At 45.7% G+C, this 57,671-nt stretch carries 50 protein-coding genes and 1 pseudogene (1 of these 51 running past the window's edge); 12 read left to right on the top strand and 39 right to left on the bottom strand.

The genetic code is table 11. The features are described from left to right. Both G517_RS0108885 and G517_RS0108880 read right to left on the bottom strand, forming a co-directional pair. On the bottom strand, positions 1 to 1,452 hold the 5' portion of the coding sequence (locus tag G517_RS0108885; RefSeq protein ID WP_028304114.1) for a methyl-accepting chemotaxis protein. Its footprint begins 189 nt before the window's first position; 1,452 of the gene's 1,641 nt are visible here — the first part of the coding sequence; it begins with the start codon at positions 1,450 to 1,452; the stop codon falls past the left edge of the window. Positions 1,453 to 1,745: 293 nt separating this feature from the next. Further along, complete coding sequence (locus G517_RS0108880; RefSeq protein ID WP_028304113.1) at positions 1,746 to 3,122, bottom strand: hypothetical protein; 1,377 nt, start codon at positions 3,120 to 3,122, stop codon at positions 1,746 to 1,748. Between the two features lie 565 nt (positions 3,123 to 3,687). Here G517_RS0108880 and G517_RS0108875 point away from each other — a divergent pair. The 3 genes from G517_RS0108875 (at position 3,688) to G517_RS0108865 (ending at position 5,809) form a co-directional block, all read left to right on the top strand. After that, positions 3,688 to 3,957: a YfcL family protein gene (locus G517_RS0108875; RefSeq protein ID WP_028304112.1), complete on the top strand. Its 270-nt coding sequence runs from the start codon at positions 3,688 to 3,690 to the stop codon at positions 3,955 to 3,957. A gap of 60 nt (positions 3,958 to 4,017) precedes the next feature. Continuing rightward, complete coding sequence (gene ppnN / locus G517_RS0108870) at positions 4,018 to 5,409, top strand: nucleotide 5'-monophosphate nucleosidase PpnN (protein ID WP_028304111.1); 1,392 nt, start codon at positions 4,018 to 4,020, stop codon at positions 5,407 to 5,409. A 100-nt stretch (positions 5,410 to 5,509) separates the two neighbouring features. Beyond that, positions 5,510 to 5,809: a hypothetical protein gene (locus G517_RS0108865; RefSeq protein ID WP_028304110.1), complete on the top strand. Its 300-nt coding sequence runs from the start codon at positions 5,510 to 5,512 to the stop codon at positions 5,807 to 5,809. 280 nt (positions 5,810 to 6,089) lie between these two features. On the opposite strand, the gene G517_RS18480 is transcribed toward G517_RS0108865, so the two are convergent. After that, a complete protein-coding gene (locus tag G517_RS18480) occupies positions 6,090 to 7,262 on the bottom strand; it encodes a threonine-phosphate decarboxylase (protein ID WP_051206254.1) in 1,173 nt (390 codons plus the stop codon). Further along, the gene (locus G517_RS0108855; protein WP_051206253.1) at positions 7,262 to 8,320 is read right to left on the bottom strand and encodes a CobD/CbiB family cobalamin biosynthesis protein; all 1,059 of its coding nucleotides are present in this window, start codon (positions 8,318 to 8,320) and stop codon (positions 7,262 to 7,264) included. The genes G517_RS18480 and G517_RS0108855 overlap by 1 nt, the downstream gene beginning before the upstream one ends. Before the next feature lie 241 nt (positions 8,321 to 8,561). Between G517_RS0108855 and G517_RS0108850 the strand changes: the two genes are divergently transcribed. Beyond that, positions 8,562 to 10,121, top strand: coding sequence for a cobyric acid synthase (locus G517_RS0108850; RefSeq protein WP_028304108.1), 1,560 nt, complete (start codon positions 8,562 to 8,564; stop codon positions 10,119 to 10,121). A 36-nt stretch (positions 10,122 to 10,157) separates the two neighbouring features. On the opposite strand, the gene G517_RS0108845 is transcribed toward G517_RS0108850, so the two are convergent. Together G517_RS0108845 and G517_RS0108840 are read right to left on the bottom strand one after the other, a co-directional pair. Next, entirely contained in the window at positions 10,158 to 12,257 is a 2,100-nt protein-coding gene (locus tag G517_RS0108845) for a GGDEF domain-containing protein (protein WP_028304107.1), read from the bottom strand. Beyond that, the gene (locus tag G517_RS0108840; RefSeq protein WP_028304106.1) at positions 12,257 to 14,188 is read right to left on the bottom strand and encodes a sensor domain-containing diguanylate cyclase; all 1,932 of its coding nucleotides are present in this window, start codon (positions 14,186 to 14,188) and stop codon (positions 12,257 to 12,259) included. The genes G517_RS0108845 and G517_RS0108840 overlap by 1 nt, the downstream gene beginning before the upstream one ends. A gap of 332 nt (positions 14,189 to 14,520) precedes the next feature. Here G517_RS0108840 and G517_RS0108835 point away from each other — a divergent pair, with 332 nt between their 5' ends. Continuing rightward, positions 14,521 to 15,435, top strand: a complete 915-nt coding sequence (locus G517_RS0108835) for a DMT family transporter (RefSeq protein ID WP_028304105.1) — start codon at positions 14,521 to 14,523, stop codon at positions 15,433 to 15,435. A gap of 56 nt (positions 15,436 to 15,491) precedes the next feature. Here the strand turns inward: G517_RS0108835 and cobU are convergent, their stop codons facing one another. After that, entirely contained in the window at positions 15,492 to 16,004 is a 513-nt protein-coding gene (gene cobU, locus G517_RS0108830; RefSeq protein ID WP_028304104.1) for a bifunctional adenosylcobinamide kinase/adenosylcobinamide-phosphate guanylyltransferase, read from the bottom strand. Positions 16,005 to 16,205: 201 nt separating this feature from the next. Here cobU and G517_RS0108825 point away from each other — a divergent pair, with 201 nt between their 5' ends. After that, positions 16,206 to 16,910 carry an SIMPL domain-containing protein gene (locus tag G517_RS0108825; RefSeq protein WP_028304103.1) on the top strand — a complete coding sequence of 235 codons (705 nt, stop codon included), beginning with the start codon at positions 16,206 to 16,208 and terminating at the stop codon, positions 16,908 to 16,910. Between the two features lie 93 nt (positions 16,911 to 17,003). On the opposite strand, the gene G517_RS0108820 is transcribed toward G517_RS0108825, so the two are convergent. From G517_RS0108820 to leuC, 15 genes are all read right to left on the bottom strand, one after another. After that, complete coding sequence (locus G517_RS0108820) at positions 17,004 to 18,197, bottom strand: O-succinylhomoserine sulfhydrylase (protein ID WP_028304102.1); 1,194 nt, start codon at positions 18,195 to 18,197, stop codon at positions 17,004 to 17,006. Positions 18,198 to 18,214: 17 nt separating this feature from the next. Further along, positions 18,215 to 19,732 carry an amidophosphoribosyltransferase gene (gene purF, locus G517_RS0108815; protein ID WP_028304101.1) on the bottom strand — a complete coding sequence of 506 codons (1,518 nt, stop codon included), beginning with the start codon at positions 19,730 to 19,732 and terminating at the stop codon, positions 18,215 to 18,217. Between the two features lie 45 nt (positions 19,733 to 19,777). Next, positions 19,778 to 20,251, bottom strand: a complete 474-nt coding sequence (locus G517_RS18475) for a CvpA family protein (protein ID WP_051206252.1) — start codon at positions 20,249 to 20,251, stop codon at positions 19,778 to 19,780. Between the two features lie 55 nt (positions 20,252 to 20,306). After that, on the bottom strand, positions 20,307 to 20,804 hold the full coding sequence (locus G517_RS20105; RefSeq protein WP_051206251.1) for an SPOR domain-containing protein: 498 nt from the start codon (positions 20,802 to 20,804) through the stop codon (positions 20,307 to 20,309). A 3-nt stretch (positions 20,805 to 20,807) separates the two neighbouring features. After that, positions 20,808 to 22,160: a bifunctional tetrahydrofolate synthase/dihydrofolate synthase gene (gene folC, locus G517_RS18465; RefSeq protein ID WP_051206250.1), complete on the bottom strand. Its 1,353-nt coding sequence runs from the start codon at positions 22,158 to 22,160 to the stop codon at positions 20,808 to 20,810. Positions 22,161 to 22,174: 14 nt separating this feature from the next. Then, positions 22,175 to 23,035, bottom strand: coding sequence for an acetyl-CoA carboxylase, carboxyltransferase subunit beta (accD, locus tag G517_RS18460; RefSeq protein WP_036590981.1), 861 nt, complete (start codon positions 23,033 to 23,035; stop codon positions 22,175 to 22,177). 157 nt (positions 23,036 to 23,192) lie between these two features. Continuing rightward, a complete protein-coding gene (gene trpA / locus G517_RS0108790) occupies positions 23,193 to 23,996 on the bottom strand; it encodes a tryptophan synthase subunit alpha (protein ID WP_028304100.1) in 804 nt (267 codons plus the stop codon). An 8-nt stretch (positions 23,997 to 24,004) separates the two neighbouring features. Further along, on the bottom strand, positions 24,005 to 25,225 hold the full coding sequence (gene trpB / locus G517_RS0108785) for a tryptophan synthase subunit beta (protein WP_028304099.1): 1,221 nt from the start codon (positions 25,223 to 25,225) through the stop codon (positions 24,005 to 24,007). Continuing rightward, positions 25,222 to 25,839: a phosphoribosylanthranilate isomerase gene (locus tag G517_RS0108780; protein WP_028304098.1), complete on the bottom strand. Its 618-nt coding sequence runs from the start codon at positions 25,837 to 25,839 to the stop codon at positions 25,222 to 25,224. Before G517_RS0108780 ends, trpB begins: the two co-directional genes overlap by 4 nt. A gap of 3 nt (positions 25,840 to 25,842) precedes the next feature. Further along, a complete protein-coding gene (gene truA / locus G517_RS0108775) occupies positions 25,843 to 26,691 on the bottom strand; it encodes a tRNA pseudouridine(38-40) synthase TruA (protein ID WP_051206249.1) in 849 nt (282 codons plus the stop codon). 102 nt (positions 26,692 to 26,793) lie between these two features. Further along, positions 26,794 to 30,381, bottom strand: coding sequence for a FimV/HubP family polar landmark protein (locus G517_RS0108770; protein ID WP_028304096.1), 3,588 nt, complete (start codon positions 30,379 to 30,381; stop codon positions 26,794 to 26,796). 566 nt (positions 30,382 to 30,947) lie between these two features. Beyond that, complete coding sequence (asd, locus tag G517_RS0108765; protein ID WP_036590978.1) at positions 30,948 to 32,063, bottom strand: aspartate-semialdehyde dehydrogenase; 1,116 nt, start codon at positions 32,061 to 32,063, stop codon at positions 30,948 to 30,950. 88 nt (positions 32,064 to 32,151) lie between these two features. Beyond that, the gene (gene leuB, locus G517_RS0108760; protein ID WP_028304094.1) at positions 32,152 to 33,213 is read right to left on the bottom strand and encodes a 3-isopropylmalate dehydrogenase; all 1,062 of its coding nucleotides are present in this window, start codon (positions 33,211 to 33,213) and stop codon (positions 32,152 to 32,154) included. Positions 33,214 to 33,334: 121 nt separating this feature from the next. After that, positions 33,335 to 33,979 (bottom strand): 3-isopropylmalate dehydratase small subunit, encoded by a 645-nt coding sequence (gene leuD, locus G517_RS0108755; RefSeq protein ID WP_028304093.1) that lies wholly within the window; start codon positions 33,977 to 33,979, stop codon positions 33,335 to 33,337. Positions 33,980 to 33,994: 15 nt separating this feature from the next. Next, positions 33,995 to 35,425, bottom strand: a complete 1,431-nt coding sequence (leuC, locus tag G517_RS0108750; RefSeq protein ID WP_028304092.1) for a 3-isopropylmalate dehydratase large subunit — start codon at positions 35,423 to 35,425, stop codon at positions 33,995 to 33,997. A 154-nt stretch (positions 35,426 to 35,579) separates the two neighbouring features. On the opposite strand from leuC, the gene G517_RS0108745 reads away from it, so the two are divergent. Further along, entirely contained in the window at positions 35,580 to 36,455 is an 876-nt protein-coding gene (locus G517_RS0108745) for a LysR family transcriptional regulator (protein ID WP_028304091.1), read from the top strand. 60 nt (positions 36,456 to 36,515) lie between these two features. Here G517_RS0108745 and G517_RS18455 read toward each other — a convergent pair whose 3' ends face one another. The 6 genes from G517_RS18455 to prmB form a co-directional block, all read right to left on the bottom strand. Continuing rightward, positions 36,516 to 38,396, bottom strand: a complete 1,881-nt coding sequence (locus G517_RS18455; RefSeq protein ID WP_084632146.1) for a PHA/PHB synthase family protein — start codon at positions 38,394 to 38,396, stop codon at positions 36,516 to 36,518. Between the two features lie 122 nt (positions 38,397 to 38,518). Continuing rightward, on the bottom strand, positions 38,519 to 38,932 hold the full coding sequence (locus tag G517_RS0108735) for a phasin family protein (protein ID WP_028304090.1): 414 nt from the start codon (positions 38,930 to 38,932) through the stop codon (positions 38,519 to 38,521). A 247-nt stretch (positions 38,933 to 39,179) separates the two neighbouring features. Beyond that, entirely contained in the window at positions 39,180 to 39,422 is a 243-nt protein-coding gene (locus G517_RS0108730) for a DUF6489 family protein (protein ID WP_028304089.1), read from the bottom strand. Between the two features lie 114 nt (positions 39,423 to 39,536). Next, positions 39,537 to 40,757, bottom strand: a complete 1,221-nt coding sequence (locus G517_RS18450) for an MFS transporter (protein WP_036590976.1) — start codon at positions 40,755 to 40,757, stop codon at positions 39,537 to 39,539. Between the two features lie 124 nt (positions 40,758 to 40,881). Next, complete coding sequence (gene aroC, locus G517_RS0108720; protein WP_028304088.1) at positions 40,882 to 41,979, bottom strand: chorismate synthase; 1,098 nt, start codon at positions 41,977 to 41,979, stop codon at positions 40,882 to 40,884. Positions 41,980 to 42,051: 72 nt separating this feature from the next. Next, the gene (gene prmB / locus G517_RS0108715; RefSeq protein ID WP_036590973.1) at positions 42,052 to 42,990 is read right to left on the bottom strand and encodes a 50S ribosomal protein L3 N(5)-glutamine methyltransferase; all 939 of its coding nucleotides are present in this window, start codon (positions 42,988 to 42,990) and stop codon (positions 42,052 to 42,054) included. A 119-nt stretch (positions 42,991 to 43,109) separates the two neighbouring features. Between prmB and G517_RS0108710 the strand changes: the two genes are divergently transcribed. Next, positions 43,110 to 43,712: a Smr/MutS family protein gene (locus G517_RS0108710; RefSeq protein WP_157833176.1), complete on the top strand. Its 603-nt coding sequence runs from the start codon at positions 43,110 to 43,112 to the stop codon at positions 43,710 to 43,712. A gap of 20 nt (positions 43,713 to 43,732) precedes the next feature. On the opposite strand, the gene G517_RS20100 is transcribed toward G517_RS0108710, so the two are convergent. From G517_RS20100 to G517_RS0108695, 3 genes are all read right to left on the bottom strand, one after another. Then, positions 43,733 to 44,656, bottom strand: a complete 924-nt coding sequence (locus G517_RS20100; RefSeq protein ID WP_157833175.1) for a DUF4892 domain-containing protein — start codon at positions 44,654 to 44,656, stop codon at positions 43,733 to 43,735. Between the two features lie 164 nt (positions 44,657 to 44,820). After that, the gene (locus tag G517_RS0108700; protein WP_028304085.1) at positions 44,821 to 45,750 is read right to left on the bottom strand and encodes an alpha/beta hydrolase; all 930 of its coding nucleotides are present in this window, start codon (positions 45,748 to 45,750) and stop codon (positions 44,821 to 44,823) included. A gap of 38 nt (positions 45,751 to 45,788) precedes the next feature. After that, positions 45,789 to 46,577 (bottom strand): alpha/beta fold hydrolase, encoded by a 789-nt coding sequence (locus tag G517_RS0108695; protein ID WP_036590970.1) that lies wholly within the window; start codon positions 46,575 to 46,577, stop codon positions 45,789 to 45,791. A gap of 172 nt (positions 46,578 to 46,749) precedes the next feature. On the opposite strand from G517_RS0108695, the gene G517_RS21220 reads away from it, so the two are divergent. Continuing rightward, positions 46,750 to 46,884, top strand: a complete 135-nt coding sequence (locus G517_RS21220) for a hypothetical protein (protein WP_281167506.1) — start codon at positions 46,750 to 46,752, stop codon at positions 46,882 to 46,884. Continuing rightward, positions 46,884 to 47,840 (top strand): AEC family transporter, encoded by a 957-nt coding sequence (locus tag G517_RS0108685; protein WP_028304083.1) that lies wholly within the window; start codon positions 46,884 to 46,886, stop codon positions 47,838 to 47,840. The genes G517_RS21220 and G517_RS0108685 overlap by 1 nt, the downstream gene beginning before the upstream one ends. 130 nt (positions 47,841 to 47,970) lie before the next feature. Here G517_RS0108685 and G517_RS18440 read toward each other — a convergent pair whose 3' ends face one another. The 7 genes from G517_RS18440 to G517_RS0108650 form a co-directional block, all read right to left on the bottom strand. Continuing rightward, a complete protein-coding gene (locus tag G517_RS18440) occupies positions 47,971 to 48,867 on the bottom strand; it encodes an alpha/beta hydrolase (protein ID WP_051206246.1) in 897 nt (298 codons plus the stop codon). A 3-nt stretch (positions 48,868 to 48,870) separates the two neighbouring features. Then, a complete protein-coding gene (locus tag G517_RS0108675; RefSeq protein ID WP_051206245.1) occupies positions 48,871 to 49,353 on the bottom strand; it encodes a SixA phosphatase family protein in 483 nt (160 codons plus the stop codon). Continuing rightward, positions 49,353 to 49,667 carry a DUF4389 domain-containing protein gene (locus tag G517_RS0108670; protein ID WP_028304081.1) on the bottom strand — a complete coding sequence of 105 codons (315 nt, stop codon included), beginning with the start codon at positions 49,665 to 49,667 and terminating at the stop codon, positions 49,353 to 49,355. The genes G517_RS0108675 and G517_RS0108670 overlap by 1 nt, the downstream gene beginning before the upstream one ends. 18 nt (positions 49,668 to 49,685) lie before the next feature. Beyond that, positions 49,686 to 50,711 (bottom strand): NAD(P)H-dependent glycerol-3-phosphate dehydrogenase, encoded by a 1,026-nt coding sequence (locus G517_RS18435; protein ID WP_036590991.1) that lies wholly within the window; start codon positions 50,709 to 50,711, stop codon positions 49,686 to 49,688. A 78-nt stretch (positions 50,712 to 50,789) separates the two neighbouring features. After that, positions 50,790 to 51,671: a glucosaminidase domain-containing protein gene (locus G517_RS18430; RefSeq protein ID WP_051206244.1), complete on the bottom strand. Its 882-nt coding sequence runs from the start codon at positions 51,669 to 51,671 to the stop codon at positions 50,790 to 50,792. A gap of 73 nt (positions 51,672 to 51,744) precedes the next feature. Then, positions 51,745 to 52,752 (bottom strand): D-alanyl-D-alanine carboxypeptidase family protein, encoded by a 1,008-nt coding sequence (locus G517_RS18425; protein ID WP_051206243.1) that lies wholly within the window; start codon positions 52,750 to 52,752, stop codon positions 51,745 to 51,747. A gap of 123 nt (positions 52,753 to 52,875) precedes the next feature. Continuing rightward, a complete protein-coding gene (locus G517_RS0108650; RefSeq protein ID WP_051206242.1) occupies positions 52,876 to 54,810 on the bottom strand; it encodes a DUF3413 domain-containing protein in 1,935 nt (644 codons plus the stop codon). Positions 54,811 to 54,845: 35 nt separating this feature from the next. On the opposite strand from G517_RS0108650, the gene G517_RS0108645 reads away from it, so the two are divergent. Beyond that, positions 54,846 to 55,811, top strand: coding sequence for a D-2-hydroxyacid dehydrogenase (locus tag G517_RS0108645; protein WP_036590967.1), 966 nt, complete (start codon positions 54,846 to 54,848; stop codon positions 55,809 to 55,811). Positions 55,812 to 55,911: 100 nt separating this feature from the next. Further along, a complete protein-coding gene (gene rsuA / locus G517_RS0108640; RefSeq protein ID WP_028304077.1) occupies positions 55,912 to 56,610 on the top strand; it encodes a 16S rRNA pseudouridine(516) synthase RsuA in 699 nt (232 codons plus the stop codon). Between the two features lie 169 nt (positions 56,611 to 56,779). On the opposite strand, the pseudogene G517_RS20490 reads toward rsuA, so the two are convergent. After that, positions 56,780 to 57,623: pseudogene (locus tag G517_RS20490) on the bottom strand (IS5 family transposase). Between the last annotated feature and the right edge of the window lie 48 nt (positions 57,624 to 57,671).

The raw sequence follows: 57,671 nt of genomic DNA, 5'->3' as shown, positions 1-57,671 counted from the left end.
CATGCTGTTAATCGTATTAATCCCGCCGACAATACTATCCAAGGCATCAGAAGCCATTTGCGCACTATTTACCGTTGCTTCGACCTGTTCGCTAGCGCCTTGCATCGCAGCGACTGACCCCGCCACCCCTTGCTGCAAACGAGTAATCATGGCTTGAATATCTTGAGTCGATGTTTGGGTACGGGAGGCCAAGGTTCTCACCTCATCCGCAACAACTGCAAAACCTCGCCCTGCCTCACCGGCTCGAGCAGCCTCAATAGCCGCATTCAAAGCTAATAAATTCGTTTGCTCCGCAATACCACCAATCACATCCAAAACAGACACAATGTTGTTACTTTCTGTTTCAAGAGTTGTAATCAATGACACGGCTTGCGCCATATCCTCAGATAGGGTGTGAATTTGCGTCGATGAATTTTTAATGGCGTGACTTGAGGTAACAACATCTTGATTAGCACGATCGGATTCGATAGATGTGCTCTGAGCGCTTGTCGCGATCTCTTGAATGGCTTGCTGCATTTGGTGAACCGCCGTCAACACCTGAGTGACAGCTTGATGCTGATAAACAGCACTCTCGCCGGTTTTATCCGCGCTGTTTGTTAGTGTCGTAACCGCCATTTCCATTTCACGCACATGGTCTTGAGCCTCTGCAATCATTGTTTGAAGAAACCCCAATAACCGATTCACTTGTTTAGCGAGCTTAGCAATTTCATTATTGCCATCAGCGGGTAAGCGCTGTGTTAAATCACCGCCACCACCGGCAAGATCTTTCATTATTGTTTCCAAGTTAAGCAGCGGTTGAGCAATTAACTTAGGCACAAAAATCATCGCAACCATTGCGATCAAAATACTCACCAGCATAATGATAGATACAACCGTTTTCTCATGCTGATGAACGTCTATAATCTCAGAACTTAACTGCAAAGCGATTTGGTCTATCCGTTCACCTAAGGCATCATACCGATCACGCAGTGCTGAAAAGCTAGCCCCTTCTTGATTGATCATAAGCTGATGCGCCGCAACATTGTTACCTGCATCGGCGGCAGACATAACCTGAGCCGCATGCACTTTCCATTTATTGACAGCCTGATAAAAGTGCTCTTTAGGCTTAACGGCAACACCGGCATCAGCAGCTAAACCGTGCGCAAAAACCATACGGTCAACAGCCTGCTGAACGTTCTCATTGAAATCATTTAAGGCAGCATCAACCGAGCTCCCCTGCCTACGAGAAGTGACATACGCTCTTAAAGCAACGGCGGCTTGATAAAGATCTCTGTCAGCATTGAGTATCGCGCTGGTCGCTGGCGTTAATTGAGAGGCCATCCGTTCCGACCGTTCACTAACTCGATCTAAGCCTGTTACTCCGAAGAAACCTTCTAGGGCGATTAATAGAACCAACAAAAAAATCGGCAAAGCTACCTGCCATCTTAAACTCATTTTACTGTAACTACTCATCGAGGGAATGACCTCCTAACGGATTAATAAAATCGCTGATTCTTAGTTCCTTTAAAACGATGACACAAACCTCTCCCTACACAAACCGCCCCTCCCACAAGCCACAATCTACGAATACAGCTATATTTGCATTAGATATGAAAGATGGTAGCACCATTATTTTTAGCATAACGTTAATCAGGTGATGCAATCATACTTTAATTGATTCTTATAGACACAAAAAACCCCACTTTCGTACAAGTGGGGTTTTAGATTTACTCAAGGATGCCGTTCCTAAGGAACGGCGCTAGCCATTAATCAACCGATTTGGCATCCTCTTCAACATGTATCTCTTCAGTATCCTTAGCGGCATTTTTGCTGCGATGCTCGATCAGGAAGTAAAGCACTAGGCCAACACCTAAGCCCCAAGCAGCACCGTGTACCGACAGGACAACGCCCATAATACCGGCGACACCCATAGAGGTTGCACTTTCAATCTGTTCAACAGCAACAGCGATACATAGATAGCCTGTAATCAGCAGTGTAATCGACAATGCAATCGGAAGAACCGGCTTGAACAGTGTAATCAGTGGCAGAATAAACAGCGCGATAAAACCAATAATCCAGAAAACACCGGCACCAGAATAAATAGTATCCATAGCACCACGACCATAACGATAGCGCTCTGCAATCGTTGCCATAACACCGGTAAACAATGGCCCAGCAAGACCCGGATAAGGCGCAAAGAAAGAGTGCATTAAATTACGTAAACCCGTCACAAGGTGAACACGGTCAACATCAACTTCAATTTTCTCATCAGGACGCAGATGGTCTACACGACTAAGCAGGCTCTGGCCAACAATAATGTCACCAAACGCAATAATATAAGCAATAATCGCCGTTGGTATCGCGGCAATAAAGAGATCAATACCAGGCATACCGATAGTGAAAGGAAGGTAGTTCCAAATACCGACAAAATCAGGTGAAGAGATACCCATCTCAACCTCCGGCAGTGCGTATTCACCGACACTCCAACCGATAACCATCGCGATCAACATACCAGGAACCATGCCGTAACCCGCAATAGCCTTTGCCCAGCGATGTTGCTCCACCCAACCACGGAACGATAGAGAGAACAGCACATAAGCCGTAATCAAACCACCAATACCCAGAGAAATAGGGGTATTAAAAGCACGACCACCATCGCTGATTTCACCACTAATAGCAGCAATACCGGCACCTAATAAAATACCTGCTTTGATCGAGTCTGGAATGGAGTTCACCAGCTTAGAACCTAAGCGAGTCACCCCCATAAACATAAAGATCGCCGTGACCATTAGCTGCAGTGCGACCAAAGCCTTAATAGCATCTGGGCCAGGCTCAAAATCGCCAATGAAAAGTAAAACCACAGGAATAGCCGGTGTGATCCAGCCAGGAACAAAAGGCACACCTAAAAGGTTAGGTAGCATAAAGCCAATACCACAAACCACCACATAGGCTAGAGCAATATCGTAGGGCAAACCCAAATATTTTTGTAGCAGAGGAATCATCGCCATACCGACAACAAACATCACCATGCCTTGAACGGTTTCAGCCATTTCCCAGCGGTAATGAATAAAAGGCAGACGTATTTTAAACGGACCTAACGGCCAGTACGGATGTTCTTCGCCATGATTGCGTTTTAATAGCACAGTTGCACCTGTCAAATTATCAATTTATTTTTTTGGTTAATTTATCCACGCTGATACCGGTTTATAGTTTTGATTGTTCCGTATCAAAAGCATGATGACAGGCTTTGTACTTGTTTTTCGCGTATGCAACATATTAGACCTTGGTCAGAGTCCACAATGACCAAGAGGTCATACTTCATCAATAAAAATCAATGACTTACAAGTCATAATTCAACCTATCAACCGGAAGGCTACACCGCTCATGGGTTACCGCATTTTGAAACATGCGTTTGATAGCATCGGTGCAGCACCAGAGCCACCATAACGCCGTACCAACGTATGCGACTAAAAGATAAGCCTCATATTGACTTAATCACCCCTTTTCTATTTATCCTTTATTCGCTGTTGGCGATGTAACGTGTTAACGACCCGCTCATGATGACATCGTTATGAGGCTGTTATTTATTTTGCTGGCGGTGTTATGCTTATGTCATAGATGGTTATTAACATTATATTAAACAGCATGTTATGCCTCTTAACCTTAGAATAAACCGGAACCAACCGCTAACAACACCCAGAGGCTCTTATGCAAACTTTTAGCCAGCGCGCAGATCAACTTGCCGTCGTATTAAAACAGATGGAAATACAGGCAAAAGAGGAGCAACTTTTTGCATTGGGTTATTTAATACCCCAGCTCACCTTGGTGGCTGAGTATGTTGAACCTGAAACCGATTTTGATGCCTGTTTTGAACGTTGGTTAAGTCAGGTATTCACCGATGACAAAATGAGCAATACCGATCAACAGGAAATTTTGCAGCTGTGGCAAGAGGCTAAACAGCAAGCCACTGCCGCTTAAATTGATAGCAAACACCTAGGCAAAAAATAATAATTAGCAGAGGTGACAGGAGACATTGAGATGGCAGAATACGACCCCAAAAAAGGCATCGACACACAGATTTCGCCAGAAGGCAGTCTTGAGGTTTTATCGCAAACAGAGGTTAACCGCTTAAAATGTACCTCTGAAAATGGGCAGTATGAATTATTGCGAGGTTGCTCTCTAGCGGTGCTTAATTGCGGTAGTAACACCGATGACAGTAAAGCTGTTCTCGCACAGAACCAGCAGTATCATATAGAAGTTTTACAGCAGGATAGAGGTATTAAAATCCATCTGACTCAAGCGCCAGCCAGCGCTTTTGTTGATGGCTCTATGATCCGAGGTATCCGAGAGCATCTTTCCTCTGTACTGCGCGATATTGTCTATGTGAGCAGTGAAGTTGAGCACAATAGCCGCTTTGACCTGAATGACTCCGATGGCATCACCGATGCTATCTTCCATATTTTGCGTAATGCAGGCACCTTAAAAACGAATACAAAGCCTAATATGGTTGTCTGCTGGGGTGGCCATTCAATCAGTCGGTTAGAGTATGATTATACTAAAAGCGTTGGCCACGAACTCGGTCTTCGTAATCTGAACATTTGTACGGGTTGTGGCCCAGGGGCAATGAAAGGCCCGATGAAAGGGGCAAACCTAGCCCATGCAAAGCAGCGCATTAGCCATGGTCGTTATCTGGGTATCTCTGAGCCGGGCATCATCGCCGCAGAATCCCCTAATCCTATTGTAAACGAACTGGTGATCATGCCCGATATTGAAAAGCGCCTAGAAGCTTTTGTTAGAGTCGGTCACGGTATTATTGTTTTTCCTGGTGGAGCTGGCACCGCAGAAGAGATTCTTTATCTTCTTGGGATTTTGCTTAATCCACAAAATGATGATTTGCCATTCCCCGTTATCTTTACCGGACCAGAAAGCAGCCGAGAATACTGGCAAACAATCAACCAATTTATCGGCCTAACCCTAGGCTATCAAGCCCAACAGCGTTACAAAATTATTATTGATGATCCTGTCCGTGTCGCAAGGGAGATGGTCACTGGTATAGATCAAGTAGAACAGTCTCGCCTAGTCAGCAGTGATGCGTTTTATTTTAACTGGCGGCTAAAAATCAGCCCAGAGTTTCAACAACCCTTTGAGCCAAGCCATGAAAATATGGCCAGTTTGAATATCCACTTAGATCAACCGCCTCATCTATTAGCGGCAAATCTTCGTCGAGCATTTTCAGGTATCGTTGCAGGTAACGTAAAAGCCCAAGGTATTACAGCAATAGAACAGCTCGGCCCCTTCCAGATCAACGGAGAACCAGCCATAATGGAGCCTCTTGACGCTCTGTTACAATCTTTTGTGCAACAACAACGCATGAAACTGCCAGGAACAGAGTATAATCCCTGCTACGAGATCACTAAGGATGGTAAATAACACTATTTTTTACCGTGTTATAGTGCCCACAAGTACAAGGATGACGAATAAGGAATTAAATACGGCCCTATCATGGCCGTATTGATGTCTGAGGTTTTAGATGCAAAATATGAGAAAGCTGAAGGAAGATGCCCTTCGGAAAAAACAAGAGTTTGAAGAAAAAAAGCGCAATGAGGAGTTTAGAAAACAGCGGAAAATGGCCGGTGGGCATACTCGCGCCAATCAAAGTCGCAATGGAACCAAAGGCCGCAAGAGCCAAGCGGGTAAAGGGAAAGCCGGCGCACAAGTGCAACCGCAAATGCGAAAGAAGCCGAAAAGAACACCTGCCCGCTGGATTATTGATACGCTACTAGTATTGGGCGCATTAATGGTTCTAGTTGTGTTGTTTAATCCTTACTAAAACTCAATTGATTTGTCACTCTGACTAGAACCTTCCCCTAGTCAGTCAAATAGATCGAATGAATACACGGGCTATTTAAAAAGATACTAATAAAAAACCTCATATAAAGCCCCATAAGATGCTAATAAAGACTTCATTAAGAAATCTATTAAAAGCAACTTATAAGCAACACAAACAGTGATATTTCTTTTGCCTAGATAAAAAGCTATAGAAGATAAGACGCTATAAAACGTTATAGAAAGCTATAAAGAGTTAACGTTCAGCCTTTGCAGTTTAATACCTACCGCCGTCTCATACCTACTAATGCACGGGTCAGTTGATCACGTTCGTGATTACTTTTAGGTAAGCCAAAACGCAAGCGGCCACTGTCGTTAAAATACCGATCAGGACTACCTTGATGGTTAAAACAACGAACCCAAACGCCCTGTTCCGCTAGACGTTGCTGGATCTCTTCCACCGATATTTTACCAGAAGCATCTTCTGTAGGCTGCGGGCCTGGCAACAAAAGACTGACAAACAAAGGCGTCTTGCCAATGACCGATGAGCGACTCACGACGCCTTCGTTAACCAAGAAGCACTCTAGCAACTTTGCAAGATAATCACTCGTATCGGCTAACGCCATTCTAGTACTGGTCTGCCAACGGGTATCCCGCAACATCTGCTCTGTCAGCCACGCGGTAACACCACTTATTGACCAAGGCCCCAGTAAACGTCTCAAAAGATTAAGATTGCATTCACCCGTTAATAAAAAACCACTACGAATACCCGCTAAACCAAAAAACTTGCCGATAGAGCGCAAAACTAACAAAGAATCACTGGCTTTATCTGCCACGCTGAATAAGGCTCTCTGGGTATCATCAAAAGCATCAACAAAAGCTTCATCAACAATCAGCCAACCGTCTTTATCTTCCAATATTTGATGACAAGCCAATAAGGTTTCTCGGCTAAAACATTGAGCGGTGGGGTTATTGGGATTGATCACCACTAAAATATCACAGCTATCAGCCCATGCGCTTAACGCCTCAGGTGTTGTTGCCCGATAATAAAACACCTGAAACCCAGCTTTTTGCCAGCACCAAGCATGTTCCGCATAACCTTCTATCGGCACTGCTACTCGCTTAAGACATCCCGGATTAGCTACAAATTCTTGCTGATAAATCTGATACAAAACAGGTAACAGCTCTATTCCCTGCTGAGAACCGTTAAGCGGGCAAAGCTGTTCATGCTGGTAATAATCTGCAGCCACACTCAGCAGTGCATCGTAACCATCCGGTAATTGTTGAAAGCAATGCTGCGGAATATCAGGAACAGGCCAAGGATTTGGATTTAAGCCCGCGGATAAATCCAACCATTGCTTTTGTTCTGGATAGGCTCGCTTCGCACGACTAAGATCCCCACCATGGACAGGTGCTTGGACGGATGCATGGACAGTCTGACGTTGATTACGACTCATCACAGCAGCCCAACGATAAACACCGCACTGCTACCAAGAAGCATCCAGCTAAGTAACGTTCGCTTAATTAAATGCCGCGCACGGGGTAGGTCGTCAATGACAGGGTCAGCCCCTAAACCTAAAACGGGCCGCTCTTTCCAAACACCGTGATAAGTATCACCGCCACCCAGTTGAATCTTTAACGCTCCCGCTCCAGCGGCCATAACCGGCCCTGCATTAGGGCTTTCCCAGTTGCCCCCTTGTTTTTGCCAACAAGCCAAACTCGCTTTAAATCCCGCCCACCCCAAGGGCGTATTAACCGCATAAAGTAACGCCGTGAGCCGAGCAGGGACAATGTTTAGCAGATCATCGAACCGAGCAGCGGCCCAGCCAAAGCTTAGAAAGCGCGCTGTTTTATATCCCCACATGGCATCCAAGGTATTACTTAAGCGATACAGAAGCACTCCGGGGGCACCTGCAACTAAAAACCAGAATATGGGAGCAAAAGCACCATCACTACCATTTTCAAGGCCCGACTCAATCGCCGCTCGAGTGATCCGCATTTGATTCATATCCGCCGTATCACGACTCACAATCCAGCTAACATAGTAACGGGCTTGCTCTAAATCACCCGCTAGCAGAGGGCGTTCAATCTGCTCTAAATGCTGGTCTAAACTCTTAGCTCCTAAAGCGATATACAGCACAGCACCCTGTAGCAATATCGCAAAAAAATCATACCAATAACCCAACTCAGAAACAGACTGTTCCTTCAGCCCCGCCAGTAAGAACCAAAGCCCGTAGGTTAAAGGCAACACCATTAACACCAAAGCGAGACAGCCTAAAAACTGCTCCGGTTTAGATGCTTGATTAGGTATCTGCTTCCGCATCAATCCATGACTCGACTCTTTGGCGCTATCGGCTAAAGCCTGTGCCTTGGGGTTTAAACTGAGTTCCATCCATTGCACCAAGCGACCAAAGCCCACCAGAGGATGCCAAAACATTGGCTCACCCAAGCGCCTATCCAGCCACCAGCCCAGCCAAAGCGCAAAAAAGATAATCTCAGGCCCGTACAACCCCATAGCCACCTCGTTGGTTATTTATATCTTGGTGTTTATCCACTTCGACAGTTATCCGCCGACCAACATTCACTAAAATTGGCCGCCCGCAGAAAAAAGTGCGCTATTATATCGCGCTTATCCCTGAATAGCCCTCTTAGGTCAACCGACCTCTCAGAGATAATCAATCCACATTGGCATCGTTGGGCAAAGACACCGTTAAACAAAGCCTCCATCAAAGACAAAAATAGAGACAAGAACCACTATGACTCCCCCCGGAACGACGCGCTGTAAAACATTGATGATTCAAGGCACCACCTCCGATGCAGGCAAAAGCGCGTTGGTCACGGGTTTATGTCGCCTATTGGCACGTAAAGGTATTAAGGTCGCACCCTTTAAGCCGCAAAATATGGCGCTCAATAGCGCCGTAACCGTGGATGGTGGAGAGATAGGCCGAGCACAGGCCGCGCAGGCGCAGGCGTGTTTTTTAGCACCGCATACCGATATGAATCCGGTACTGCTAAAGCCTAATTCTGATACGGGCGCACAGGTGATTATTCAAGGTAAAGCGATCACCAATATGGACGCACGGATCTACCATCATTACAAAACAGAGGCGATGAAAGCCGTACTAGAAAGCTATCACCGTTTACAAGAGCAGTATGATGTTATTCTTGTGGAAGGTGCTGGAAGCCCTGCCGAAATTAACCTACGTGCCCGAGACGTTGCCAATATGGGTTTTGCTGAGGCGGTAGATTGCCCTGTAGCCATCGTGGCCGATATTGATAAAGGCGGAGTTTTTGCCCACCTAACCGGTACTCTAGACCTGCTCTCTCCATCAGAGCAAAAACGAACCTTAGGTTTTATTATCAACCGTTTTCGGGGGGATATTGGTTTATTACAACCCGGAAATGACTGGCTTGAAGAGCGCACCAATAAGCCCGTTTTGGGTGTTATTCCTTACCTACATGGCCTTTGTCTTGAAGCAGAAGACGGCGTCAATAGCGCGCCAGATCAAAGCCATCACAAAGACCAAATTCGCGTTATCGTGCCGTTACTGCCTCGTATCAGCAACCATACGGATTTTGACCCACTACGGCATCATCCACAGGTTGATTTCCACTTTATCGCCCCAGATGAAACACCACCACCAGCGGATTTAGTGATTCTACCGGGTAGTAAAAGCGTACAAGCGGACCTGCTCTGGCTTAAACGTCAGGGCTGGGAAACCTATTTAAATCGTCACCTACGCTATGGCGGAAAACTGCTGGGGATCTGTGGTGGCTGGCAGATGTTAGGGCAGTGGCTTCATGACCCAGAAGGTATTGAAGGCTCTGCCGGTAGTCAGAAAGGTTTAGGCTTTTTAGCGACCGAAACGACACTGGCACCAGAGAAACAACTGAAAAATGTTCATGGCTGGCTGGCGGATGCTTTTTGCTCAACAGAGAATCAGAAAATTAATGTTAGCGGCTACGAAATTCACGCAGGTATAACCCAAGGTGCAGCCTTACAACAACCTTTACTGCATATAGACACCTCAACCGTAAATACCTCAGCCGCCATAAATAGCGTCACCACACAGGCTAGCAGTATGGATGGCGGTATATCAGAGGATGGCCAAGTTGCGGGGTGCTATCTACATGGTTTGTTCGACCAACCAGAAGCATGTCAGGCCTTTCTACAATGGGCAGGTTTAGCACAAGCCGAGACCTTTGATATCACTGCGCTACACGAAACATCTATTGAACGCATGGCCGATGCCCTAGAAGCCAGCCTCGACTTAAACCAGTTAAGCCAACTCACCGGCATTCCGTTTAATGCCTGACGGGTCTAAATAATCGTTATGCAAACCAACGATCTCTTAACTTTGCTCTCTGCTCCCATCATCTAAGACCTGAAGACTGTTATAGCTAACCACACAATTGCGCCCTTGCAGCTTAGCCTGATTTAGGGCGCTTTCTGCCGCGTTCATCATATTTCCAATATCCGCATCACTCCAAAGGAAAGTGCTAACACCAAAACTGGCGGTAATATGGAATTGCTGCCCAGTATCCGATAGGTTTTCAACTAAGACTGAACGCTGCGAAATCCTCAGGCGTAGCCATTCAGCTTCTCGAATCGCTTCATATTCATCCATCATAGGAAGAAAAATCGCAAAAGACTCCCCTTCTAAGCGACAGCACCACCGCTCATCCTCCGCCCATTTTTCTAACAGGCGGGCCACATCTTTCATCGCTTGATCGGCAGCGATAGGGCCAAACATGGCGCTAATATGTTTATAACGATCAATATCGAGTAAAATTACACTAACCGATTCATCTAAAGCCTGATGCTCCGATAAAATCCACCCACACTCGGTCATAAAACTTTGCTCGCGCAACAAACCTGTTAGACCATCATTGCGACTTAAATAGCGTAGTTCAGCCCTGACAGATTCTAGCTCTTCTATCTTTTCTTTAAGGGCGTTAGTACAAATTTCAGCTCTGGATTCAAGCTGCATTTGAGTGGTCGAAAGCTTTTGGTTTATCAGTTCAAGGTCAGCATGATGCTTTGCCCGTTGTACCGCCAAAAGGAAAATTTGCCCAACAACAAAGCAAACAAACCCCATTGGTAACCAATCCATACCATAAATAAGTTGCTGATAAAGCAGCACATCGTGGATCGCGGATACAAGAACAAATATCAGAGTAATAATCAAACCGCACATTTTATGGACAGTCTGTTGATACCGGTACAGCAAGAGAAACAAAAAGCCTGTAAGGCCTGCCCCTAAGTTCATTAACATCTGTGCCGACTCTAGTGCGATCAACCAGCCCATAGGTATGAGTAACAACACGGGTATGCAAATCATCAACTGGACATACATAAGCTTAGAAAACCAGCGCGGAAACATCCCGTTATAGGTACTACTAAGCCAAATAACAATACTCGGTACAAACATATTCTGGCTGATCATATTAACACGAACAACACCAGCCCAACTCGGTTCATTAATTAGCCAGCCTAAAACGGTGAACCCTTCAGTAACCGTATAAATTAAAACCGCAAAACTGAAAACGGCTAACCCCCATAAACCCTTTTCATAACGTCGACGCGCCTTTTGTTGAATCATTAGTAGCAGTCCGCCAATACCGGCTATAGCCGCACTTAAGGCTTCTAATAACTCACCTTGTGCATATTGAGCCTGTAATACCGACGCATCACCTAAAATAAGATTGCGCGAGACACTGTCCGCACCCACCCAGTTTGCAACTTGTAAGGTTAAAACCGCCCGTCCTTCAGAAATAGGCAAGGTTGCAATACGGTGCCCGACATAGGGCTTATAAAAACGACTTAGGTCACTCACGACGCCACCGGTAGCAATCACCTGTCCATTCCAAGCTAACTCAAAGGCAGTACTCAGCTCAGGAATCATAATCGCTAACGGTTGTGTTGGAATCTGTCGAAGCTCCAGCACGTAAGTTGCAACACAGCCTTTATGCAGTAGAGCAGTTCGCAGGTTTGATAGTGAAACTTGGCCTTCCTGGGTTTCGATAGTATGACCTATCCCACCAGATTCAGAAGGCTTATGAAGAGTAAAGGGGGAGGAGCACTTTAATAAAGGCGTAGGGAAGGTTTTATTGCCCGGTATTGGCTGCTCGGATAAATCCTCTAAGCTTAACAGTTGATCTTCATAGAAGAGCCACTCACCGGATAATTCAATTGTTGGCTTTAAGTCGATACGCCAATGCGTTAAATCCATCACCCCCTGCTGGGCACTTTTAGGCTCAGAGCGGCTTACCATACGGTTGTTTGTAAAAATGCCTCTACTTATAAAGCTATGGTTTGCAAGAGGGCTATTGGTAACAGAGCTATTTGCCCCAACGGTAGAAGAGTTACCCGCAGTAATAGAATCTGCAAAAGCACTGATAGAGAATAAACCAAGAACAATAGTCCGTACGAGGAACGCTATAATATTCATTATTTGCGTGCCCCTTGCATATTTGATGTCTTTTTAGAGCGCCGCATACGATTGATATGCACGGAATCCGCTGCCTCTGCTAGTAACGCATTCAAATCTCGCATCACGCCATCAGTCGAGGCAACTCCCGTTGAAACGGTAAAGTGGTATTGCTCATGGCTGGTGTTTGAAAGGACTGAGGTTGAAGGAGACATGCTTGAAAGAGCGACACTCGAAGGCAATGTTATTTGCATCCTAGCAGCAGATAAGCGTATATCTCGGGCGATGGCCTCCGCTTCTTTTGGATCACTTCGACCAAGCCAGAGAATAAATTCATCGCCACCATAACGAGCCGGAATACGATCAAAATGATTATCACAGGCGATCTCAAGAATTTTTGCCATCTTTTGCAAAATACTCTCGGCAAACTCACGACCATGGAGGTCAACAATCAACTTATAATGGTCAATATCAACAATAATAAGAGAAAACCCCAAACGGGGCGTACGCTCTAACCGGCGCTCGATCAAATCTAAAAAATGATGCCGATTCATCAAACCTGTTAGCTCATCTTCATTCAGTAAATGCTGACACTTCTCTTTGCACTGCTCCAACTCTGCCGTACGGAATTCTAAATCATGGCTACGCACGTCTATTTGAGTTTTAAGTGCTACCGCTGTGTCCTGTAATGACGTATTTAAATCCAAAATACGAATCTGTTCTTGAGTTCGATAAAACGTTAAAAAGCCAAGTTGGGAAACCAAAAATACAAGGACACAAAAACCAAGTACACCAACCCCTTGGATAACGCCTAAAAAAATCATCAAATCATGAAAAATACCAATCATTAACGCCGAAGCGCCAAAGACCAAAACGCGGATACCGGAGCGATTACGCAAGAATAGCGTGAACATCATCCAGGCTGCCAACGCAATACAGGCACACATATAAGCCAGCAGCCCATACAAAAGACCTGTAAACAGATTGCTAGGCGTTAACATAATATAAAATGTTAATGCTAAAGAGACCCAAGAGCACCAGCGTATGACGCGATACTGAATATCTTGTTTATAAAGCGAGGCAAGCCAATTAAGAAATAGAGGAATGGCGGTAGCAAAGCCGATGTATTCCAAACGGACGCCCAGCTCCCAAGGAAAGCGAGGCATTAATGTAGCAAAACTACCTAAACCTGACGTGCCGATGTAGCCCGCTAGAACCAAAGAAAATAAAGAGATCCAAAGCAGCTCTTTATGCTCTGGCACTAAATAATATTCAAACAACATCAAAAAACCAGCGATAAGCGCCAAGCTAATCACAACGCATTCCACCAGAATATTAAAGCGGTAGTAATGCGTCCAATGTTCTTGAGTTGCAAGCACAGGTGCCCCGTGTACGCCTCCACGGCTATGACCAAAATTACTGACTTGCAAGGTCAAACGAACCTCTGACGGCAAAACCCCAAGCCCTACAATACGATCACCAAAGTACCCTTTACTATGGCTTATATCGTTGCTAGGAAAGCCACCTACAGCAATTTCTCGTTCATTCAAAAAAAGACGAAAGCTATTTTTAATCTCAGGGATTTTCAAACCCAGCTTGATATCGGCAGGTACATGTTTCAAAAGTAAGGTATAAGTCATCACATGACGGCGAGGGCCCGGCGGTTGCCACACATTGGGAAAATAAACAACGGTAGCACTTTGCACGCTATTTTCGACTTCTGACGGTGTTAATAGTTGATCAGGAAAGCCCAACCAAGCATTCTTAAGTTTCAACGGCGGGCTACTTTCGGGATACCAAAAAGCAAGCTCCATCTCTCCTTGCTCACTCTTGATACGAAGCTCTTTCTCTGGAGCAAAGTCAATATTCAATAACAGTAAAATACCCGCCAGCAGCAACAGAAGAATATAGACAAAATTACTGAATAAACCGCGGTCCATACGATATTGCATTCTTGCTCCTAGCCTACAGAAAAACACGCTTGTAGATGACATCAGCGGTTTCGGTTCAACAGCATGTTTAAAATAAACCTTATTGCCTAGACCATCCGTTCCTTTAGATTATCATCCCGCCACCAGTCACCAAAACCCTCTGAAAATAGCTTGCGCTAGGATAGCGGTTTTACATTTCTTTAGTAAGGCTAGCAGAGATAAAACCTTGAAAGAAATGTTGTTATTTCCACGCAAAAGAATTCAACCGAAAAGCCTAACCTCTGATAGAATTATCAGTCTTTTTTCACACCAATTAAAACAAAATCAGTTTCATTAACTGGAAGCGGTGACTTATGCAGACACGTACTTTGCGTTCCGACCTTATGCTACTTATAACCGCTGCTATCTGGGGCTTTGCCTTTGTCGCACAGCGGGTGGGCATGGATCATGTTGGTCCTTTAACTTTTAACGCGGCCCGTTTTTTATTAGGCGCGGTATCTTTACTACCGCTACTTTTTATCTTAAAACCAACACCGATCAAACCTGCGGAAGGTAAATTCAGACTCAACCTGATGCAAGGCGGCTTAATTGCAGGCTCTTTATTGTTTATGGGGGCAACACTGCAACAAGTGGGCTTACAGTATACGACCGCAGGTAAGGCAGGCTTTATCACGGGTCTGTACATCGTATTAGTACCCATGCTGGCGTTAATTTGGGGTCAACGGACAGGTCGTAACACATGGATCGGCGCAATATTGGCCGTTGTCGGTTTATATCTTTTGAGTATTACTGATGACTTTAGCCTATCCTATGGTGATCTGCTGCAGCTGATCGGTGCGCTTTTTTGGGCGGGACATGTCCTTATTATCGGTTGGTTGTCACCTCAAGCTGATGCGCTACGCTTATCCATTGTACAGTTCTTTACCTGCGGATTAATCAGCCTTGGGGCGGCACTCTTTATGGAAAGCCCAACATTCGCCAATCTTGGCAGCGCTTGGCTACCCATTGCCTATGCTGGATTACTATCGGTTGGCGTTGCTTACACGATGCAGGTTTTTGCTCAAAAAACAGCGCCTGCCTCACATGCGGCAATTATCTTAAGCCTTGAAGCTGTTTTTGCCGTCATTGGCGGCTATCTGCTTTTAGATGAACGCTTAGATATGCAAGGGTTAGTCGGCTGCGGTTTAATGTTAACGGGGATGCTGATCTCTCAGATTCCGATAGGAAAAATCAAAAAGCCCAATACTAAAATCGAGGTATTGCATTAAGAAGGCTCTAAAACGTTAGCGTAAGAAATAAGCGCTATTGAATAAAAAACAGACCCTTAACCTTTCAAATACTGAGGAATACCGGCAGTCACAAACACCACTTGGTCTGCTAGCGCCGCAATACGTTGATGCAAACGCCCTGCTTCATCAACAAACCGGCGGGCAAGTTTGTTCGTCGGTACAATGCCATGCCCGACTTCGTTGCTGACTAAGATAAGATGTCCTGCAACACCGTCAGCTAAATAGTCCAAAAAAGCTTGCTGACGTAAAGCCAGTTGCGCATCATCCTCAAGCAAGAGTAAGTTGGTCATCCATAGCGTCAAGCAATCCAGTAGTACACAGCCCGTTTGAGCGTGATGATCAATAACCGGTAGAATTTCAAGGGGCGCTTCTGTGGTAGGCCACTCAGATGGACGGCTTGCTTTATGATGTCGTACACGATCAGCCATCTCATTATCCCAGACTTGGGCTGTGGCTAAATAATGTACGGGCAAGCCGCTTTCGTTGGCCATCTTCTCTGCTAAAGCACTTTTGCCAGAGCGTGCACCACCTAAAATAAAACTAATCACAAAAACCTCGTTGATTGATTGTGCTGAACTTTGTTGCCTTGCATGCTTCCAATAACAAATAATCCCGATGATTCATCATGCAATCAAAGTAGCAAAAATGAGTTAATCTGTAGCCAAAGATAAGTGACTTAAAAGCAAACCCTTAAAATGCTCGATTTGTTCTGATCAAACCAATTTATTGATAAAGAAAGGATACACACTGTGAAAAAAACCATGATCGCTTTTGCTAGCCTTTTCTGGATGGCGCTGGCTGCCAATGTACAGGCCCAAGCACCAGAGCAACCCCATATTATCATTCAAGCAGAGGGCGTTGAATACACTCTGCCAGATCAAGTAACCTTGAGCTTAACCCTTGAAAATGTGAGCCCTCACTTATCCAAAGCCCGTGATAATGTTGAGCGCCGTAGCGAACAACTCTTGCGGGCTATTCGTAGCTTTAACCTAGATGACAAAGATATTGAAGCGGGCCAGGTCCGTATTCAGCCAGAATATCGCTGGGAAAATAATAAACGCGAGCAGATCGGCACGAAAGTAAGCCGAGTGATGCAGTTTAGGATTCGTGATTTAAATGAATACCCTGATGTTCTAGATGCCGTTTTTTCAGCCAAGGTTGACTCTATGGCTCAAGTGGTATTTTCCCATAGCCAAGCTGATGCTCTACAGCAAAAATCATTAGCCAGCGCGGTACTAAATGCCAAAGACAAGGCAGAACGCATGGCCCGCCAGCTAGGTCAAAAAGTAGGCAAAGCCTTCACGATTGAAGAAGTTGGCACCGGTCGCCCAATGCCCGTTGCCCGTAAAGAAGTCATGATGATGGCCGATAGCGCACCGCAACCACAGGCCGATTACCAGCCCGGTGAGATCGCGTTTAAAAGCCAAGTACGAATTGTTTTCTTTCTGCGCTAAAAGCTGAACTAGAACTAAATAGAAAAAAGGGGCTGCGTCTATAACAATGAAGCAGCCCCTTTTCATTTTCTTTTTAAAAACTGAAAACCCTGTTTAGATTTTAGCCAAGCCCCGAGCCAAATCTGCTTTTAGGTCTTCCAGCGTTTCTAGTCCTACTGCGATCCGAATCAAACCATCTGCGACACCCGCAGCATCGCGGTCTTCCTGACTAATACGCCCATGAGTCGTCGTCGCAGGGTGAGTGATAGTTGTTTTCACATCACCTAAGTTAGCCGTAATCGACATCATCTGAGTGTTATCAATCACCGCCCAAGCACCCTCTTTACCGCCACGTACTTTAAACGATAAAACACCACCAAAAGCACTCTGCTGCTGAGAGGCCAATTGATGATCAGGATGAGATTCAAGACCTGCGTAGTTAACCTGTTCAACTTGAGGCTGCTGTTCTAGCCACGTTGCCAGCGTTAGTGCGTTCTCACTATGGGCCTTCATCCGAAGATTCAATGTTTCTAAACCCTTCAAGAACACCCAGGCGTTAAACGGACTAAGACTTGGGCCACAAGAGCGAATAAAGCCAAAAACCTGCTCCATATCGTCGTTATTACCCACAACCACACCACCGACACAACGCCCTTGGCCATCCAGGTATTTCGTTGCCGAATGAGTCACGATATCGGCACCCAATAAGAGAGGACGCTGAAGAGCAGGGGTGCAGAAGCAGTTATCCACTACAAGCTTGGCGCCTTTGCTGTGAGCAATTTCCGCAATTTTGCGAATATCCGCAATCTCACACACAGGGTTAGACGGTGTCTCTAGAAAATACAGTTTCGTATTGTCATTGGCCGCATCCGCCCAGCCTTGGTAATCCTGCAAACCCACATAGCTGATGCTAATACCAAATTTTCTTAGGTATTTTTCAAATAAGGTCGTGGTTGAGCCAAAAATATTGCGTGAAGATACAATATGATCGCCCGCTTCCATTAAGGCCATACAGGTACTAAGAATAGCAGCCATGCCTGAAGCAGTACCTACTGCTCTTTCACCACCTTCAAGGGCCGCGATACGTTGCTCGAACATACGAACCGTTGGGTTGGTAAAGCGCGAGTAAATATTGCCTGGCTCTTCACCTGCAAAACGTTTAGCGGCTTCTTCTGCGGAAGCAAAAACAAAGCTTGAAGTCGGGTAGATCGCCTCACTATGCTCACCTTCATGGGAGCGCGTTTGCCCTGCGCGAACACCAAGTGTCTCTAGTCCCCAGTCCTGTGCGTCTATATCAAAATCTGGCATAACATCCCCTACCTGTATTAATCTTCGGTGCTGTCATTGTGCATATCGATCACAACGTCCACTTTGGGATTTGAATCCTGCTTAGCATCATCATTGCGCTCTGCTTCTATACGATTTAAATAAGCTTGATCGATGTCACCGGTCACGTATTCACCGTTAAATACAGAGCAGTCAAAACCGTCGATCTCAGGATTACCTTCTTTACCGCAGTCAATCAGGTCTTCAAGATCTTGATAGATTAACCAATCCGCACCAATTTTCTCAGCCACTTCTTCGTCTGTGCGGCCGTGGGCGATCAACTCTTCCGCTGAAGGCATATCGATGCCGTACACATTAGGGTAACGAACAGCAGGAGCTGCGGAAGCAAAGTAAACATTCTTAGCGCCGGCATCACGCGCCATTTGAATAATCTGGCGACACGTTGTACCTCGAACGATAGAGTCATCGACCAGCAGAACATTACGGCCTTCAAACTCCAGATCAATGGCATTCAGCTTTTGACGTACCGATTTTTTACGCTCGGTTTGACCAGGCATAATAAAAGTACGACCAATATAGCGATTCTTAATAAAGCCTTCACGGAAGGTTACGCCAAGATCATGAGCAAGCTCTAAAGCAGACGTTCGGCTGGTATCTGGAATAGGAATCACAACATCAATACCGTGGTCTGGCCGTTCACGTTTGATCTTTTCCGCCAGTTTTGTACCCATGCGCATACGGGACTTATGAATATGAATGCCATCCATAATAGAGTCTGGACGCGCAAGATAAACATGTTCAAAGATGCAAGGGAAGGTACTGGCATTATCAGCACACTGTTGGGTGAAAATTTCACCACTTTTGCTGATGAAAATCGCTTCTCCAGGTGCAATATCACGCACAAGATCAAAGCCGAGAACATCAAGAGCAACACTCTCAGAAGACACCATATACTCAGTGCCCTGTTCCGTTTCACGCTTACCATAAACCGCTGGACGAATGCCCATAGGATCACGGAAGGCTACAAGCCCTAGACCACTGATCATAGAGATTGCCGCATAGCCACCGTTACAGCGACGGTGTACCCGACGTACTGCATCAAAAATATCTTCAGGGTTTAACTGTAAACCTTGCTTACCTAGTTCATGGGCAAAAATATTCAGCAACACTTCGGAATCTGATGTGGTGTTGATATGACGTAAATCAGTCGTGAATAACTCTTCAGCAAGATCCTTAGAGTTAGTCAAATTACCGTTATGCGCCAATGCGATACCGTATGGAGAGTTTACGTAGAAAGGCTGTGATTCTGCCTCGCTGGAAGAGCCAGCCGTTGGATAACGCACATGACCAATACCGATATTGCCATGTAAACGTTGCATATGACGCGTACGAAAAACATCACGCACTAAGCCATTGCTTTTACGCAGAAAAAACCGGCCATCCTGGCAAGTCATCATACCTGCAGCGTCCTGTCCTCGGTGCTGTAGGACAGTTAAGGCATCATATATGGCCTGATTTACACTGCTATTGGCAACAATGCCGACGATTCCGCACATCTAGTATCACCTCTTGGGGGGTTAGACCACTTCAAACAAAAATATTCAGCGAATAAAGCTATCGACCAAGCCTGCAGCTTGGTCTCTTAAATCTTCTAACAGGGGTATAAACTGGGATTCAGACCACCAACCGCTTTCATTCACCGGTAGCAAACTGACGATGGCAGTTAAAACAATCAAAATGGCGATGCCACGTACTACACCGAAAATAAAACCTAAAATCCGATCAAAGCCGCTAAGGCCGGTTGCCGAAACTAAAGTCCCTGCCACCTTAGCAAGAAGAGAGCCGATGATAACAACAATGATGGCCGTTAAAGCAAAGCCAACACCAGATCGAATCGTTTCGTTATCAATATAACCGATAAATAATTCGCTCACTTTCGGGCCAAAGGCATAGGCGATAAGAATGGCGGCAATCCATGAGCTTAGGGAGATCAGCTCGCGCACCATACCGCGCATTCCTCCAAAAAATGCAGAAAGCAATAAAATGGCCAAGATAGCCCAATCAACCCAGATCATAATAACTCCTCAGAAAAACCATTTTGACAGATCTTTTACTCATACCGATCAATGGTTAATATTCACGGACATCAGCCATAGGGTCGTAATCCATAAGCAAGGACTTTATCCCAAAAAGGTCTTTTAACTGCACTTTGGTTTGCTCGGCTCTTTTAGGATCAGAGAAAGGTCCTGCGTATACAACAAAGAAAGGTGGCCGCTGACGAACATAAGAACGTATCTCTTTACCACGAATACGATCTCGCAGTTTAAGTGCATTGTTTTCGTCTTTAAAGCTAGCGGCCTGTAACGTCCATGCAGCAAGGTCATGGCGCTCAGTTAGTCCAGACTGCCACTTATCGCGGGTAGGTGCTGGCTTAACAATAGAAGGCATATCTTTAGGCTCAGGCTCACGAACCTTTAATTCTGGTTTTGGTGGAGCAGCAGGAATTGGCGTCGTTGTTTGGGGTAGCTGAGGTCGCGCTCCGCCATCCAGTAAAATGGGCAGAAAAATAACCGCAAGCGAGAGCAAAATAATGGCACCGATAATTCGATGTTTTAAGCCATATTTCACAAGTCAGTTCCTTTCGTACGATGTACAGACAAGTAGACGCTCTTTCTCGGCTAAGACACCCGCTACGGTATAGAAGGAGCCAAATACAAAAACGAGATCTTGATCATCGGTATCCGCTAAGACACCGGTTAAAGCAGAAGATACATTATCGAAGGTACAAATATTAACACATCCAAGGCCTAACAGGTGCGCCTCTATTCGAGAGACATCCGTTGCCCGAGGCCCGTCCAGCTGAGCCAGATACCAAGTATCAAAATAGGGCGCCATAATATCTAAAACAGACTCAATATCTTTATCATCTAACATACCGAGCAAAGCAACGCGGCGACCTTTCACAACAGGCAAACGCTTAGATACGTATTCTGCCGCATGGGGATTATGGGCAACATCCAGCATAAATCGACCTATACGCTGTAGTCGGCCCGTCAAACTTGCCGCTTTTAAACCTTCATACAAGGCAACCGTTGGTATCTTTATACCCATAGCATCAAGATATTGTAAGGCCTGGATCACCGTCGCAGCGTTGTCCGTTGGCAAGCTTAGCTCTGGCAACTGCAAGTACTGCAAGGTGACATCTCCAGCTTGATTTAACTGCTGCCAGTTCCATCCGTCCTTCGTCTGTTGCCAACGATAGGTGACACCCAGCTGGTCAATCGAGGATGTTTTAATCACTTCAGCCGTTTCTCGAACAGAGCTAACAAGAGTCTCAGAGCCTATAATCGCAGGCTTGCCTGGTCGAAAAATACCGGCTTTTTCACGGCCAATCTGAGCAATATCATGTCCTAACCAGCTTTCGTGGTCTAAAGCGATCGTAGTCACAATAGCGATATCAGGGTCGATCAAATTTGCCGCATCCAAACGCCCACCTAAACCGATCTCTAGAATCGCTATATCAGGCTTTTGTTCGGCAAAGATAATAAATGAGGCCAAGGTACCAAATTCAAAATACGTTAAGGAGATATCACCCCTTGCACGCTCTATTTGTCTAAAGGCTGCACAGATTAGCGCATCGGAAACCGGCTTACCGTTAAGAGCAATACGCTCGTTATAGTGCAAAAAGTGTGGCGAGGTGTAACACCCAGTTCGATAACCAGCCCTGCGCAAAACACTTTCAAGCAAAGCAACCGTGGAGCCTTTGCCATTCGTGCCCGCCACTGTTATCACCTTACAAGGTAACGTCGTGACCTGCAGACATTCGGCCACCTGTCGCAAACGATCAAGGCCAAGGTCAATCTCTGAAGGATGTAGAGCTTCTAAATAGCCAAGCCACTCAGAAAGTGATGCCGTTTCAGCAGCAAACCCCTGGGATTCAGGGGTTTGCATACCGGCGATCAAAGTACCGGATTGGGTGTTCATTAATCAGCTAAAGCTCAGTTTACAGGCATGGCCGTGAGTTTACGCAAGATAGATGAGATACGTTCACGCAGCTCATTACGGTGGATAATCATATCGACAGTGCCGTGTTCTAGCAGGAATTCGCTGCGCTGAAAACCTTCAGGCAGTTTCTCACGTACTGTTTGCTCGATAACACGGGGGCCAGCAAAACCACATAGAGCAAATGGCTCCGCAATATTCAAGTCACCCAACATGGCTAAACTTGCAGATACGCCACCATAAACAGGGTCGGTCAGTACCGAAATATAAGGAATACCGGCTTGCTTAAGCTTCTCAAGAGCAGCACTGGTACGAGCCATCTGCATCAGAGAGAACAAAGCTTCCTGCATACGCGCACCACCACTGGCGGAGAAACAGATAAACGGAATACCTTCTGCTAATGCAAGTTCAGCGGCTTTTACAAAGCGCTGTCCTACCACAGAACCCATAGAGCCGCCCATAAAGCTAAACTCAAAGGAGCAGGCAACAACCTCAACACCTTGAACCGACCCACGCATAACGATTAGCGCGTCTTTCTCTTCGGTATCACGTTGTGCCGCAGCAAGGCGATCTTTATATTTCTTCGAATCTTTGAACTTCAGGCGATCAACTGGCTCGATATCAGAAAATAGCTCAGTGCGGCCACTTTCATCTAAGAACATGCCTAGGCGTTTACGGGCGGTAAGACGCATATGGTGATCACACTTGGTGCACACATTGTGGCTTTTCTCTAACTCTGGACGATAGAGGACAGTTTCACATTTAGGGCACTTACGCCACAGACCTTCAGGGATGTTCGTGCGGCGATTACGATCAGAACGTACGATCGACGGTACAATTTTTTCGAGCCAGCTCATAAGTATTTACTTCTGTCATTCCGTATAACAGCATGGCCGCCCTTGGGCGGCCAGCAGCGAGTCTTTTTGTGAAGAGAACCTCTTAAAAGGAAGTTCTTTTAGCGTAGAAGCAATATACCAAATCTGCACCAATCACATAAAGTAAATAAGCGTGTTTTTAAGCATCCATCGCTTCGCGCATCGCTTTTATGTGCTTTTGTAGGGCTGGCGCAATTTTTTCAGGCTCCTGGGCAAACTCTGCAATGCAGTTAACCAACACGCTGCCAACAATAACACCATCGGCAACTTGACCTACAGCCGCTGCAGAAGCACCGTCGCGAATACCAAAACCAACAGCCAGTGGCACATCGGTTAATTTCCGCAAGCCTGAAAGCTTCTCGCCAACCTCAGCAACATCTAACGTTGCAGAACCAGTAACACCTTTTACAGAAACGTAATAGATATAACCCGATGCATAGGCTGCTATTTTAGCCGCTCGTTGCGCTGTTGTGGTAGGGGCAATTAGAAAAATCGTATCAATACCGGATTCTTTAAAGACCGGAACCACGTCATCAGCTTCCTCTGGAGGAAGATCCACCAGTAAAACACCATCAACACCGGCTTTTTTAGCGTTAGCCGCAAAAGTTTTATACCCCATATGTTCAACGGGGTTTAGATACCCCATTAAAATAACGGGGGTCGTGCTATCTTTTTTACGGAAAAACTCAACAATATCCAAGATACCTTGAACACTAGCACCCGATGCCAACGCTCGCTCGCAAGCTTTTTGAATAACGGGTCCATCTGCCATCGGATCAGAAAATGGCATACCCAATTCAATCATATCAGCACCCGCATCAACCAATGCATGCATCAAGGCTTCAGTATATTCAGGCTTTGGATCACCACCGGTGATATAAGGAATCAGCGCTTTTTTACCAGCAGCATTAAGTGCGGCAAATTTTTCTTCTGTACGTGTCATCATCAGCCTCACACCGTAATTCCGTCGATACCTGCAACCGTGTGAATATCTTTATCTCCACGGCCTGACAAGTTGATAATAATATGCTGATCGGGTGTCATCGTTTGAGCCAGTTTACGTCCGTAGGCCAAAGCATGGCTGCTTTCCAGCGCAGGCATAATACCTTCTATGCGCGTTAGCTCACGGAATGCACTCAATACTTCCTCATCATTTGCCGCGACATAGTTCACACGACCAATATCTTTCAGGTAAGCATGCTCAGGGCCAACACCAGGGTAATCCAAGCCTGCCGATACCGAATGCGTCTCGACAATCTGGCCGTCATTATCCTGCATTAAGTACGTACGATTGCCGTGTAAAACACCTGGTTCACCCACACATAAAGGCGCAGCATGGCGACCCGTTTCTATACCGTCACCACCTGCCTCAACACCGTACATGGCCACCGCTTCATCTTGCAAGAAAGGATAAAATAACCCCATTGCATTAGAACCGCCACCAACGCAGGCAACGAGTGCATCCGGCAGACGACCGTTTTGCGTCAGACTTTGCTCGCGAGCCTCGCGGCCAATTACGGAGTTAAAATCACGTACCAGCATAGGATAAGGGTGCGGGCCAGCAACGGTTCCTATGATATAAAAGGTGTTCTCAACATTGGTTACCCAGTCGCGAAGTGCTTCATTCATCGCGTCTTTTAGGGTTTTTGAGCCAGACTCAACGGCCGTTACTTTAGCGCCCAGCAATTTCATTCGGTAAACGTTTAGGGACTGGCGCTTAACATCTTCGGCCCCCATAAAGATTTCACACTCAAGCCCTAAACGAGCAGCAACAGTCGCCGTTGCAACACCATGCTGCCCCGCTCCAGTTTCTGCAATAACCCGAGGCTTACCGGTATATTTAGCCAGTAAAGCTTGCCCAATGGTGTTGTTTATTTTATGAGCACCAGTATGGTTTAAGTCTTCACGCTTTAGGAAAATCTGTGCACCACCCAGTATCCGTGACCATCGTTCTGCGTGGTAAAGGGGTGAAGGACGACCCACATAGTGAGCAAGATCCTTATCAAACTCAGCCTGAAAATCAGGGTCTTGTGACAATTTCTTATAGGTATTTTCTAGCTCTTCTAACGCATGGCTTAGCGTTTCTGAAACAAAGCGACCGCCATAAGGGCCGAAGTGGCCTTTATCATCCGGCAGTTGTAGCAGCTCAGCATAGGTGTTTGCCTTGGTCACGGATTTGCACCTCTAATAAATGCATGAATTTTAACGGGATCTTTGATCCCTTTCTGGGCTTCAACACCACCGGAGACATCAACCCCATAGGGTTGGAGTTGCTGTACGGCGGTGCTGATATTGTCTGGAGTTAAACCTCCAGCAAGAATAATAGGGCGTGGAGGGTGGCTCGGAATAAGTTCCCAGTTAAAGGTTTCTCCCGTTCCACCAGGAACTCCTGCACGATAACTATCAAGCAGTAAAGCCCTAGCGCCCGTGTACTGTAATAGTTGTTCAGATAGCGTTTTAGCGTCTTTAACCCGCAGTGCTTTGATCCATGGTCGATTGAAACTCTCACAAAAATCTGGCGACTCATCACCATGAAATTGAAGCAGATCACACCGAGTTGTACTTAGGATACGATAAATATCCTCTTCTGGTTCATTAACAAAAAGTGCAACAGTGGTCACAAATGGTGGCAGCTGACGGATAATATCAGCCGCACGCTCTGGTGTAATATAGCGAGGACTTGGCTTATAAAAAACGAAACCTAAGGCATCAGCCCCTGCTTTTATCGCCTCAAGAGCATCTTCAATGCGGGTTATCCCACAGATCTTAACACGAGTTCGCTTCATGGCTTATATATTCTCAGAACCTAAAAGAGTCAAAAAATGAGGGCCAAGCTCTAATGATGGCAAATTAAAGTGCTCAGGGTACTCTGCTTCAACAAAATAGAGGCCGTTAGGCGGTGCAGTAACCCCCGCTTTGCATCGATTCTTAAGCGCCAATAACTCTGCAAGCCATTCAACAGGTTTGTCTTCCATACCCACAGGGAGCAACGCCCCAACAATATTACGTATCATGTGATGTAAAAAAGCATTCGCCTGTATTTCAAGGACAACAAAAGCGCCTCTACGGAATACGTTAGCCGACATAATATTACGCCACGGCGTATTGGACTGGCAACCTGCAGCCCGGAAGGATGTGAAATCATTCTCCCCAAGAAGATGCTGAACCGCACAATGCATTTTTTCAGCATTCAGAGGGCGGTTTATCCACGTCATTTGATCCGACATTAAGGCAGGACGAACACGATGGTTGTACATCACATAACGATACCGGCGAGACGTTGCAGAATAACGAGCATGGAATTCACTATCAACAGGTACAGCCCAGCGGACAACAACATCGTCAGGTAGGTAGGTGTTACAGCCGTAAACCCAAGATTTACTCGACCGGGCAGCCGATGAATCAAAATGTACAATTTGAGAAGAGGCATGAACGCCAGTATCCGTTCTGCCAGAACAGAGTACACGAATGGGCTCATTAGCTACCTTACTGAGTGCCTTTTCTAGTGTTTCTTGCACACTTCTAACACCAGATTCCTGTGTCTGCCATCCATGGTAATCTGCACCATTATATTCAACACACATCGCATAACGGCCAGCGCGACCATTATCATTAGGGATTACAGGTAGACGACTCATAGCAGAAGAAAAAAATCCTATCAGCAACAAAACAAGGGGAGATATAAACAGCAACGGGCCTAACCTAAGTCAGACCCGAGCGGTTATCTTTAAACGTGACAGTTAATCACGCTGGAGCGTGGCAATAAGCTCTTTAGCGGTATCTTTTTGATCAGCGTCACCTCGATTAAGTACATCTTTCAAGGCCTCTAAAGCTGATACGGTATTCCCCATATCAACATAGGCTCGGGCCAGATCCAGCTTAATCGCAGGGTCATCATTCTCATCTAAAAGATCATCAAGACTCAACTGATCATCGGAGCCTTCAGATGGGTCATCAAAAGAAATATCAGATAACTCACCTAAGTCAGCCAGATCATCACTATCATCAATATGCGGTGACAAATCAACAATATCATCATTGAGACTATCCCCCAGATCATCCGTTTCAGCAGTCAGGTCTGTTAACTCAAAATCACCCTGATCTAGAGTCTCAGGTTCGCCCAAATCCACTGGGTTTAGATTAATCATAGGCTCGTCATCGCTGATATCGTCACTGAGATCAAGATCTGTCAGTTCAAAATCAATATCATCGAGATCCAGCAAATCATCATCGGACTCACCTTTCTCTGCATAACGATTAAAGTCTCTTTCCAGAGCGTCTAACTCACTATTCAGGTCAAGATCAATACTCGCGTTTGACTCTACCGATTGATCTTCGCCATTTAAATCTAAAATATCATTTAAATCATCTAGCCCAGTTTCCAGCCTAGAGTCATTAGATGTCATTTTTTTGTATAGCTCTTGCTGCAACGCCATTGCAGCCGTTAACGCTTTAGCATCACCAACTGTTTGCAACTGACGCAGCTCATGGTCAAAGGTCGCCTCATCGCCAAGATCAACCAATACTTCCATAAATTTGAGCCTAAGATCATTATCGTTAGGGTTATCACTCAGAGTCCCCTGCAATAGCGCCGCCGCCTGTTCAAAGAGGCCTAGCTCACGGTAAGACTCTGCCTCAGCAATAACACTGGACTCTTCAGGTGCAGCAGAAGGCTCAAGGTCTGCCTGTTGATCAAGATCCGCTTGCTCATCAGCGGATACATCATCACCGAGCTCACCCATGTCGTTCAGACTATCTAAATCCAAAATATCATCTGAACCCAAACTGCTATTTGAATTAAGGTTGTCACCTAAATCTAAATCTTCTAAGTCTAGCGTGTCAGGTAAATCTACAGCAGGTAGATCTACAGCAGGTATTTCATCGGCTAACGCAGCAAGAATATCGTCATCACCTGCATCAAGGTTGCTGGTCGCAATATCATTGCCAATAGCATTGACGACAGTATCAGATGAATCATCCTCACCAGCTAAAACGCTATTATCTAAATCATCAGCATCAAAGCTTCCAAGATCATCGCCTTCTAGCTCAATAATCTCGTCATCTAAATCCGACAATTCCAAGCTATCATCAGCGCTGTCGCTATTACCCACTGAACTTCTAGAAGATTCTAAAGCAGGTTCTGAAGATTCTGAAATAGGCGGTTCAATATCAACTTCAGCATTTCTAGATCTTTCTAAAGCCGTATCCGAAGCCGTATCCGAAATAAGAGGTTCAACATCCACTTCAGCATTTCGAGAGGACTCTAAAGCCGTCTCTGGATCTAAAGTCAGCGGCTCAACATCTTCTGCTGCAATCCCTTGCGCTTCAATATTTTCTAATTCTAAATCAATGAGATTATCCTGAACCGACTCACCTGTATCAGCATCCTTTGTTGATACGGCGTCATTCGTCAGCTCAGCTTGAACGAAAGGGGCTTCAGTCTCCCCGTCTTCATCCAAATCACCGAGATCGAAGTCCTCAGGAAAATCTAAGTCATCCAAGCTCAGCTCATCATCTAAATCCGTATCATCCCCAAGATCAAAGCCACCCAGGTCATCAACATCACCCGTAGAAGCGGAAGCAACAGCATCCGGCTCGCCCAGATCATCAAGACTTAGATCATCAAGACCTAAATCATCTAATCCTAAATCCAGATCATTCGACCCAGATAGAGAACTTTCATCTAGATCACTGTCTAGACTACTATCCAAGTCATCATTCAAATCTAAGTTGTCATCTAAATCATCATCTAGATCTAAGCTATCATCCAGATCTAAACCGTCATCAGCCATTGAATCCAAGGCCGTTAAGCCGGCAGCACCAGTGATAGCACCTGCGGCTAAATCACTGTTATCAGAACTATCTTCAGTTCGCTTACTACTCTCTTTTATCGCTTTACTGCGTCGACGTAGCATCATCACCAGCAAAATCAAACCAAAGATACCGGCTACAGCTCCACCAATTACAACGGCATGTTTCTGTAGGTTGTCGACTAGAAAAGAGGAAGGATCAAGCTCTTGTGATTCCTGCTTATCCAGAGAGAACGATTTCACCGGCTCAGGTTCAACTTCTGGCTCAGAGTCCATCGTAGAAGCATCCTCTGTTTGCTTCTGAGAAGCTGCAGCTAGATCCAACCCAATGGCACCCGCACCTACCTTCCCTGTTACCGCCGCTGAAGCAGTACTCGCTAGCGGAGGCTCATTAAGCTGAGCTTCGTCATTAGCATCAGACGGGCTTCTTGTATCCGCATCTTCTACCGAAACATTTTTACCCGATAACAGCTGGTTTTGCTTCGCCAGCATCGTTTCCATCGCCGCTAGCTGCTCATCTTTCAGCTTAACCAGTTTCTGCAGCGTGCTAACTTGCTTTTGCAGCTCATTTAAACGACTTGTCAGCTCCTGTTTCTCTCGGGCCGATTGATCAAGTTTTTCTCGGCTTAAAGCCAACTCTTTACTTGCTGTCGCAGCACTATCAGATGTTGTCGCCGAATCTTCCGCTACGAGCTTCAGGGGCGCGGTATTAGCAGAATTGGTCGTTTTAGGCGTTGCGCCTTTTGGTGTTGCTTTTGGCGCCGCTGTAACAGACCGTGCTTTAAAGCTAACCCAGGATTTATTCTGACGAGCAACTTCTCGAATAGCATCCGTTTTAGAGCGCTGAGTCATCGCACTCATACTTGGAATCAGAATAGTACTGCCTGCTTCCATGTTATTGATATTGCCTGTTGGGAAAGCATCAGGGTTAGCGTCCTGAATAGCCAACATAGCTTGTTTGATCGTTACTTTAGAACTAGGACGATTTTTACGCGCCAAGCTCCACAGGGTGTCTGTTGGGCCAACCTTAATACGGTGGGCACCTTCTTTTACCGCTTTGCTGGTTTTTATCGCCTTATTAGCCGTAGCGGCTGTCTTAGAGACTTGCTGTGCCGATGAGCTATTGTATGTTGGAGGGTCAAGAAGGAAGGTATATTCCCGCATCAACTGACCTTTCGGCCACTCAACTTCCAATAGAAAATTTAAGAACGGTTCTTTAACAGGCGTAGTGCTAGAAAGCTCAATATAAGGGCCGTTTTCACCGGAGCGAACTGAAAAATTCAAACCCCGTAAAAAGAACTCACGATTCAGCCCTGCTTTAGCAAAAGCACGCTCATCCGCAAGTTGTACACGGATATCTTCAGCTGAAACCCCTTGGGTTTGAGCCAGTTGAATTTTGGCCTTAAAAGGCTGATTCAGTGATGAAAGTAACTCGGCTTCTCCGAGTCCTAAAGCAAACGCCAGTGGACTTGTTAACATGCCCACCGTCGCAAGAGTACTCGCCAGCTTGCGCACCATATTCCTGATTCCTTAACACTTTGCACTGTCCTGAACGGCAGTACATCCGACCGAGATCAATTAAATAGACATTCCATCTCAGCTGATACTTAGATATGTGTAACTTTTATCAACAATTAAGTAAATTGTACACATCACCAAAGAACCATTCAGGTTTTTTATTGGTTTAGGTTGTTATTTTTTCTAAGCTTTTTTCAATTAAAACATCATCAAACCGATAAAAGCATCGACTAGCTTCCAATCTCTGCAAAAAACAAGCCAATCTGAGCCAAACATCTATCCATCTATGTAAAACCTAACCTTACTCTATGTGACAGATTTACAAACCTATTAGGTTATCGGCTATAAAAGCAAAATATTCAATAATATTAAACAGTAAGGTGATTCATTCTAAGGCTTTGCATTGATCATAGAGCATACCGTTAGGCTTCGCACCGCGTAAAAAGACAAGATAGACAGGAAATATAGGATAAGGCTTGCCGCACAAACGGAAGAAGCCTGCCGAAGCAGGCTTCTTTGTCGCCATAAAGGATACTTAATCCGCTAAATAACGGCTATACGCAGGCTTAGTCATCAAGAAGAATCGTGAGCATACGGCGCAGCGGCTCAGCAGCTCCCCACAAAAGTTGATCACCAACACTAAAGGCGTTCAGGTATTCACTGCCAATATTCATTTTACGCAGACGACCCACAGGTACACTTAGCGTACCGGTTACTTTTGCTGGAGTAAGCTCTTGGGCGGTAATATCACGATCATTCGGAATCACTTTTACCCAGTCGTTCGCTTGCGCGATCATCGCTTCCACTTCATCCATCGGTACATCTTTTTTCAACTTGATGGTAAAAGCTTGGCTATGACAACGCATCGCACCGATACGCACACAGGTGCCATCAATAGGAATAGGGTTAGCACTTAGACCTAGAATTTTATTGGTCTCCGCGACCGCTTTCCACTCTTCACGGCTTTGGCCGTTATCAAGCTTGGTATCAATCCAAGGAATCAAAGAACCTGCAAGAGGTACACCAAAGTTCTCCTGCGGCATATTTCCACTGCGGATCGTTTCAGCCACTTTGCGGTCGATATCCAGAATCGCAGCAGAAGAAGCGATGTCTCCAGCCACAGAATCATGAATAACGCCCATTTGAGAAATCAGCTCTTTCATATGGCGAGCACCGCCACCAGATGCGGCTTGATAGGTCATGGAGGTCATCCATTCAACCAGATCATTCTGGAACAGACCGCCTAAACCCATCAGCATCAAAGAAACGGTACAGTTACCGCCGACAAAGGTTTTAACGCCTTTGGCTAGACCGTCTTTAATAACATGCATGTTTACAGGGTCTAGCACGATGATCGCATCATCAGCCATACGCAGTGAAGACGCAGCATCGACCCAGTAACCGTTCCAACCACTGGCACGCAGTTTAGGGTAAACATCGTTTGTATAATCACCACCTTGACAGGTAATGATAATATCCATGGCCTTAAGCTCTTCGATATCGGTAGCATCTTTCAGTGCAGGGGCTTCTTTACCGAAGTTCGGAGCCGCTTGACCCGCCTGAGAGGTTGTGAAGAAAATAGGTTCGATGTGGTTAAAGTCACCCTCATCTTGCATGCGCTGCATCAGCACAGAACCTACCATTCCGCGCCAGCCAACAAGACCTACACGTTTTTGAGCCATATTGTCACCTATTGGTCTATGGAGTATTTACCGGCCCGCGTAAACAGGCCGCTAATAAAAGATTAAAGCAAAGGACTAAAACAAGGGATTAAAGCGCAGCAACAACCGCTTCGCCCATCTCTTCTGTGCTAACCAGTGTGCAGCCTTCCGACATAATGTCAGCCGTACGCAACCCTTGATCCAGCACTTTCTCTACCGCTTGTTCGATACGGTCTGCCGCTGCAAGTTCATTCAACGAATAGCGCAGCATCATAGCAACAGATAGAATGGTTGCCAGAGGGTTAGCTTTGCCTTGACCTGCAATATCCGGTGCAGAACCATGACATGGCTCGTACATACCTTTACCATTTTCATCTAAAGATGCCGATGGCAGCATGCCGATAGAGCCTGTTAGCATCGCTGCAGCATCAGATAAAATATCACCAAACATATTACCCGTTACCATCACATCAAACTGCTTAGGCGCACGAACCAACTGCATGGCAGCGTTATCCACCAACATATGCGTTAGTTCAACATCAGGGTAATCTTTAGCCAGCTCTTCCATCACTTCTTTCCAAAGTACCGTCACTTCCAGTACGTTGGACTTGTCGATGGAGCATAGGCGCTTACCGCGCTTCTGAGCCGCTTCAAACGCCTGACGACCAATCCGACGGATTTCAGACTCAGAATAAACGTAGGTGTTGTAGCCTTCACGTTCACCGTTTTCCAGTGTACGGATACCACGAGGCTGACCAAAATAGATGCCGCCGGTCAGTTCACGTACGATCAGAATATCTAACCCCGAAACCACTTCAGGCTTCAGCGTTGAGGCTTCCGCCAGTTGCGGATAAAGAATTGCAGGGCGTAGATTCGCAAACAGTTCCAACTGAGAACGAATACCTAGCAAACCTTTCTCTGGGCGCTGCTCCATTGGATTAGCATCCCATTTAGGGCCGCCAACAGCACCGAGTAAAATAGCATCGGCTGCACGGGCTTTAACCAGCGTCTCTTCCGGTAGTGGATTGCCGGTTATATCAACAGCCGCGCCACCGATAAGAGCAGAATCAATCTCAATATCTAGATTTAAAGTACCGAGTACTTTTACCGCTTCCGTTACGATCTCTGGGCCAATACCATCACCGGGCAATACCAATACATTCTTTGTCATTTTTTATACTCCAAGACAGGCCTAAGCCTGTCTTTTATTGTCTCAAGTGGATAGATTATTGTATCAAATGGATAGATAAAGCGGCTTACATCCCACAAAATAGGGTTTGCAGCGGCATGAACTATGCCTCTCGAAATAACCAAGGAGACGCGGCTTTATGCTTAGCTTCAAACGCATAAATTGCATCACTATCTTCCAGCGTTAAACCGATATCATCTAAGCCATTTAGCAGGCAGTGACGACGGAAATCATCCACATCAAAGGCGATACTGCGACCTTTTGATGTGCGAATCTCTTTAGCCTCTAAATCGATAATTAAACGGTAACCTTCTTCTGAAGCAGCTTCTTTGAATAAGCCATCAACAATCGACTCATCCAAAACAATCGGCAAAATGCCATTTTTAAAACAGTTGTTATAGAAGATATCAGCAAAGCTTGGCGCAATAACACAGCGAAAACCATAATCTAACAATGCCCAAGGCGCATGTTCACGGGATGAACCACAACCAAAATTTTGACGGGCAAGTAGTATAGATGCGCCCTCATAACGAGGCTGGTTTAAAACAAAATCAGGGTTCTTCGGACGCTGACTGCTATCCTGATCAGGCTTGCCTTCATCCAAATAACGCAGCTCATCAAACAGGTTCGGGCCGAAGCCTGAACGCTTGATTGACTTCAAAAACTGCTTAGGGATGATCATATCAGTATCAATATTGGCGCGGTCCATTGGAGCCACTAAGCCATCTAATTGCGTAAATTTATCCATGGGTGCCTCCAGTGATTAGCTTGCTTGCAAAACGTCACGAACATCAACAAAATGGCCCGCAACCGCTGCGGCTGCGGCCATGCCAGGGCTGACCAGATGCGTACGACCACCAAAACCCTGACGACCTTCAAAGTTACGGTTCGATGTTGAAGCACAATGTTCCCCTGCGCCCAGCTTATCGGCGTTCATCGCCAAGCACATAGAACACCCAGGCTCACGCCACTCAAAACCGGCCTCAACAAAGATCTTATCCAAACCTTCTTTTTCTGCCTGCTGCTTCACCAAGCCAGAACCTGGAACCACTAGCGCCTGCTTAACATTGGCCGCTACTTTTTTACCTTTAGCCACCGCCGCCGCTTCACGCAGATCCTCAATACGGGAGTTCGTGCAAGAACCGATAAAAACACTATCCAGCTTAATATCAGTAATTGACTGTCCTGCTTGCAAACCCATATATTCCAAGGCACGGGCATAGGCCTTTTGCTGATCTTCTTCTGCCTGTTCTGCAGGGTTTGGCACGATACCTGAAACCGGCAATACCATTTCAGGAGAGTTACCCCAAGTCACTTGTGGCTCAATATCGGCAGCATCTAACTCAACGACAACATCAAATTCAGCATCAACATCAGAATGTAGATCCTGCCAAGCGGCAACGGCTTGTTCCCACTGAGCCTCTGACGGTGCAAAAGGTCGACCTTTAACATAGTCGATAGTGGTTTGATCAACGGCCACCAGACCAACACGGGCACCGGCCTCAATCGCCATATTACAGATGGTCATACGGCCTTCCATTGAAAGGCTTTGAATCGCTTCACCACCAAATTCAATAGCACAGCCATTACCGCCTGCAGTGCCTATTTTTCCAATAACCGCCAAGACAATATCTTTACCGGTAACACCAGCGGCCAACTTGCCATTGACCTTAACCAGCATATTTCTCATTTTGCGCTGAATCAGACACTGAGTTGCCATCACATGCTCAACTTCAGACGTACCAATACCATGGGCCAGCGCACCAAAAGCACCGTGGGTAGCGGTATGGGAGTCGCCACAAACCAAGGTCATGCCGGGCAGCGTTGCGCCTTGCTCTGGGCCAACAACATGCACAATACCCTGACGAATATCATTAATTTTAAACTCCGTGATACCAAAGTCATCACAGTTATCATCCAGAGTAACCACTTGAATTTTAGACACCGGATCTTTAATACCGTCGTTACCCTCATTACGCTCTTTTAAGGTTGTGGGTACGTTGTGATCAGGGGTTGCTAGATTCGTATCCAAACGCCAAGGTTTACGTCCCGCAAGACGCAGCCCTTCAAAAGCCTGAGGTGAAGTCACTTCATGCAACAACTGGCGATCAATATAGATTAACGACGTGCCATCATCCCGCTGTTGTACTAAGTGGTTATCCCACAATTTGTCATATAGCGTTTTGCCTGCCATTTGCCTAGCTCCTCATCATTTATTTGGGCCACCTCTAAGGGTGTTTAGGCCAGTTTATAAGCCACTGACCGATAAAACAAATTCATATTTTTTATCTATTGGATTCCAATTGGTTATACTTAGAACTAATGCCTTTTATTAGTGAAGCAGAAGCATGGATACCCAATCTTTATTGGCTTTTATCGCCGTTGCAGAAACCCGGTCTTTTTCTAGGGCTGCTGAACAATTGCACCTGACACAACCCGCTATCTCTAAACGGATCGCCAATCTTGAACAGCAACTAAGCTGCCGGTTGTTTGATCGTATTGGCCGTCAAACACATCTTACGGAGGCAGGACAGGCCTTAATGCCAAGAGCCCAGAGAGTACTTGTCGATATTGAAGACACTCAGCGCTTGCTCAATAACTTGAATGGCGATATTTCCGGCTCTTTAGTCTTAGCCACCAGTCATCACATCGGCTTACATCGCCTTCCCCCTGTACTTAAAGCCTTTACAGGTCAGTACTCTCAGGTGAAGCTAGACATGCGCTTTTTGGATTCTGAGCAAGCCTATGACGGTATTTTGCAGGGCCAGCTTGAGCTAGCAGTCGTCACCCTTTCACCTAAAACCAATTCAAGCCTTAAAGTCGTACCTATTTGGACGGATTATCTCAAGCTTGTCGTGGCAAAAGATCATCCATTGAACCAGCTCACTCAAGCAAGCCTTAAAGATTTAACTCAATTTGATGCCGTATTGCCCGGCTTTCAGACCTTTACCCGCGGTATTGTAGAAAGTGCCTTTGCAGAGGAAAACCTGACACTTAAAGTCGCGCTATCAACCAATTACATGGAAACGCTAAAAATGATGGTATCCATTGGTCTCGGCTGGAGCCTTCTGCCAGACACCCTAATTGATGACAGTATGCAGGTAATCCCACTGCCAGATGTAAAGATCACACGACCTCTGGGTTATCTCTACCATAAAGAACGAACCCTATCTAATGCAGGGCAAAAGATGATTCAGCTGCTAGATCATGAACGCCGGAGATAAAATAACGCAACGAAAAAAGCCCACACAAGGTGGGCTTTCGCTTAGGCCAATCCATTTATTTTAGTTGGCTGCCGCTTTTTTTTCTGAGTCTGAGCTATCATCAGCACCCGCAACCGCTTCTGCTTTTAACACATCAACGATACGCAAGGTGGCATAAGTACCAGGAGCCGCTTCAATAACATCTAACTTACCAGCACCAGGTTCACGGGCTGCAACCATGGTTTTAGGGTCAGCATATTTATTTGATGTTGACCATTCTTGCCAGTTTGGCCACCAAGAACCTGCATGCTTTTCAGCACCAGCAAACCAAGCATCAGGAGTATCTGCTAGCTTATCATTTGTCCAGTAACCGTATTTCTCTTTGGTTGGTGGATTAACGATACCTGCAATATGACCAGATCCTGACAGAACAAACTTAACCGGCCCAGAATGCACTTGAGCACCCTTGTAGGTTGAAGTCCATTTGGCAATATGGTCCTGAATGGTCGATACGAAATACACCGGCGTTTTGATCTTACTCAAATCAATCGGCGTTTCATTCAGAGTAATACCACCGGGCTTAATCAGGTTGTTCTCTAGGTACATATTACGCAGATAGAATTTATGCATCGCCGCTGGCATATTTGTACTGTCGGTATTCCAGTACAGTAGATCAAATGCTGCTGGGCGCTCACCTTTCAGATAGTTATTGATAAAGAATGACCAGAAAAGATCGTTCTCACGCAACAAGTTAAAGCTGAAAGCCATCGCACGACCATCAAGATAACCATCACGGTCTAATTGACGCTCAATGCCTGCCAGTGTTGCTTCATTGATAAAGACACCAATTTCACCTGGATCGGTGAAGTCTTGCAGCGTAGCCATATAGGTTGCGGACTTAACGCGCTTATCATTCTTGGCGGCCATATAAGCGAGTGTTGATGCCGTAAGCGTACCACCGATGCAGTAAGAGATGATGTTAACCTCTTTCTCACCAGTTGCTTGTTCAATCGCATCAATCGCCTCTAGTGGGCCTTCCAGCATGTAGTTTTCAAAACCTTTATCCCGCAGTGACGGCCCTGGGTTTACCCAGGAAACGATAAATACGGTATGGCCTTGATCTACTAGCCACTTAACCAGCGAGTTACTCTCACGCAGGTCAAGAATATAATATTTGTTGATCCAAGGTGGCACGATCAACAGAGGTGTTTTAAAAACTTTTTCAGTCGATGGCTTGTACTGAATCAGCTGCATCAGATCGTTCTGATAAACAACTTCGCCAGGTGTGCTGGCAACATTTTCACCGGGTTTAAAAGCCGTACGATCTGTCATTGCTACGTTCAAGCCATCACGACTGGATTTTAAATCTTCAACCAGTTGAGTCATGCCTTGAATAAGATTACGCCCTTTTGTTTCAAAGGTACGGCGCAGCACTTCAGGGTTTGTTGCCACAAAGTTACTTGGGCTCATTGCATTAACAAATTGACGGGAATGGAAGTCAACGGTTTGCTGAGCATGAGGGCTTAAGCCTTCAATATTGTGTACAACGTTGAAAACACTACGAGCAAATAACAAGTATGACTGTTTAATAAAATCAAACAGTGCATTTTCCGCCCAATCTACATCGGAAAAACGTCGATCATCTTTAGCGGGTTCAACAACAGGTTCGACAGTTTCTCCAAGCATCTGGCGAGCTACATTTTGCCAAAGCTGGATCTGGTTTTTCCATAGGTTCATCTGCTCTTCGTAAACAACCATTGGGTTGACGGCAAGCTGTTCTGACATTTTCTGGAAAGATTCGGACACATCTGACAGAACAGACAAAGATGGATCACTCATGCCCTGACGAGACATCAGTTGTTCAATCAGTTTTTGGTATTGGCTGTTGGCATTGGAAATAAAATCGGCCAATTCGGCTGGATCATAGATATAATCTGTTGAATCTTTGCTCTGTTCACTCATGAGCATACCTCGCTAGGCCCAAAAGGCCGGATCATCCCTGGTGTCTTTCGACAAGCATCACTAATTCGGAAAGCGGGAAAAAAAGAAAGCCGCATTAACGCGGCTTTCTCTTGCTCAGCAGATTAAGCTGAAGCAGCACCACGGGTGCTAGTACGCTTCTCAGGCTTTGCTTCAGCAGCCGGAGTAGTTGTAGCAGCCGTTGCAGAAGCACGAGACTCTTCAACAATCTTCTCTACTTCTTGTTTAAATTCCATGGTCATATCGGCCATGCTTTTCGCATCTTCTAGAACTTTTTTGCTCAGAGTGCTCATCAGCTCAGCCTGTGATGCAGTGAAGTCACGAACAGACTCAGCATCTTTAACTTCAGTAGCGTTTTTCAGTTGGTTAACGCCCATTTTGCTGTAAGATTTTAGAGCTTCAATTTGAAACTCAGTCATCTTTTCCATGTTCTCAACCATAAGCGAGTTCATTTTGCGCATTGGTGCGTACATGTTTTTAGTTTGTTCAGCAAAAGCGTTCATGATTTTATCTTGCATGGTGTATTCCCTTTATTTAGATTATCGACTTGAACAATTCTATGGCTTGCCAAGTGTCAGTATGATTACATCTTAGAGGCATTCACATTGCATCGCACAAAAAATCAAATTTGATTTTAGTATGCTTCAGCGTTAATTAACTTAGCGTTAAATATGATCTACCAATGCTTCCCGCATCAACAGTAGACCCTCTCCCTGTCGCTTCCCTATCTCTATTAGAACATTCCCTTTTTACTTTTGAAGTGTTTTATTTTTGCTGGGTGTAACTATTGAGCATTTGCATCATCATTTTTTGATACGTCTCAACAGAATCAAACCCTTGGCTGACAAAAGGCTTCATCAGCGCCAAAGGTTCGTACCCCTCAACACCTTCTTCCATCTGTTGGCGGATTTTAGCCACCAACTCTTCCTGAAATTTCTGTACATCCGGAAGACCCATTGCCTTACGGAATTCTTCAGGTGTCATATCGACTTCGATGTTTACCTTCATGGTATCTCCTTTCCCTTACAAAAAGGGAGGTTAGTACTAATGTAACTCGCTGCCACATTATGTTGCAACTGCACAAAAGAAATCTGTGCGACTGTTAACGACTTTACAGTCACGCTACGAGGCCCAATACTGGCGATGTCGCCATAAAGACAGCCAAATTAAGGTCGCGCCTAAACCTGCAGCAAGACCTGCTGTTAGATAACTAACCTCTGCACCGGCCTGCTGCCAGAGTAAACCACTCCCCCAAGCACCAAGCGCACCGCCAATACCAAAGCCAAGACTGCTATAAATAGCTTGCCCCTGAGCCGCATGGTTCCCTTTAAAAAACCGCTGCACTAAAGCAATCGATGCTGCATGAAAACTGCCAAAACTCGCCGCATGCAACAACTGTAATAACAACAGCATAGGCAATACATCAGAGAAAAAACCAGTTAACCCCCAACGTAGTGCTGCCAGTACTAAACTCACTAGCAAAATATCTTCGGCTTTAAACCGTGCTAATAATCGGTGCATTATGGCGAAAATAATTACTTCAGCCATTACACCTAATGACCATAGCAATCCGATCAACGTCCGGCTATAGCCAATCTCCTCCATAAAGATGGAGAAAAACGTATAATAGGGGCCATGGGAAACCTGCATCAATACCACGGCCAATAAAAACACCCAGACCGGAGGTGTCGCCAATATACATAAAAAATGCTTATTATTAGGCTTAACAGCTAGATCGTTACGATCAACCTCAACGCAGGGCCTTAGACTATCGTTATCCGCTAAACGTTCATTGAGTACCACAGGTGAAGGGATAAACCATGAACTTAGGGCCATCAAGCCCATAATCACAAAAATGGACACCGGCAAATAGGTCACGTCCACTATATCCAGCAGCCAACCCAAACCGGCGACCGCAGCAATAAAGCCAATCGAGCCCCACAATCGTATCTGACTATAACGATCTTCATATCCCTTAATCGCTCTAAGGGTAATCACTTCATATTGCGGTAAGATGGCATTCCAAAAAAAACTGTATAAAACCATCGCCGCCGCCATCGTCCAGAATCCTTGCTGAAGATATACAGCGAGAAAACTTAAAGGGGTTAAAAGTGCACCAATCCGCATAACAGGGATATGTGCATTATTACGATCAGCCCAGTAACTCCAAAGGTTAGGCGCAACAAGCTTGGTGGCAATAAACACCGCCATTAAGGCTCCAATTTCTTCTGTACCAAAGCCTAAAGACTGAAGGTATAAACCCCAGTAGGGGTTGGTTGCTCCTAGCACCGCAAAATAGAAAAAATAGACCGATGACAACGGCCAATAGGCTTTTACGGCCATAGAAAAGCAACTCCAACGATATTATGAAAGGATCGGTAAAAGGTCATCAGACAAAAAAATACCCCGACCAAATAGCCGAGGTACTTTTTATTATTAAAGCACGGGGCATCAAGCTTTGTGCCAATTAAACCGTAGCAGGTACGATAGGGGTCGGCATCTCAACATCACCACACTGGGCACGGTGGCGCAGGTAATGGTCCATCAAAGTAATCGCCATCATCGCTTCAGCTATCGGTGTCGCTCGAATCCCAACACAGGGGTCGTGACGACCTTTCGTGACCACCTCAACAGGCTCACCATCAAGGTTGATGCTCTTACCGGGTAGATGCAGGCTAGAGGTTGGTTTTAGTGCGATATGAGCTACAATATCTTGACCGGATGAGATCCCCCCCAAAACACCACCGGCATGATTGGATAAAAAGCCTTCCGGTGTCATTTCATCTCGGTGCTCCGTTCCCTTTTGTGCCACAGAATCAAAGCCCGCGCCAATCTCGATACCTTTAACTGCATTAATGCTCATTAAAGCATGGGCAAGCTCTGCATCCAGACGATCAAAGATAGGCTCTCCCAATCCTGGCGGTACATGGCTTGCAACAACGGTCACTTTTGCGCCGACTGAATTCCCTTCTTTTCGCAAAGCATCCATATAGCGTTCCATTTCAGGAACTTTATCCGCATCAGGGCAGAAAAAAGCATTGGTATTAACCAAGTCCCAATCAATCTTTTCGACCTTAATGGGGCCAAGCTGAGACAAATATCCCCGTACCTCGATACCTAAACGCTCTTTAAGGTATTTTTTTGCAATCGCGCCAGCGGCAACCCGCATAGCAGTTTCACGGGCAGAAGAGCGTCCACCGCCACGGTAATCACGGAAACCGTACTTCTGATTGTAGGTGTAATCCGCATGGGCTGGCCGATACTGCTGTGCAATATTGGAGTAATCTTTCGAGCGCTGATCGGTATTTTTAATCATCAGGCCGATCGCCGTGCCAGTGGTTTTACCTTCAAAGACACCGGATAAAATTTCCACCTCATCAGGCTCACGGCGCTGAGTGGTATGGCGAGACGTACCCGGTTTCCGGCGATCTAAATCAATCTGCAAATCCTCTGCCGTCAATTCTAGCCCCGGAGGACAGCCATCAATAATGGCGCCTAAGGCAGGGCCGTGGCTTTCACCAAAGGTGGTCAGGGTGAACAGTTTTCCAAAGCTATTACCAGACATGACACTCTCTCTTGCATTGCCCCTTAGGGCATTATTTATTCTTTAAATTCGATTCTGGAGTATTGCTCTATCTCAGCAAGCCTCTAAAGCAAACTGATCTGCAAACTCAATCAACTGTTCTGCTGTCAGCATAAAAACACCTTGCCCGCCCATTTCAAACTCTAGCCATAGAAAAGGCACCTCTGGGAAGGCTTCTTGTAACGCAACCTCGCTATTGCCGACTTCACAAATTAACACGCCTTGCTCTGACAAATACCGTGGCGCATCCCGTAGCATACGGCGGGTAATATCTAAACCATCAATGCCAGAGCCTAAACCTAACGCCGGCTCATGCTGATATTCATCAGCCATCGCGGTTAAGTCTTCTTCATCAACATAAGGCGGATTAGAAACGATAAGATCATAACGGGCATCCGCTGGCAGATCGTCAAACAGATCCGACTGATAAACCGTTACTTGATCCGCAAGGTCGTGGCGTTCAACGTTACTACGGGCAACGCATAATGCTTCCTCTGATATATCGGCTAAATCAACCCGTGCGTAAGGAAAAGCGTAAGCGGTTGCGATACCAATGCATCCGCTGCCGGTGCAAAGATCAAGAACACGAACAGGTTCTTCTATCAACCAAGGTTCAAAGTGATTTTGAATCAATTCACTTATTGGAGAACGAGGCACCAAAACACGGTGATCAACATTAAAGGGTAAGCCTGCAAACCAAGACTCTCCCAATAAATAAGCCAACGGAACACGATCTAAGCAGCGCTTCTCAACATGACTCAAAACGACCATAGCTTCATCACGGGTAATACGCGCATCCAGCATTGTTGGATCAAAGTCCCAAGGCAGGTGCAGGCTACCTAGCACCAAGTGCACCGCTTCATCCCATGCATTATCAGTTCCGTGTCCAAAATAGACGTTGTGGTGATTAAGCTGGGAAAAAGTCCAGCGAACATAATCACGAATAGTAAACAATTGCTGGGAAATATCTGTTAGCGTTTTGCTTTGTGGCACGGGTGTTCTCCAATAATCAGCCTTACGTTAAGTTTAACCCAGCTATCGTTTGCTATAAACCAATTGCGCCTCAGTGTTCATCTGGTATCGTTGCGCCATCCAGAATACCGAGCAAAATCATGAGTAAAATATTTCAGCCAAATGATACCCCGTTCAACGATGCATCAATTGATGATGCGTCTGACGATATGGATCTTTTCCGTTCCGCCATGAGTGGTGTCAAGCAGATCAAAAGCGACAAGGTCATCTTAAAGAAACCGAAAAAGAAAGATATCAATGTCGATGTTAAACGTGCGGCAGCCACCGCCGTTGATGAAAAATTTATAGTCGACCATCTTTCTGAAGGTAATATTCCCGATAAAAAACCCAGTGATCTTTTAAGCTTTAAAGTACCGGACTTACCCCTGCGTACTTTTCAGGAGTTTAAAAAAGGTGAGATGACCTGGCAGGAAGGGTTAGACCTTCACGGACAAAGTGTAGAAGAAGCACGGGCGGAGCTTTACGGATTTATTCAAGACTGTCGTGCCCGTCGCTTTAGAAATGTGATAGTGGTGCACGGTAAGTCTTGGACGGAAGGTAGCGGGCGGGCGGAGCTTAAATCCTACGTTAACGCTTGGCTGCGGCAGATGCCTGATGTGATCGCCTTCCACTCCTGTTTACCCGCGGATGGCGGCACAGGAGCGGTGTATGTTCTGCTCAAAACAAAGGAATGGGGCCAGTAGCCCCTTCTTTTATCAATTGTTTACTGCTGAATCAACAGCTCGATTCGACCGCCATAGACAACAGAGTCCTTTGTCGGAGCGAGTCCGCCAAGCCCTTTCGCGCTGGCTTTATCCTCAGATAAACCAAAATGCTGCAAAGACTTAAGTAAGCGCTTTGCCGCTTTCTCCGATTTTTCTTGTAGCGTCTCTTGGCTATTGCCCTTGCCGTAATGGTGAGCGACCAGCCAGTAGCGGTCATTAGAGTTTTGTAGTTGCTTTACTAGCGCCTGTACTGTGCTATTCGCACCCTCTTCAATCTGACCGTCAGCGGTAGCCGGTAAACGCACCCACCCTGTCTCTTTTAATTGCTGGAAGAGCGTCTTCTGCACGCCTTTTTGATCTATTTCTTCTGCTTTTACGCGGTAATGCTGCACGTAGGCGTAAATGCGTCCGGTACCACGCTCGGTGATATAGACCGAGATATAATCAGACCAATCACCATCATCTTTGCGCCCAGCGATATAGTGTTGCTTTCGATCGACACCATAAAGCGTCGACACCTTAAACACCCGATTAGCCCAGTCGCTACTACTACCACATTCACGGCCACTACATTCAAATAAAATCTCACGACCGGGTTGCTGCAACTGTTTTTGGTAATGCTCTAAAATATCATCGGTATCTCGGGTAGAACGAATACGGTACATCGTTTGGTTTAGCGTTCCCCCAGGCAGGTTTAACCACGTTTCTGGAAAGGGTTCTCCGTTTTTATTCTGAATACGCCCCGTTGCCAGTAAATGCTGACTTTCAGTACTACTCTTCGTCATCTCCTGCTCGGCTAACGGGTAAGAGGCCAAACCTTGATCCGCTTGGACTAACGATCCTGCGGACAAAAGCAAAAGTGATAACACAGCACACCTTAGGCGCTGAACAGCACGGGTGTTTAGCATAGTCAATACAGTCACGGTGATCCTCTCTGGTTTAAAAGATGGCATATCGGTTTAAAAGAATAAAAGATGGGCTTCGGTCAGTATGAGCGTATCAAGCACCATTATGTCTACCTAGACTGCAAATGTACTGAAAAATTCGTTTAACCTCTTTTCTCTTAACCTTCTCTTTATCAACATTTTTATGCATTCTGCCAAAACTGGATCAAGGTACCTGCAACAGCCGGTGCGCTTTCAAGCTCCAGATGAAGATGATGATTGCCAGGCAAAATATGCTGCTGGATATCCGCCACCTTTTCTTTTCGTAGCGGGGTATTATCGCCATTAACTAAAAAGCCCTGCTCACCAATAACCAAGCAAGTAGGTGCCGTTATGGCGGCACAAAAGCTGTAAACCTGTGCTTCGGTCAATCGCACCGGTGACGGTATACGCAGACGGGCATCTGAGCGCCAGCGCAAACCATCACTATCCTGCCATGTTCCTCTTTCGGTTAACGGAAGCGCTGCTTGATAACTGATCTCACCAATACCCTTCATGCGCGCCTTAGCCGCCTCATCAACCGTAGCGTAGCAAGGCGGTGCTTTATAAGACTTTGTTTTATGATGTTGTGACTGACGAGCCTGCGATGGATCACTTTGTGATTGACCGCCCTGTAAGCGATAACGCCCCAAGGCTTGTGATAGCTGCTGCGGAGACTCATCCGCCGGCGTTGCTAGCGGCCCCAAACCTTCAATTAAAGCCACGCGCCTAATGCGGTCAGGTATAGCGCCAGCCATTAAGGTGGCAACACCGGCTCCCATTGAATGACCTAATAGATCGACTTGCTCCCAACCCTGAGCATCCATAAGCAGAGCCATATCGATAACGTTATCCCAGATATGGTAGTAAGATCCCTTAGGTCGATGACTGGAATGGCCATGCCCTACCAAATCAACCGCCCAAATATCTAAATCACAGGCTTCAGCCAACAAAGGGGCAATTTGACTAAAACTTTGACAATTATCCAGCCAGCCGTGCATTGCTAATACCGGTTGATGATGCCCCTTACCCCAGCGTAAGCCAGAAAGAGACACATAGTCTAAGTCGATTTGGAAAGGTATCGGTTCCTGCATCGTTGGCGCTCCCGTCATGCTTATTATCGATGTTGTTATTATTGGCTAACCTGCATTCGCTTCATCATGGCTTTAATCTGTTGAGCTGTCGACTCGGGATGCTCAAGAGGGAATAAATGACTGCCTTTTGCCACATCCCAATTAAAACCTAAACGCTTAATACCTCGTAGCCCATCGGGAGGAATGACCGATGCCGTTTCACTGGTTAACACTGAGATAGGAACCTTTATTTTCCGGCCTGAACCCCATAGGTTGTCCGCAATACCACAGTAAATCTGATACTCCACTTCCGGTAAAAAGCTGAGCACCCTTTGCCCAGATTCAGCACGGGTTCCCGCTGAGACATAATCAGCCAAGCACCGCTCATCAAAATGCTGAAATAAAGAACGCGATTGCAAATAATCCATAACAGCCTGTTCATCTGGCCAGCTTTTTTTACGATATCGACTGCGACGGGCTGGGGTAATACGGTCGATACGTCCCGCTCGTTTGGCTACTTTTAGCATCCAAGGGCGCAGGCCAGAAATATAGAGCGGAGGATCAAGTAAAATAAGCCCTTTGAAATAATGCGGCGCTTTTAAGGCTGCTCGGTACATTAAGACCCCACCGAGTGAGTGGCCTATTCCCCAGACAGGTTCAGGGCTCTTACTTAAAAGGTCGAGCTGCTCATCGGCTAAGGCATCCCAGTTATTCGCTACCGGCCAGCGGGGATCATGGCCTATATGAGAAATACCTTGCAGGTCAAACCCGTGACCTAAGGCTTCGAACATCACGCGATAACTTCCCATAGGAAAGCCATTGGCATGGGCAAATTGAATGATTGACATAACAGGCTCCAAAGCAAACGTACGTTTGATTTTTATACCTAGACTCAAGAAGCACAAGACAACAGAGGTTTTGCCCCTAGGAATAATTAATCAACTTGCAGGAAGGGCGTGCTCAAAGTAAAGTCAGCATCCCCGATAAATCACCCTTTTGGCAGAGCACAGAGGAAATCTAATGAGCCTTGATCCTGATAAATCCAAACGTCCTAGTCGTTCTCCTGAGGTTAAAAGAAAACGTAACTTAAGCTTTTTTATTACGATATTAGCGGCTATTGCCTTTGCTGCATGGCAGATTAGTCAGTCAAGCTAATGGATGCCTTTTTAAACTCCCTTAGCGCCACACTTGAGATTACCGCCCCAGTTTTTATTATTGTGTTCTTAGGGGTACTCTTTAAACAATGGCGATGGCTGGATGATCATTTTGTCAAAATAGCCTCAACACTGGTATTTCGTGTTGCCCTGCCAACACTTGTCTTTCTTAATATCAGTAAAACCAATCTTAAAGAAAGCCTAGACCCTAACGTGTTGCTTTATGCCGCACTGGTTACTCTAGTGAGTTTTTTCTTTCTGATTTGGGCCGCTCGCTATTTAGTATCCGTACCAGCGGATCGTGGTGTCTTTATCCAAGGCAGTTTCCGGGGTAATCAGGGTATTATTGGCATGGCTTTAGTGGCCAATCAGTTTGGTGAAGCGGGCTTACCTATTGCCTCACTGCTTCTAGGCTGTTTAATTATTATCTACAATATTCTTTCGGTGATCGCCCTTAGCACCTCTCAACCTGAGCGCGCGGGCTTAGGCTGGAAGCCTATTTTTGTCGATATCGCCAAAAACCCGCTTATTTTATCGGTACTGCTGGCGCTACCTGTCTCCTATTTCCAGTGGACGCTCCCACCTTTAGTGCTTAAAACCGGTACTTATTTTTCTGGGATGACCCTACCCTTAGCCTTGCTCTGTATTGGAGCCTCATTAAGCCTAAAAGCGCTACGGGCCTCATCATTAGCCTCCTGGGGGGCCACAACGATGAAGCTTGCGATTCTTCCTATCCTGATGACAGCCGGAGCTTGGTCTTTAGGCTGGACAGGTCAAACCCTAGGGGTTTTATTCCTCTATTTTGCCAGTCCAACAGCCGCAGGCAGTTTTGTCATGGCGAAGGCGATGGGCGCAAACGGCCCGTTGGCAGCAAACATTGTTGCTCTCACAACGGTTGGCTCAACGATTAGCATAACGCTTGGTGTATTTTTACTGCACTGGTTTGAGTTAACCTAGCCGTAGCGCTGTTGAGCTAAAGTGAAAAAAAGATTAAAAAAAAGCCGCCCATAAATGGCGGCTTTTAACAGATAAGACATCTATCATCAAACGAATGAATAGTAGATATTGCTGTCTCAAAACGAACGGTTTAACGTTCCCCTTGAACTCTCGCCTGTAAAAACTCACCCACCTCTTTTAACGCTTCATCTGCCTGAGGAAGGTAACGATGCAATAGCTGCCAAACATGGGGCATCTGACTCCATTTGCTAATCTGGACAACAGATCCCGCTTTCTCCAAACCTTCGGCTAAACGAATACCATCATCTAACAAAAGCTCTTGTCGACTCACCTGAACCAAACTAGGTGGCAATCCAGATAAATCACCAAACAATGGCGATACACCCTTAGAATCTAAACGCTCTTTGCCTGCATACACATGGGCAAAACTTTGCATTTGAGCTTTATTTAAGACCATATCCGTTGGCGTATTGGTGTCTAAGCTAGGCGTTGTACACGTAAGATCAACCCAAGGTGAAAGAAACACACCTGCCGCGGGTAATTCTTGCCCACGAGCTTTCATACGTTGCATTAAAGCCAAAGCTAAACCGCCACCGGCAGAATCACCCGCAAAAGCGATCTGCTGAGGTGTAACACCAACATCAATCAACCATTGATAAGCTGCCTCAGCATCATTAAGACCCGCTGGGTAAGGCCCTTCGGGTGCAAGCCGGTACTCAATAAGCAGCACACGAGCATTGGCTCTATGGGCTATTTGAGCCGCTAGTTCTCGATGGGTGTCAATCGAGCCTAAAACATAACCACCACCATGAAGATAAAGCACATAGCGGCGAGGGGCGTCGTGGTCCCAATATAGAAGCTCAGACTTAATACCATTAGCGTTTTGTTCGCTAACAATTAAGCCGTGAGGCTTTTTTGGACGCAACATAGCACTTTCTAGCTGATCTCGTATCAACCGACAATACTGGTTCAGTCCCTGTTTATGCCAAAAATCAAAACTCTGTCGAAAGGGTTCAAAGTTAATCACAGATTACTCCAAATCTGCGGCATGGATCACCGTCACTACATGGGCTAGGCCAAGGCCCCAAACATCAGCTTCTAAAATTGTTACAGAGGCTGTTGCCATTGGATAAAAGCCTTGCTCGTGGCCATTGACCAATAAACTGATCAACCGGCTCACAAGAGGTTGATGGGTCACTAACAAAAGAGTGCTATCCCCATCGTTTTCAGAAAGCGTGCTAAGCCAGTCGATAACCGCTAGCGGATCATCCTCTGGGGTGATTAATGGTTGGGTATGGCTGGATTTCAGCTCCGTATTACGCTGAATCTCATGACACGTTTGCTTAGCTCTTAGATAAGGGCTGTAATATGCCGTGGCACCGCTTAAATAAGAGTCTATGGTGCAGGCCATTTTTCGAACGTCTGACACGCCTCGGCCTGTTAAGCAACGTTCAAAATCTCGGGTAGCACGACCGGCTTCCCCATGTCGAAATAGAACCAAACGCATCGCCATTAATCTTGATCTTTTGCCTGATAAGGGTCCGCATCAGGAGCTTCGCCTTGGGGCCAAGGAGAAAAAGGAAACGGTTTTTCTTCACAGTTATAAGTCAAATACCGGTAAACCTGATAAGCGTAACGGGACAATCCCGCGCCAGCTTGCTGGAGAAATAAGTTTTTCTCACCGGAAAAGGCGATAAAAATAACCTGCAGCACAATACTGATGCCCAGCAGAATTTCTGCGACCTGATAGGCCAGCAAAAAAAACAACATAAAAATAATACGCAGCCAAAATACTTCGGTGGCGATACCTTGCTTCTTATCATTCATTGCCAGATTTCCCTTTAATTAAGAGGAGCGGGGTAAAACAAACTCAACATCAGTGCTCTGCTCTCCCGACATTAAACCACGAATAACCTTTTCAACCGGAAGATTATTAAATAAAACCTCATATAAGCCACAGGCCAGCGGCATATAAACCTGCATCTCAACCGCCTTATTTCTAACAAGACGAATCGTGTTAACCCCTTCCGCTACTTGGCCAAGTTCTGCCACGGCATCATCCAGTTTCTTTCCTTTTCCTAAGGCATAGCCAACCCTAAAATTACGACTTAAGGGTGACATACAGGTGACAATAAGATCGCCTACGCCAGAAAGACCTAAAAAAGTCATCGGGTTAGCGCCCATGCTAACGGCAAAACGGCTCATTTCTGCAAGGCTGCGAGTAATCAGCATACTCTTGGTATTTTCACCCACACCAAGCGCCGAAGCCATACCTGCAGCAATGGCATAAATATTTTTAAGGGCACCGCCAAGCTCTACACCAAATAGGTCATTACTGGCGTACACTCTAAAGTAATCACAGCCCAGCACTTCCTGAATAATTTCTCGTGTTAGAGCATCTTCACTAGCGACCACCGTAGCGGTCATCTGCTTTTGTGCAATCTCACTGGCAAGATTAGGCCCACTTAACACGCCAATATGCTGGCTTGGCGTATGGCTGCGCAAAATCTCGGACATCAATAAAAAACCGTCCTCTTGGATACCCTTGGCCGTACTAATCATAATCTGATCAGGACGAAGACAATGAGCAACTTGATCAACCACAATGGCAAAGGCTTTACTGGGAATCGCAACAAAAATAATATCGGCATGAGCAACCGCAGCCACAACATCAGTTGTCGCCTCTACATTGCTATTAATTTCATAATCAGGAAGATAACGAGTGTTACGACGCTTGCTATTAATATCATCAGCTAGCCGTTCATCGCGCAACCATTGAATGACTGGGTAGCCATTATCTGCTGCAATGCTTGCGATTGCAGTACCGAAACTTCCACCACCTAAAACGGTTACAGCCTGTTTAGTCGTCATAAAAACTCTTGGCTCTCTTTATTTTGGCTCTGCTTTAAATGCAGATAACTGAATCATACCGCTAAACGAGAGTAAATTTTACTGGAGATTTTCGGCTGATATGCTTTCAATCAAAGCTTTATTGCTCTTAATCATAGCTTTCAGTTCATCAACGTAGGCTTGGCCTCTCTGGGAGTAGCGCCCTAGATAATTCGCTAAATAAAGAGCTTGTTCCGCCCCGGTTAGATCTGGTCGTTGAGCACGGGCCACACGCAATTTTTCATAAGCTGAAAAACCATTCAAATTTTGCAGGTAAGCTCGAATACTCAACTGAGGTGAGCGAAAGGCCGCTACTTCATGATACTGCCCTTCGGGTCGCTGTTTCGGCACAAGACCACAACCTTGGCTAAAGCACCATTGCCCGAATAAATTATTACCTTGCTGGGCAAAACGAGACCGCCCCCAAGCAGACTCATTGGCAGCCTGAACAAGAACAAGCTCTATCGGTATCGGCGCCACATGACCCATTAATTGGTTGACTAAGGCCTGCTTCTGTTTTGAAGAGCCTGGCAACTGATACGCTTTATGGCTGGTATTAATGACATTGTAACGTTGAAGAAGGGTGACAAGGATCTTCTGTTGGGGCTCTGTCAATTGAGACACATCAAGCTCTTTCAGCCACTCTCGCTGTGTTGCTATATGCGCATTTTCAATCTCGACCATTGGCTTTAATAGTGCAAAAAATCGAGACTTTTTCTGTGCAACAGTACCCGGTGCTAACAGCCCATGCAACGATACAGGTGTTACTGCTGGATAATCGCCTGCATCAATCTGGCTAACCGATTGATCCCAGCCGGTTAACGCGCTATTGGTTGGCGTGCAAAATAACCCCCCAATAATTACAACGCCAGCAACAAGAGCCACACTGAAAAATGGCATTAACTCTTTTTGCGATGAAGACTCTTTTGATGATGAAAGCATAAATTACCCCATAAAAAAATGCACAGCTATAAGGCTGTGCATTCTCTATGAAAACAATCACAATAGCTAAAGTTTAAACCACTTGAATATGCCAAGGCTCGTAGCGAACGCCAAACTTATTGTCATCTGTGTAACGGATTGCAATATACCCCAGATCTTGAAGCTTCTTATAAACATCAGTATCTGCAAAATCTTCAGTAAAGTTTTTATAGCCGAAGCCTACTTTGCCTACATCAAAATCGCCAATGGCATGATATGAATAACCAGGAGGAGCAAGAGAGCGTGAAGCTTTAGACATATTGCCTTCCGCTTGAGACACCTTGGACAGGTAAAGATACATCTGCTTCACCGTGCCACGAATACCCGATGTCAGCACAATATCCTCACCCACATCTTTCCTTAGCTTGTTGTATAAAGCCTGTGATTTACCTTTAAAGAGGAAATGCCCCGTTTTGGGTATTTTAAGAAGATCTCGCGAAGGGATACGCTCTGTTAGACCCGACATCACTTTTTCACCATAGAAGCCATACGTTCGGGCATCGGCAAAAAAGAGTTGCTCTAAATATTCCAGCTCAACTTTGGTAAATTCACCTACTTGAGAAAAGTTGCGACCATACTTAATCATCTGATCAAAGCTAATCAAGTTAAAGTTGCCGTGACCAACGGTTCGTTGAACCCGAGACATCCTAGCCAGTGCATCTTTAACCAGCTGAAACTCTTCAGGGCTGATAAAATAATCGTCTTCAAACACACCTTCAAAATAGCGTATTTTCTGCATGTACTCTTTAACATGCGGATCAACTTTAGCAGCCTCAAGATCTGCATTAAGGTCGGCTACTTGTTGCTCAAGCTTGGATGGCGCAGAAACCTCATGAAAGTCAGCACCTGCAGCATGATCTTCAACTATTTCGGCGAGTTTTTTAGGCACTTCAGGAAGTGCTGCAACAGCATCATCCTCAGCAAAAGGCGTAGCACTAAGGCTTGAACTATTACCTTGTAATAGCTGACGCATTACAGACCCGCTGCCTAAGGCAACAAATCCGCTGATTGATAATGCTTTTAAAATGCTTCGACGATCCACAGCTACCATCCAGTGTTTAGTCAATATTGAAGAGTTTCAAGCTTAAACTCTATATTTTTTCCTGACAAGCAGCCCTATCCTACTAAATCGACAACAAAACAGGCAAGTACAAGATATCAATTATCAGCGATAAAATTTGGATAAGATTTGTAACACTTCTACACCAATATTATTGGGCATACGTTCTCCCTTTAGTTTTTCGTTGTCTAAAGAGAGTACCTCGTAGCCACCTGTAGGGTACGTTGCCACAATTTTATCTTTTAAAACAAGTCCATAATTAAAATAACTATGCACAAGCAACCAACTTCGAGCACTTGAAGCGTCAAATAAATTATAACCAATCGAGTAATCTGATGGCGGATTTAAGCAACCCAGCACACCAGATAGCACCGTAGGGGCCATATCGTAATGGCTGGTTCTATAATCAAATACCTGCCGACCCTTACCAGGCCACAGCATTATCAAAGGAACTTTGGTTTGATATTGAGTGAAACTACTACCATGCCCCCAAAAATTCTTACCCAGATCATTAAAGTCTTCGCCGTGATCAGATGTAATCACCAGCAGGGTATTATCCAGTATACCGTCCTGATCGAGTTTCTGAACTAGCTGATAGATCTGCTCATCCACATAACCCACCGCATTTTTATAACGATTAAAGTACGGAACGGGGTCAAAATCATTATTCAGTTTAACGTGATCAACACGCTCCCATTGAGGCTGAAATTTGTCATAACCCTTAGGAACATCATAACCGTGGGCAGAATCTAAAAATATAAAACTGAAAAACGGCGCAGGGCTTTCCTCTTTATTGAGATCCTTTTCTTGATTCAAACCAAGCGTTCTATGGGAAAGAAACGTTTGAAAATCAGTAATAGCATCCCGGTCACGCTCAGAGGGGGAGCCTCCTTCCGACTGAAGCCTTAAATTTTCTACGGTTGGAAAAACAGTACGATCAAAAGCAGGGCTTAGCAGCGTAGCCGAGCTAAAAACCCCTATATCATAGCCAAAACGTTGATGTTGGCGTATCCATAGCGCGCCCTCTTGAGCGGAGGCAAAGCCATCCCAATAGGTTGGTGGCAAACCAAAAAACAGAGAGAAGATTCCACCTTTAGTAACATTTCCACCACTATAATGATCGGTAAAAACCTGTGCAGAGTCACTCTGAGCTAGCTTAAATAGATGAGGCGTAACGTCGGCATTAAAAACATCCGCTCGCATCGCATCAACGGCAATAACAAGCACATTAAGAGGGGACTCCGGCTTCTGGCACTGCAAGGGATTCAAAGGATACTTAAGGGCATTGCTACCCTTCTTAATATGCAGATCCATTTCTTGATTAATACTACTGGGGTCAATCAACCCCAACTCGACCAGATCCCGCTTTGCCGTCACCGGATAGTAAAAAGGTAAATGGCGCGTAATACCGGTTACCTCAGCGTCATAATGCGCCTCGTACCAAACATGCATCAGCTGGCTACTAACAATAGCCACAAGCCAACTCGCAAAGAGATACTTTCCCTTGCCTTGGACTTTTTGTTCCTGAACAATAAAAGTGATTAGCGATAACGACCAAAGTACAAGTAAAGCAATAAACAGCAATGTACCCGCCATAACAGCAAGCGTAAACCAAGAAAGCTTTATCATCTCTCCAGCACCCGGCGCGGTCAGTAGCTCCCAGACAAAACCACTCAGATGGAAACGGTATTGAGCATAAACCGTGGTATCAACCGCCAATAAAGCCAGCCCAAGAAAGACCGTCATAAAGCCGAGGGGTAATAGCAACCAGCGCGAGGGCACCAAAAGAGCCAAAGGCACAAACACTAACAGCCAAGCCAAAAACGGAAATAGGCCAAAGTGCCCGACGTAAGCAGAAAGCAAGTACAGGCTGCTGTGAGCCTCGCTAACCTGAATAAAAGGCAGGTAACGACTCGCAACAAGGTAAATCATAAATGCGGCAGCAACCGCAAGCCAGCCCACAAAGCGCACCCACTGACCGCGAGTAAAGGTTTTACCCTGACGCCATGAATAACTTAAACTAGTCCAAATTTTTAACATGTGATTTAGCCTTTAATAGCTCTAGGAGCAAACCTATGCCTCTTAAAAATACACCTCTGAACCTTAAGGGAGTATTACTTGATGCCGACAGTCTTGGCGATAATCTTGATTTTTCATGCCTTGAAGCAGCCTTAGGCTCTTTTGTCAGCTATGCTGAAACAGCGCCAGATCAAGTCCAAGAACGTATCCAGGATGCAGATATAGTCCTAAGCAACAAAGTTGTTATTGATGCTCACGAAATTAAAAACGCCCAGCAACTAAAGTTAATCTGCGTCTTAGCCACAGGAACCAACAATATTGATCATGATGCCGCCCAACAGGCCGGTATCCCCGTTTGTAATGCTATCGCTTACGGCACCAATAGCGTTGCTCAACATACCTTAATGCTGATGTTAATGCTGTCGACTCGCCAGCCCTTATATCAAAAATCCGTGGCAGAAGGTGCCTGGAATAGCAGTCCACTGTTTTGCCTAATGCAGCACCCCGTATCGGAACTTGCAGGTAAGCATTTAGTGATTGTCGGAGCCGGTGTTCTGGGGGCAAAAGTGGCACAACTGGCAGAAGCCTTTGATATGAAGGTCAGCTTTAGTGCCCGCCCAGGTAATGAAAAGAATGACCAGCGACCCTCTTTAGATCGCCTATTACCAACTGCAGATATTCTATCGCTACACTGCCCGTTAACAGAAAATACCGAAAACCTGATTAACGCCGCGCGTTTGGCTCAAGTAAAACCAGAACTATTGGTGGTAAACTGTGCCCGTGGCGGTATCGTAAACGAAACCGATATTCTTGCCGCACTTAAAAGCAAGCGTATTAGTGGTTATGCCACCGATGTACTAACCCAAGAACCTCCGGTTAACGGAAATGGCTTGCTTGATGCGTTAAATGAAACACTCAACCTAATTGTAACGCCGCATAATGCTTGGATTTCACAAAATGCTCGACAGAATATTGTCGATCAAACCGCCGCCTCAATTCAATCATTTACCGCTACGATTTAATGAAAAGCGAAGAGCGTTCCAACGAATAGCTTGTTCACAAGTTAACGACCTAACCACTTAAAACCACCCAATCACCCAACTAAGAGCCCCCTAACCTAATATGCGTCTTGATAAGTTTATTTGCCACCATACGGGAATCTCCCGAGTAGAAGCCAAACGCGTTTTACGCCAAGGCCTAGTCACTCATAATGATGAGGTCATTAAAGACCCGAGTTTTAAAGTCAACGATGATACCAATATAGAGTTTAATGGCCGCAGCTATGGCCCCGTTAAGCCTCGTTACTTTATGCTAAACAAGCTAGCCAATACGCTCTGCTCAACCATTGATGAAGAATACCCATCGGTTCTTAGTGATATGGATCTGCCCCATACCAAAGGGCTGCATATTGCTGGTCGACTGGATGTTGATACCACAGGCTTAGTACTGATTACCGATGACGGTCAATGGTCTCACCAAATCACCTCACCGAAAAAGCAGTGCATGAAACGCTACCGTGTTTGGCTAGCAGAGCCTTTAGCCCCTGACGCAGAAGAGCGCTTTAAAGAAGGTGTTCAGCTACACAGCGAACTGGAATTAACCAAGCCTGCCTTGCTTAACCGTATTACCAATACCGAAGTACAACTGAGCATCAGTGAAGGTAAATACCATCAAGTTAAGCGTATGTTTGGAGCTATCGACAACAAGGTAGTACAACTGCACAGAGAAAAAATCGGTGATATTACCCTTGACCCAGAGCTGGGCGAAGGTGAGTGGCGCGCGCTAACAGAGCAAGAGATCAACAGCGTTTGGCAAAAATAGTAGAGCAGAAATAGTTTAGGGAACCTCTGCGTAACCCATCAGCTCTGCCGTTTAAACTGCTACCAGACACTTTTGAGCCACAAAAGCCCTTTCTACTCATATTCGAGAGCCTTTCGGCTCCGTTTTATGCCTGATTTCCCAATTTTACCGGATTTCAGGCGCACCTTCCCTATGCAGGATAATGTTTCTCTGTGATTAATAGGTTGGCAAAACCCAACAACATATAGAATCTGGCCATGTTTTTCTTCAGCCCCTTGTAACGAGCTTTGCTGTAACCAAGCACCTACTTTACATACCGAAAGGGATGTTTCACTAACGCTCGGATCGAGACTTTTTTCTCTCGGATCATCCTTATCCCACGGTTTGCGCTGACTGGGACGTTTGGCGATAAACCAGTCAACCTCCGGTTCTTTTGCTTGTCACGTTTATGCACGCCCTTTTCCAGCGAGTAAACCGCACCTCTGAGATCATCGGCACCGATAGATATCTTCATGCCGAATACCACTGATTGCCCTTCTTGCTCTGGCGCTTCTGGATCACGCTTCCCCGTTTTGTTTTTGGTTGACCTGGGTGCACTAAGAATACTGGCATCCATCCGTGTGCCTTACTGCTGGAGTTCCTCATTAATGCATTGGAAGACTTTACGGGCCAGCTCCTGTTTCTCTAACAAATGCCGGAACTTCAGAATGGTGGTTTCATCGGGCAGGCTGCGTGTCAGGTCAAGGTTTGCAAAACAGCGCATGGAGTCGATTCCATAAAGCGCATCTTCCATAGCGGGATCGCTCAGATTGTAAAACAACTGCATCGTATGGATTCGCAACATGGACGACAAAGGGTAAGCAGGCCTGCCGTACATTCTGGTAATAAAAGGGTTGAATCAGGTCTTCCAACGTGTTCCAGGGGATGAGTTTATCCATGCGCTCAAGAAAACGCTCACGACGTATTTTCCGCTTCTTGTGAATCTGTTCGGCATCCGTAAAAGACGTTGTTGCATGGTCATATCCTGACGTCATTCGTTATGCTGAGATTATCGCAAATTTTGGGAGTTGATCAGAGTATCC

Source organism: Oceanospirillum maris DSM 6286, from assembly GCF_000422865.1.
GTDB lineage: Bacteria > Pseudomonadota > Gammaproteobacteria > Pseudomonadales > Halomonadaceae > Oceanospirillum > Oceanospirillum maris.
Note: the sequence above shows the minus strand (reverse complement) of the source record. Positions and strands in the feature narration are given on the sequence as shown.

What these genes read in the sequence shown, in the direction of transcription:
- G517_RS0108875 (WP_028304112.1), top strand. Translation starts at nt 3,688, where the DNA reads ATGCAAACTTTTAGCCAGCGCGCAGATCAACTTGCCGTCGTATTAAAA.
- ppnN (WP_028304111.1), top strand. Translation starts at nt 4,018, where the DNA reads ATGGCAGAATACGACCCCAAAAAAGGCATCGACACACAGATTTCGCCA.
- G517_RS0108865 (WP_028304110.1), top strand. Translation starts at nt 5,510, where the DNA reads ATGCAAAATATGAGAAAGCTGAAGGAAGATGCCCTTCGGAAAAAACAA.
- G517_RS18480 (WP_051206254.1), bottom strand. Translation starts at nt 7,262, where the DNA reads ATGAGTCGTAATCAACGTCAGACTGTCCATGCATCCGTCCAAGCACCT.
- G517_RS0108855 (WP_051206253.1), bottom strand. Translation starts at nt 8,320, where the DNA reads ATGGGGTTGTACGGGCCTGAGATTATCTTTTTTGCGCTTTGGCTGGGC.
- G517_RS0108850 (WP_028304108.1), top strand. Translation starts at nt 8,562, where the DNA reads ATGACTCCCCCCGGAACGACGCGCTGTAAAACATTGATGATTCAAGGC.
- G517_RS0108845 (WP_028304107.1), bottom strand. Translation starts at nt 12,257, where the DNA reads ATGAATATTATAGCGTTCCTCGTACGGACTATTGTTCTTGGTTTATTC.
- G517_RS0108840 (WP_028304106.1), bottom strand. Translation starts at nt 14,188, where the DNA reads ATGCAATATCGTATGGACCGCGGTTTATTCAGTAATTTTGTCTATATT.
- G517_RS0108835 (WP_028304105.1), top strand. Translation starts at nt 14,521, where the DNA reads ATGCAGACACGTACTTTGCGTTCCGACCTTATGCTACTTATAACCGCT.
- G517_RS0108820 (WP_028304102.1), bottom strand. Translation starts at nt 18,197, where the DNA reads ATGCCAGATTTTGATATAGACGCACAGGACTGGGGACTAGAGACACTT.
- purF (WP_028304101.1), bottom strand. Translation starts at nt 19,732, where the DNA reads ATGTGCGGAATCGTCGGCATTGTTGCCAATAGCAGTGTAAATCAGGCC.
- G517_RS18475 (WP_051206252.1), bottom strand. Translation starts at nt 20,251, where the DNA reads ATGATCTGGGTTGATTGGGCTATCTTGGCCATTTTATTGCTTTCTGCA.
- folC (WP_051206250.1), bottom strand. Translation starts at nt 22,160, where the DNA reads ATGAACACCCAATCCGGTACTTTGATCGCCGGTATGCAAACCCCTGAA.
- accD (WP_036590981.1), bottom strand. Translation starts at nt 23,035, where the DNA reads ATGAGCTGGCTCGAAAAAATTGTACCGTCGATCGTACGTTCTGATCGT.
- trpA (WP_028304100.1), bottom strand. Translation starts at nt 23,996, where the DNA reads ATGACACGTACAGAAGAAAAATTTGCCGCACTTAATGCTGCTGGTAAA.
- G517_RS0108780 (WP_028304098.1), bottom strand. Translation starts at nt 25,839, where the DNA reads ATGAAGCGAACTCGTGTTAAGATCTGTGGGATAACCCGCATTGAAGAT.
- truA (WP_051206249.1), bottom strand. Translation starts at nt 26,691, where the DNA reads ATGAGTCGTCTACCTGTAATCCCTAATGATAATGGTCGCGCTGGCCGT.
- G517_RS0108770 (WP_028304096.1), bottom strand. Translation starts at nt 30,381, where the DNA reads ATGGTGCGCAAGCTGGCGAGTACTCTTGCGACGGTGGGCATGTTAACA.
- asd (WP_036590978.1), bottom strand. Translation starts at nt 32,063, where the DNA reads ATGGCTCAAAAACGTGTAGGTCTTGTTGGCTGGCGCGGAATGGTAGGT.
- leuB (WP_028304094.1), bottom strand. Translation starts at nt 33,213, where the DNA reads ATGACAAAGAATGTATTGGTATTGCCCGGTGATGGTATTGGCCCAGAG.
- leuD (WP_028304093.1), bottom strand. Translation starts at nt 33,979, where the DNA reads ATGGATAAATTTACGCAATTAGATGGCTTAGTGGCTCCAATGGACCGC.
- leuC (WP_028304092.1), bottom strand. Translation starts at nt 35,425, where the DNA reads ATGGCAGGCAAAACGCTATATGACAAATTGTGGGATAACCACTTAGTA.
- G517_RS0108745 (WP_028304091.1), top strand. Translation starts at nt 35,580, where the DNA reads ATGGATACCCAATCTTTATTGGCTTTTATCGCCGTTGCAGAAACCCGG.
- G517_RS18455 (WP_084632146.1), bottom strand. Translation starts at nt 38,396, where the DNA reads ATGAGTGAACAGAGCAAAGATTCAACAGATTATATCTATGATCCAGCC.
- G517_RS0108735 (WP_028304090.1), bottom strand. Translation starts at nt 38,932, where the DNA reads ATGCAAGATAAAATCATGAACGCTTTTGCTGAACAAACTAAAAACATG.
- G517_RS0108730 (WP_028304089.1), bottom strand. Translation starts at nt 39,422, where the DNA reads ATGAAGGTAAACATCGAAGTCGATATGACACCTGAAGAATTCCGTAAG.
- G517_RS18450 (WP_036590976.1), bottom strand. Translation starts at nt 40,757, where the DNA reads ATGGCCGTAAAAGCCTATTGGCCGTTGTCATCGGTCTATTTTTTCTAT.
- aroC (WP_028304088.1), bottom strand. Translation starts at nt 41,979, where the DNA reads ATGTCTGGTAATAGCTTTGGAAAACTGTTCACCCTGACCACCTTTGGT.
- G517_RS0108710 (WP_157833176.1), top strand. Translation starts at nt 43,110, where the DNA reads ATGAGTAAAATATTTCAGCCAAATGATACCCCGTTCAACGATGCATCA.
- G517_RS0108700 (WP_028304085.1), bottom strand. Translation starts at nt 45,750, where the DNA reads ATGCAGGAACCGATACCTTTCCAAATCGACTTAGACTATGTGTCTCTT.
- G517_RS0108695 (WP_036590970.1), bottom strand. Translation starts at nt 46,577, where the DNA reads ATGTCAATCATTCAATTTGCCCATGCCAATGGCTTTCCTATGGGAAGT.
- G517_RS21220 (WP_281167506.1), top strand. Translation starts at nt 46,750, where the DNA reads ATGAGCCTTGATCCTGATAAATCCAAACGTCCTAGTCGTTCTCCTGAG.
- G517_RS0108685 (WP_028304083.1), top strand. Translation starts at nt 46,884, where the DNA reads ATGGATGCCTTTTTAAACTCCCTTAGCGCCACACTTGAGATTACCGCC.
- G517_RS0108675 (WP_051206245.1), bottom strand. Translation starts at nt 49,353, where the DNA reads ATGGCGATGCGTTTGGTTCTATTTCGACATGGGGAAGCCGGTCGTGCT.
- G517_RS0108670 (WP_028304081.1), bottom strand. Translation starts at nt 49,667, where the DNA reads ATGAATGATAAGAAGCAAGGTATCGCCACCGAAGTATTTTGGCTGCGT.
- G517_RS18435 (WP_036590991.1), bottom strand. Translation starts at nt 50,711, where the DNA reads ATGACGACTAAACAGGCTGTAACCGTTTTAGGTGGTGGAAGTTTCGGT.
- G517_RS18430 (WP_051206244.1), bottom strand. Translation starts at nt 51,671, where the DNA reads ATGCTTTCATCATCAAAAGAGTCTTCATCGCAAAAAGAGTTAATGCCA.
- G517_RS0108650 (WP_051206242.1), bottom strand. Translation starts at nt 54,810, where the DNA reads ATGTTAAAAATTTGGACTAGTTTAAGTTATTCATGGCGTCAGGGTAAA.
- G517_RS0108645 (WP_036590967.1), top strand. Translation starts at nt 54,846, where the DNA reads ATGCCTCTTAAAAATACACCTCTGAACCTTAAGGGAGTATTACTTGAT.
- rsuA (WP_028304077.1), top strand. Translation starts at nt 55,912, where the DNA reads ATGCGTCTTGATAAGTTTATTTGCCACCATACGGGAATCTCCCGAGTA.